Origin of the sequence: Mitsuaria sp. WAJ17, assembly GCF_014174515.1 — a bacterium.
Lineage (GTDB): Bacteria > Pseudomonadota > Gammaproteobacteria > Burkholderiales > Burkholderiaceae_C > Roseateles_B.
This window is the reverse complement of sequence record NZ_JACJUG010000003.1, coordinates 1-56,428: the sequence shown is the minus strand read 5'-3', so window position 1 is coordinate 56,428 and position 56,428 is coordinate 1. Positions and strand designations below refer to the sequence as shown.

Below are 56,428 nucleotides of genomic sequence, written 5' to 3'. Positions count from 1 at the left end.
TTGGTGGTCAGGTCAAGTTGGTCCTTGGGACCGTTCTTGATCAGGGCGCCCAGGTCCTCGCCCAGGGCGGCGGAGGCCTCTTCCAGGGTGCGGCGCACCTCGGGGTGATCGCCCCAGGCGTCCAGCATGCCCACGGTCTGAGAACCCTGGCCGGGAAACACGAATGCAAAGCTCGCGCTCATCGTCTCGTCTCTTTCTTATGCAGTGGAGCTGGGGATCAGAGGTCCAGCAGGACCGCACCCCAGGTGAAACCGCCGCCCACGCCTTCCAGCATGACGGTCTCGCCCTTCTTGATCTGGCCCGAACGGACTGCGACATCCAAGGCCAGCGGGATCGATGCGGCCGAGGTATTGCCATGCTGATCCACCGTCACCACCAGTTTCTCAAGCGGCAGTTTCAGTTTCTTGGCAGTCCCCTGCATGATGCGGATATTGGCCTGGTGGGGGATCAGCCAGTCGATGTCGGCGTCGGTCCTGCCGGCCTTCTCGAGCACGGCACGAGCCACCTTCTCCAGCACACCCACGGCCAGCTTGAACACGGCCTGGCCGTCCATCTTCAGCAACGGGTGGCCCAGCACCTGGCCGCCCGACACGGTACCCGGCGTGCAGAGGATGTCCACGTGGCGGCCGTCGGCATGCAGCTGGCTGGCCAGGATGCCCGGGGTCTCGCTGGCACCCAGCACCACGGCGCCCGCGCCGTCACCGAACAGCACGCAGGTGGTGCGATCCTTGAAATCGAGGATGCGCGAAAAGGTCTCAGCGCCGATCACCAGGGCCTTGCTGGCAGCGCCGCTCTTGATCATGGCATCGGCCACGGTCAGGCCGTAGACGAAGCCCGAGCACACCGCCTGCACGTCGAAGGCGGCGCAGCCGGCGACGCCCAGCTTCTGCTGCAGCAGACAGGCGGTGGAGGGGAAAACCATGTCCGGCGTGGACGTGGCGACGATGATGAGGTCGATCTCCTCGGCTGCCACACCGGCCGCCTGCAACGCCGCGCGGGCGGCGGGCAGGGCCAGGTCGCTGGAGGTCTGGTCCGGTGCCGCGAAGTGGCGGGCGCGGATGCCAGTGCGCTCGACGATCCATTCGTCGGAGGTCTCGACGCCATCACGGGCCAACTGGGCGGCCAGTTCGGCGTTGGTCAGGCGTTGTTCGGGGAGGTAGCTTCCGGTTCCCAGGATGCGGGAGTAGCGCGGCGCAGTCAGAGAGGAACTTGTAGTCATGCAGCATGGACGGCCGAGGCCGCCTTGTCTCCTGCACCACCTGACTCACCCGGCAGGCTGGCGTCCGCGGTGGCGGGCATGGCCTGCAGCGTGGCGATGATGCGGTCGTGAACCCGGTCGAGCAGCCGGTTGCGGGCGGCATCATACGCCCTGTTCAACGCTGTCTCGAAAGCGACAGCGTCGGCCGAACCGTGGCTCTTGAAGACCAGGCCCTTGAGCCCCAGCAGAGCCGCGCCATTGAGCCGGCGGTGGTCCACCCGGCTCTTGAAGCGCTGCAGGATAGGCAGGGCCAGCAGGGCCACCAGCTTGGTCAGCAGGTTGCGGCTGAACTCGATGCGGATGAAGGTCGAGATCATGGAAGCGAGGCCTTCGGCCGTCTTCAGGGCCACGTTGCCCACGAAGCCGTCGCAGACCACCACGTCGGCGGTGGCCTTGAAGATGTCATTGCCTTCCACGTTGCCATGGAAGTTGATCTGGCCGGCGGCGTCGGCGGCGCGCAGCAGTTCGCCGGCGCGCTTGATGGTCTCGTTGCCCTTGATCATCTCCTCGCCGATGTTCAGCAACCCCACGCGAGGCTCAGCCTTGCCTTCCACCGCGCTGACCAGGGCGCTGCCCATCACGGCGAATTGCAGCAGGTGCTCGGCGCTGCAGTCCACATTGGCGCCCAGATCCAGCATGGTGGTGAAGCCGCCGGTCTGGTTAGGCATGACGCTGGCGATAGCCGGACGGTCGATGCCCTCCAGCGTCTTGAGCAGGTAGCGCGAGACCGCCATCAGGGCACCGGTGTTGCCGGCCGAAACACAAGCATGGGCACGCGGCTGCTCGCCCTCCGCCGCCTTGAGCTGCTGGATGGCCACGCGCATGGAGGAGTCCTTCTTGCGCCGCAGGGCCACCTCGACGGGATCGTCCATGGTGACGACTTCGCTGGCCGGCACGATCTCGCAGCGCGGCCAGGATCGCGCCTCCTTCAGGGCCTCGGGCTGACCCACGAGCAGCAGGCCGGCCTCCGGGTGGGCCGCCAGGAAAGCACGGCAGGCCGGCAGCGTGATGCTGGGGCCATGGTCCCCGCCCATGCAGTCCACTGCCAGGCGGATCAGGCCGGGAGCCGCGGACATGGGCGCGTTCGATTCAGGAGAGGACATCAGGATTCGGACCGGAACTGGGCGCATCGCCGACCGCGCGGTCGGCATTGCTTGCGCAAGCCGCGCACCTTACGCGAGCCCCGCAGAGCGGGCAAGCGGACACACCCTGTAGCGAGCCCCTCATTGCAAGAGCTCAAGCACAAAAGCCCGGCAACGCGTCAAGCAGCGAGCCGGGCTTTTCACAGACTGTCATTGACTGAGGCACCACAGCAGGTGCCCTGCAGTTCAATCAGGCGTCTGCCTTGGTCTTCAGGACCTTGCGACCACGATAGAAGCCGTTGGGGCTGATGTGGTGACGCAGATGCACTTCACCGGTGGTGGGCTCGACGGCAGTGCCCGGATTGGTCAGGGCATTGTGCGAACGGTGCATACCACGCTTGGAAGGCGACTTCTTGTTTTGCTGAACGGCCATGGTGAATTCTCCTGGGGCTTCGGTGATTTGAGGCTTGCTCGGCGGGTCCAGGCACTCACCAGCACGAATCGCTGACCTGCATCCGGACATTGCCCGAAAAGCCGCCACCGCGTGAATCGTGCGTGTACCCGCTACCGACGCCTCGGCATCCCGTCCTTTGCCGCCCACATCACCAGAAATGAAACTGGATCACTGAAGAGCAAAGCGGGGAAAGCCTGCGATTCTAGCACGGCTTGGGGCCCTTGAGAATGCCATCACTACAAAACACGTATCAACAAGACTCCGGACCCCCGCAGGCGCCCGGCCCTCAAGCCGATGCCGCGCTGAGCCACCCTTACTGCGGGCGGCCCTTGCCCTTGAGCACCGCCAGCGCGGCGAAGGGATGGGGCTTTTCGTCCTGGGCGGGCTCGGGCAGGTCCTCGTCGGCATGAACCAGGGGCTGCGGGCATTCCTCGTGACGCGGCACCAGGGGCAACTCCAGCAGCAACTCGTCCTCGATCAGCTCGCGCAGATCCAGGGAGCGGCTCATGGCCAGGACGTCTTCGTCGCTGTCGGCGTCCAGCTGGGCGGCCAGGTCCTCGTCGCGCACGAAGCGCAGGCTGCGCTGCACGGCCACGGGCTGGGCATAGGGCTGCAGGCAGCGCTGGCAGACCAGGGAAACCGCCCCCTCCGCCTCCAGGTGCAGCCAGGTCTGCGGCTCGGCAGCGCGCGGGCTCAGGCGCTCGCCCCGCACGGACCAGCGCAGCGGCGGCCAACTGGCGGCCGGGGATTCCTCGGAAGCCGACTCCGCCAGGCGCGGCAGATCGACCATGGACCATTCCCCTTGCAACTCGCCGGCGTCGCGGGCGAAGGCCTCGACGTCGAGCTTCAGGGGATCGAAATGACGCTGTTTCATAGGCTCAAGTGTACGAGCGCCCCTCGTGGACGCCGCCGCCGCAATGGGACAATCCGGCCCATGAGCTCCTCCCTGCCCCCTATCCAGGACGCCGCGGACGCCCGCCTGATCCTGGGCTCCACCTCCCGCTACCGTCGCGAGCTGCTGCAGCGACTGCGCCTGCCTTTCGCGGTCTGCGCACCCGCGGTTGATGAAACACCCGCGCCCGGCGAAGCCCCGGCAGCACTGGCACGCCGCCTGGCCCTGGCCAAGGCCCACGAGGTGGCGGCACGCTTCCCGCAGGCACTGGTGATCGGCTCCGACCAGGTGGCCGACCTTGAGGGCCAGCCCGTCGGCAAGCCCGGCACGCACGAGCGCGCCGTTGAACAGCTGCGCGCGATGCGCGGCAGGACCATCGTCTTCCAGACGGCGGTGGCGGTGGTTTGCCGGGCCCGCGGCTTCGAGGCGCAAGACCTGGCCCCCGTCTCGGTACGCTTTCGGGACCTGAGCGATGCCGAGATCGAGCACTACCTCCGCACCGAGCAGCCCTACGACTGCGCCGGCAGCGCCAAGTCCGAGGGGCTGGGCATCGCCCTGCTGGACGCCATCGATTCCGACGACCCCACGGCCCTCATCGGCCTGCCCCTGATCCGCGTGGCCCGCATGCTGCGTGAAGGCGGCCTGAACCCGCTGGTGGCCGCATGACGGCATCCGCCCCCAGCAAGGGCCGCCTGGTCCTGATGCCCAACACCCTGGACTTCGGCATCGAGGGCGAGGCCGTGGATCTGCGCCAGGTGATCCCCGATGAGGTCCTGCGCCGCGCGGCAAGCCTGCAGCACTGGGCCGCCGAGAACGCCAAGACCACGCGAGCCTTCCTCAAGCGCGTCGATGCCCTGCACCCCCTGGCCCGCCCGCTGCAGGAGTTGCAGATCCATGAGCTGCCACGAGCCCCCAAGGGCGGCAGGCCCGCTGCGGGCGACGATGCGGCCTGGCAGGCCCTGCTCGCTCCGGCATTGGCCGGCCATGACACCGGGCTGATCTCGGAGGCCGGGCTCCCGGCCGTGGCCGACCCGGGCGCGCGACTCGTGGCCCTGGCGCATCAGGCGGGCATCGAGGTCCTGCCGCTGAGTGGCCCCTCGTCCCTGCTGATGGCCCTGGCGGCCAGCGGGCTCAATGGCCAGAGCTTCGCCTTCGTGGGGTATCTGCCGGTGGAGGCCGCGGCCCGCACGGCGCGCCTGAGGGAGCTGGAGCAGCTCTCGCAGCGCTTCCAGCAGACCCAGCTAATGATAGAGACGCCCTACCGCAATGAGGCCCTGTTGGACGCACTGTTGGCCAGCCTGCGCCCCGAGACTCGCCTCACGCTCAGCTGCGGCCTGACCCTCGCGCAGGGCTTCAGCTGCAGCGGCACGGTGGCGCAATGGCGCAAGAAGCGCCCGGCCCTGCCGGACAAGGTGCCCGCCGTCTTCGGCCTGCTGGCCTGATCGCAAACGCATGAGAAAGGCCCGCTGCTGCGGGCCTTTTGCCTTTTGTCTGCCGGGCGCGGCGGGATCAGGACTCGCTGGACGCGACCGCCGGCTTGGCGCCGAACAGTGCCGCCACCTTTTTCTTGGGCTTGATGTAGCTGCTCAGCCCCTTGGCCGGGGTCGCTGCCGCGCCCCGCTCCCAGGCGGGCGGCTCCTCGGCGCTCTGGGGCTCGTAGGGCTTCTCGAAGAAGGCGTCGCGGGGTGCCGAGGGCGCGGGCCGGGGCGCGGGGCGCGGCGACGGTGCGGCGCTCGCCGAGCCCCCCTCGCGGCGATCCTCCCAGTCCCGGCGCGGGCGGCGGGGGCGGTCGTCCTCGAGCTCGCAGGGCTCCAGGTCCAGCTTACGCTTGATGAGCTTCTCGATGTCGGCGACCAGGCGGGCGTCGGAGCGGGTCACCAGCGTGATGGCGATGCCCGACGCACCAGCACGGCCGGTGCGTCCGATGCGGTGGACGTAGTCCTCGGCATTGAAGGGCACATCGAAGTTGAAGACTGCCGGCAGGTCGGCGATGTCCAGGCCGCGGGCGGCGACATCGGTCGCCACCAGCAGGTCCACCTCGCCGCGCTTGAAGGCGTCCAGGGACTTCAGTCGCTCGTCCTGCGACTTGTCGCCATGCAGGGCCGCGGTGCGCAGGCCGTCGCGCTCGAAGGAGCGAGCCAGGCGGGCGGCACCCAGCTTGGAGTTCACGAAGACGATGGCCTGCTTGATCTCGCGCTGGCGCAGGATCTGGCAGATGGTGCGGCGCTTGTCGTCGTCCTCGACGCTGTAGAAGCGCTGCTCCACCGTGGAGGCCGTGGCATTGGGGCGGGCCACCTCGATCAGCTCGGGGTTCTGCAGATAGCTCTGGGCCAGGCGCTTGATCTCGGGCGAGAAGGTGGCCGAGAACAGCAGGGTCTGGCGCTGCTTGGGCAGATAGCTGAGGATGCGCTGCAGGTCAGGCAGGAAGCCGATGTCCAGCATGCGATCGGCCTCATCCAGCACCACGTACTCGACCTGGTTCAGCACGGCCGTCTTGGCCTCGATGTGGTCCAGCAGGCGACCCGGCGTGGCGATCAGCACCTCGACGCCGCGGCGCAGTTCTTCCATCTGCGGCTTGATGTCGATGCCACCGAAGACGCAGGCCACGCGCAGCTGGCTGTGCTTGGCATAGGCTTTGACGTTGTTGGCGACCTGGTCGGCCAGCTCGCGAGTGGGGGCCAGACACAGGGCACGCACCGGATGGCGGGCCGGGGAGGCACTGGCGTTCTCATGGCGCAGCATGCGCTGCAGCAGCGGGATGGAGAAGGCGGCCGTCTTGCCGGTACCCGTCTGGGCGGCACCCATCACGTCGCGCCCGGCCAGCACGACCGGGATGGCCTTGGCCTGGATGGGCGTCATCGTCGCGTAGCCCTGGTCGGCCACGGCGCGCAGCAGCTTGGCGTCCAGGGGCAGCGTATCGAAGCGCGCAGGAGTGGCTTCGGCAGTCATGGTGGTGTCGGTCATAGCCCTCTATTATCGCCAAGGCGCCTATTTTGTCGGTCTGGCCGTCAAACGGCGTCGGCTGCGCCCCCCAAACAGGCGCCTGCGGCGATGCGGAGCGAGCCAGCGCGGCGTCCTGAACCGGACGATGCGCCAGTAGATGACGACATAGACGAAGCCGAACAGCACGATGCAGGCCGCCAGCATGCGGCTCGAGTCCCAGAACAGCAGCGCGGGGATCAGCGACAGCGTGCACAGCGCCCAAAGATAGGGAGCGGTCATAGAGTTGCGGCGCGTCAGGTGCCGTGCATCTGTCTGGCCTGAGGCCCAGCGCATCACCCGGCGGTAGATCAGCGAATGCAGGTGGATGCCGTCCGGCAGCCCGGGCGGCACGGAGCGGATGAACTTGCGCCGGTAGATGGAGAACACCGTCTCGAACACCGGATAGATGCAGACCATCAGCGGGAACAGCGGCGAGACCTGCTCATAGCGGGAGATCAGCACGATGCCCAGTTCGGCCAGAAAGAAGCCCAGGAAGTAGGCGCCGCCGTCTCCCAGGAAGATCAGACCGGCCGGGAAGTTCCAGACGAAGAAGCCGAGGATGGCCCCCACACCGGCCACCGACCAGAACAGCAGCTCCCTATCATGGACCTCATAGGCCACGTAGCCGATGGCCATCAGCATCAGGCTCACGCACATGGTCGATAGCCCGTTGAAGCCATCGACGATGTTGACGGCATTGGCCACACCGGCCACCGCGAAGATCGTGGCGAGCAGCGCCCCCAGGCCGGTGGACACCAGCAGGTCCAGCCCAGGGATGTCGGTCCGGGTGATGGCGGCACTCAGGAAAGCGACACCCAGGGCCGCACTGACCGAGGTCGCCAGCAACCGGACCGGCGGACTGACCCGCTTGGTCAGATCCTCGATCAGGCCGAAGGCAAAGGCCGGAACACCGCACAGCAGAATGCCCGTGCCAAACCGGGCAATGCCTGCCTCGCCGCGGAAATGGGCCCAGGCCACCATCAGCCACAAGGCCGCATACATGCCCACGCCGCCAATGCGCGGCACGGGGCGCGCATGGAACTTCTGAGGGCCAGACAGGTCTCCGTCGGTCGACAGGTGCGAATGCACGCCCGCTGATTTCAGCACCAGCAGAGTCAGCACCGCAGAGGCAAGCAAGGGCAGGAAAAAGGTCAACATGGCGCGCAGTGTACGAGGCCGACCTCGGCAGCCCATCATGCTGGCACTAGAATCGCGCCGCCGCGTTCTCGCGGTGATCTCCTGAAACTGACCATGAGCACTCGTCGAGCGCAGCGCCTGAACTGTCTTCAATCCCGGCCTCTGCCCGCACGGAGTCCGCTCTTGACCGCTTGCGCCAGGGCATGGGCCTTGAGCACCGTCCTTGCCCTGGGCTTTCTTGCGCCTTCGCACGCACAAAGTTACCTGGAAAGCGAATCGTCACAAACTCGCGGCACGCAGCAACGCGAATCGACGAATGAACAGGACGACACCCGATCGACCACACGGCTGCGTCAGAACTCCAACCGCCAGGACGAGCGCGGCAACCTGACCGACAAGGAACGCCTCAACGAGGACTCCTTGCTGCGCCGTCGCAAGACGCCCTACGTGGCCAGCGAGTTCGAACGCTACGTGCAGAAGGCGCTGGGCCAGGACAAGAAGGTCGAAAGCCGTGAGGGTCTGGCCGAGGAGGAGCTGGTGCCGCCGACCATCAAGCGCTTCGGCGCCGAACTGCTGCTGCCCACGGTCGAGGACCTGCGCAAGGAACCCAGCAGCAATGCAGGCACCACCGTGCCCCCGGACTACGTGCTGGGCGTCGGTGACGAGGTGATGGTCAACGTCTGGGGCGCCGTGGACGCAGACCTGCGCCTGGTTGTCGATCGGGCGGGGCGCATCGCCATCCCGCGCGTGGGCCCGATCCTGGTCGCCGGCGTGCGCTTTGCCGATCTCAATAACGTACTGCGTCAGCGCATCGGCACCGTCTTCAAGAACTTCCAGGTGACCGCCAGCCTCGGCCGCCTGCGCGCCGTGCGCGTCTACGTGACTGGCTTCGCCCAGCGCCCCGGTGCGCACACCGTCAGCGGTCTGTCGACGCTGGTCAATGCCCTCATCGAGGCCGGCGGCCCATCGCCTTCCGGCAGCTTCCGCCGCATCGAGCTGCGTCGCGGTGGCGAGCTGGTCACCACCCTGGACTTCTACAAGCTGCTCATCAAGGGCGACAAGACCGCTGACCGGGTGCTGCAGGCGGAGGACGTCATCTACGTCGGCCCCTCGGGCCCGCAGGTGGCCATCGTGGGCAGCGTCAACAAGCCTGCCATCTTCGAGATGAGCCCGACAGAGACGCTCGACGACGTGCTGAACATGGCCGGCGGTTTCAACGCCGTGGCGGACACCAGCCGCGTCGCGGTGCAGCGCATCGACTTCACCCAGGAGGACCAGGTGGTGGAATTCCACCTGCCCGCCCAGGCCTCCACCCGGTTGAAGAACGGCGACATCGTGCGCACCTTCAGCCTGGTCTCGCTGGCCCATCCCCGCGACGCCCGCAGCAAGCGTGTCCGCGTGGAAGGCGAGGTGCTCCGTCCGGGCGAGTACGTGCTGCCGGCCAAGAGCACGCTGTCGGATGCCATCGCCATGGCCGGTGGAGTAACGCCGCAGGCCTACATCTTCGGCACCGAGTTCACCCGGGAGAGCGTGCGCCTGTCCCAGCAGGAGAACTACGACAGGGCCCTGCGTGACCTGGAAACCGAGTTCACCCGCAGTACCTCGACCCAGCGCGCCCTGTCGGCCGACGAGGCCGCTGCGCAAACCGCCCGGGCCAGCGGCGCGACGCGCCTGATCGAACGCCTGCGGACTGTGCGCCCCAACGGCCGCATCGTGCTGCAGCTGGCGCCCACCGCGTCCGCCCTGCCCAAGCTTATGGTCGAGGACGGCGACCGCATCAGCATTCCCGCCAAGCCCAACACCGTGGCCGTGTTCGGCAGCGTGTTCAATGGCGGCAGCTATCTCTATACGGATGGCAGCTCCATCGAGGACGCCCTGCGGCAGGCCGGCGGCCCCACCCGAGGCGCCGACACCAACAGCGTGTTCGTGCTGCGCGCCAACGGCAGCGTGGTCAGCACGCGCCAGAGCAACAGCGGCTGGCTCAGCATGGGCCAGTCCTTCTCGGGCATTGCAGCCCTCCCCGGCGATACGGTGTTCGTGCCTGAAGAGTTGAACAAGACCACCTTTGCCCAAGAGGCCAAGGAGTGGACGCAGATCCTGTACCAGTTCGGCCTTGGTGTGGCTGCCTTGAAGACCCTTCAGAAGTGAGGCCGAGAACGTGACGTCCGTGAGTTCCTCTCCGATCCCCGTGACCAGCGCGCCGCAGGCCGAGACCTGGTCCTCCATCCTGTCCCCGGTCCGGGCGCAATGGCTGCGGCTGAGCGCCGGCTCTGTGCTGATCGGCTGCATCGGCCTCGGCATCAGCTTCATCGTTCCGCCGACGTTCACGGCCCGGACCCAGGTGCTGCCCCCGGTGCAGCAGCAGTCCGGCGCCATGGCCGCCATGGCTTCGCTGGGCGCGCTGTCAGGCCTGCTTGGTGGGATGGGCGGCGGAGGCAAGAACACGGCCGAGCAGTACGTGGGCCTGCTGCAGAGCGAGACCGTCGTCGATCGCATGGTCGAGCGCTTCAAGCTGGTCCAGCTGTATGAGTCCAAGTACCGGGTGGACGCACGCAAAGAGTTGGCCGGAAACACACGCGTCTCCATCGGCAAGAAGGATGGGCTGATCGCCATCGAGGTCGATGACGAAAGCCCGCAGCGCGCGGCTGACATGGCCAATGCCTACGTGGAGGAGTTGCAGCGCCTGTCGTCCTCCCTGGACATCACCGAAGCCCAGCAGCGCCGCTCCTTCTTCGAACGACAGCTCAAGCAGGCCCGGGCTGACCTGGACAAGGCCCAGGAAGGCCTCGCGGCCTCGGGCTTCACCGAATCCACGCTGCGTGCAGAACCCAAGGCGGCGGCCGATAGCTTCGCCCGCCTCAAGGCCACCCTGACGGCCGCCGAGGTGAAGCTCCGCGGCCTGGAGGCGACGATGACGTCGGCCGCACCGGAAGTGCAGCAGCAGCAGAGCATCGTCGCAAGCCTGCGCAGCCAGGTCCAGCAATTCGCCGACGACGAGGGCAGCAAGAGCAAGTCCAGCTATGTGAGCGCCTATCGCAACTACCGCTACAACGAACTGCTGGTGGAGCTCTTTGCCAAGCAGTTTGAACTGGCACGCATGGATGAGGCCCGCGAGGGCGGCACCCTGCAGGTCGTCGACAAGGCCCTGGTGCCGGAACGCAAGAGCAAGCCCAAACGCTCGGTCGTCGGGCTGCTGACCACGCTGGGCGCCTTCGTGGTGCTGAGCTGCCTGCTGATCCTGCGCGAGCAGCGCCGACGCCCGGCCGCACGGCCATGAGGGCTGGCGGCTTGTCGGCGTCCCGCCTGCCCTCCGGCCGCGCGAATGTCGTCCCTGATCCGGAGGCGTTGACGCGCCCGCCGGTGCCGAGCCGCGCAATATGGGACTGAGGGACGCATGGGCCTATCTGGCCCTGCGGGTGTTCAATGGCGTGCTGGCCTTTGTCTCTCTGGGGTGCCTGACACACTGGCTGGATGCGGCGGCGTATGGGCGATATGCGCTGGCCTTCGGGCTCATCGGCGCCGTGGCCTCCATCGGTTTCCAGTGGCTGGGCACTGCCACCGGACGCTTCTACGCCGTGCATAGCGCCGCGCCACAGCCCCTGCTGGTCACTGTGCTGCGGGCCTGGGGGGCCCTGAGTGCAGGCCTGCTGGCGCTGGCCTGGCTGGTGCATGCGCTGGGATGGCAGACGCTGTTCAGCCCCACGGACTGGCTGCTGGTGAGCACAGGCGCAGCACTGATGGGCCTGTTCAATCTTTTCCTCCAGTGGGCCAATGCCAGCGCTGAGCCCCGCCGCTACGGGCGGCTGACGGTGGTGCGCGCAGGCCTGACCCTGGGCCTGGCGACCCTGCTGCTGTACTGGCCGGGGTTGCCCGGAATCTGGCCCCGCGAGACGCTGGCGCTGGCCAGCGCGGTGACCGCGCTCATCGTGGCCTGCGCCGTGTCCGGCATTGCTCGACCCGCCACGCTGCGGTCTGCCGGGACCGTGCCCCTGGGCCCTCTGGCACGCTATGGACTGCCCCAGGCGGGCGGCTTTCTGGCCATCATGGTGCTGGACCAGGGCGATCGCTTCATCATCCAGCACTGGCATGGCAGTGCCGCCGTCGGAGGCTACGCAGCCGGCTACGACCTCGCCCAGCAGAGCATGGGCGTACTGCTGAACGTGTTCTACCTGGGCGCTTTTCCTCACCTGGTGCGCCTGCATGAGCAGGGTGACCGGCCAGCGGCCCAGCGCCTGTACGTGCAGACGGCGGAGACGGTGATGCTGGTGGCAGGTCTTGCCGCCGCCTTCTTCATCGTGCTGGCGCCGGCCATCGCGGGCCTGATCTTCGGCCCCGGCGTCTCCTCGCAGGCCGCACAGGTCATGCCCTGGATCGCCGTTGCCATCGGCCTGGGCGGCATCAAGGCCTACGTGCTTGACTTGGGCTTCCAACTCCACAAGCGGACCCAGGACGCCCTGCTGCTGACCGCCCTGATGGCCCTGCTGAACATCGGTCTCAACCTGTGGCTGGTGCCCCGTCACGGCGCCGTCGCCTCGGCCTGGAGCGCCGTGGCCAGCTTCGGCGCCGGTGCTGCTGTCAGCTACTACTGGGGGCGCCGCCAGGCGCAGATGCCCGCCCTGGGCCTCAGGATGCTGAAGCCTGTGGCCTGCACGACGGCGGCCCTGGCTGTCGGTGCCGCGATGCGGGTCCTGTCAGAGGGGCGGACTGATTCCCTTCTGCTGAGGCTGGTGGCGTGCGGCGCAGCCATGGCGGCCAGCTACCTGCTGCTCGCCTGGCTCCTGAACGCGGCAGACCTGCGGCAACTCGTCAAGCGCCGGCTGCAGCGATCTCCGGCGGGGCACTGAGGCACAATCCACCCCCTGCTCCCCCTGATCATGGCGCCCGTCGGACTCATTCTTCTCCTGTTGGCCTACACCCTGTGGACACGCACACGGGATATGGCCCAGCCCGGCGCGGTGCTGGCCGGCACCTGGGGCATCACCCTGCTGCTGATCGCACTGGTTCAGCAGGCCGGCTTCTATGAGGTGCGCCCGCCTGCGCTGCTGCTGTTCCTGACCGGCATCGTGGCCTTCGTGATCGGCAGCGAGGGCGGCGCCTTCCTGGCCGCACGTGTGCCCGCCCCCCTGAACCCCGCTGCCCATCCCGCACTGGACTATCGGCGCCTGGCGCAGTTTGCGTTGCTGGCCCATTGCGTCATGGTGCCGGTCTGGGTGCTGGAGATCCTCGCCATCGGCGGAGACACCGACAACTTCCTCTACTTCGCGCTCCAGCTCCGAAACAAGAGCGTCTACGAGGATGAGACGCTCGGCCCGCTGACCGGCAACTACCTGGTGCTGGGGCTCATTGTCATTGCCATCCTGTCCTATGGCGTGCTGAAGAATGCCGTCAGTTTGCGCCTCACCCTGGCCGCAGCCCTGCCCTGGGTGCTGATGAACCTCCTCAGCAACGGGCGAGCGGGGCTGGTCCAGCTGACCCTGGTCATCGCCTACCTCCGTCTGATCAACGGGCGCAAGCTACATCTCGGGTCCATTCTGGGTATTTTCGGCCTGTTCCTGCTGGTCTTCGGCGGGGGCGCGGTGCTGGTTAGCAAGGGCGGACTCGAGAACGCGAGCGAGCTGGGCGAGGGCGCGCTTCTGATCCTCAACAACCTGGGCGAGTACGCGCTGCAAGGGCCCATCCTCTTCTCCAAGTACCTGGAGGGTGACGGCCTCTTCATCAAGCCCACCTGGGACGCGCTCAAGGTCCCCTGCGCCATGCTTAGCAAGCTGGGCATGTGCAGCGTGGGTTCGCAGCACCAAGACTTCGTCTTCTTCGGGAATGACGACCGCATCGGCAACGTCTACACGGTCTTCTTCTCGCTGTACCCGAAGTACGGCGTCGTCGGCACGGTGCTGCTGCTGGCCGGCTATGGCGCCTGGGTCCGCTACCACCACGAGCGCGCGCGCCTGCAGACGTCCACGGTGCACATGATGACAGCGGGCTACCTGTTCGGGGCCATTGTGCTGTCCATCTTCTCGGACAGCTTCCTGACCATGCTGAACTTCCTGGCCAAGCTGTGGCTGGTCTGCTGGCTGCTGGCGCGCCTGCTTCCGGCCCGCCCGCCGACCGCCCCCGGCGGCGATGCGGCCGCCTGCCCCGCTGAGTCATGACGACACCCTTGTTCACCGTCTTCACACCGACCTACAACCGGGCCCACACCCTGCATCGCGTCCATGAAAGCCTGCTTGCGCAGACATTCAAGGACTTCGAATGGCTGATCGTCGATGACGGCTCCACTGACGCAACGGCAGCACTGGTGGCGCAATGGCAGCAGGAAGGGCGGCTGCAGATCCGGCTGGTGACGCAGGCCAACCGCGGCAAGCATTTCGCCTACAACAGGGGCGTCCGCGAGGCGCGTGGCGAACTGTTCCTCGCCTTCGACTCGGATGACAGCTGCGTTGCGGAAACACTGGCCGTCTTGCGGGAGGCGTGGCTCGGCATTCCCGAGGCCGTCCGTCCCTCGTTCTCCGGCGTAAGCTGTCTGTGCCGCGACGAGGCTGGCGTCGTCCTGGGCGGCCCGCTGCCCGCGTCCAGCATTGACGGGCATCCGCACAAGCTGCTCCCCCAGTTGGGCCGTCATGCGGAGATGTGGGGCATCCATCGCACCGACATCCTGCGTGATCATCCCTTCCCCGAGTTCGATGGCGAGAAGTTCGTCCCCGAGGGCCTGGTCTGGAACCGCATCTCCAGGCGTTACCAGGTACGGCACATCAACCAGGCGCTGCGCATCTATCACGACTCGGCAGACTCGCTCTCCCGAAAGATGGTCGATCTCCGCCATCGCAGCCCCCGAGGCAGCAGCCTCTACTACGCCGAGCTGCTGCAGGACTGCGAACGCCCAGGGCAGATGCTGCGCTGCGCGGCCAATTTGGCACGCTACCAGCCCGAGTCAGCAGCCACGCAACAGGCCGGCGGCGGTGTTCCGTTGCGCCTGCGCGCCTGGTTCTGGGCCGGCGTCGCGCTGGGCCAGGCCCTGCGGTGGCGGGATTCGAGGCGGGCCCATGCGGCCCGCGGGCTTGACGCATGATGGACGGACAGCACAGTGGCGCAGGGACGGTCGGACGCGAGCTGACCGTGGCCGGACTCACGCAAGGCCTGCTGCAGCCCAGCACGCGCTTCCGTTGGTCCCAGTACCGCACGCTGTTCCAGGATGCCGGGCTGGACACGCGAGACCTGCATGCCCGCTTCAGCGCCTATCCGCCGCAGGCCGGATGGCAGCGCCCTGTCTGGGGGCTGGCCGCCCTGGCCGATGCCCGGCTGCGTGTGGCCCGGGCAAACCGGGAAGCCAACCTCGCCTTCCTCCAGCGGCATCTGCTGTCGACGCTGCACACCGCCGAACGGGCGCTGAAGATCCCCTACGTCTTTGACGTGGACGATGCCATCTTCCTGGGCACCCGCGGCGAATCGGCGGACGCGATTGCACGGGGCGCCAGGCACATCGTCTGCGGCAATGCCTTCCTGGCCGATCACTTCCAGCGCTTCGGCCCCGTCACCATCCTGCCGACGGCCGTCGATACCGACCATTTCACGGTCCGCAGCGCGCCGCCCGTGCGCCCGACCCTGGGATGGTCCGGCAGCTCCAGCGGCTTCACCTATCTCTACGCTATCGAGGACGCCCTGGCCCAGGTGATGCGCGCGCTACCGCAGGTGCAGCTGCACATCGTGGCGGACCGCCCGCCGGCCTTCGCCAAGCTGCCGCCGGAGCGCGTGCACTTCACGCGCTGGCAGCCGGACATCGAGGTGGAGGTCCTGAAGACCTTCACCGTCGGCCTCATGCCCCTGGAAGACTCCCCCTGGGCCCGGGGCAAGTGCAGCTTCAAGATGCTGACCTACATGTCCTGCGCCCTGCCCTGCGTCGTATCACCGGTCGGTATGAACCGGGAAGTGCTGGACCTGGGCGCCTGCGGCCTGGCCGCCGAGGGCGCGCAGTCCTGGGCCGACGCGCTGCATGCGCTGCTGAGCGACGAAGCCATGGCCTGGTCCCTGGGGCAGACGGGCCGCCGCATTGTGGAACAGCACTTTGCTCGCCGGGTCGTGGGTGCGCAGCTGGTCGAGCTGCTGAGGCGCGAGGTATGAGCGGCACTCCCCCGCAGGTCGTGCACATCATCACAGGGCTGCAGCAGGGCGGTGCCGAGTCCATGCTGCACAAGCTGCTGTCAGAAGCCCGGCAACAGAACCCCGAGATCACGCAGTGCGTCTATGCCCTGGGGCAATCCGGCGTGGTCGGTGAACGCCTGCGTGCGCAGGGCATCGAGGTCCGGGCCCTGGGCCTGTCTCCGCGCCTGGGCAACCCCTGGGTGCTGCGCCCCCTGTGGCAGCACCTGCGCCAGCTGCCGGCCGGCAGCGTCGTCCAGACCTGGATGTACCACGGTGACCTGATCGGCGGCCTGCTGGCCTACGCAGCTGGGCAGCGACGCATCGTGTGGAACATCCGCCAGAGCGGCATCGGCCCCGCGGACATCGGGCGCTCGACGCGCTGGGTCGTGCGCCTGTGCGCCCGGCTCTCGCATTGGCTGCCCCGCAGGATCGTCACCAACGCGCGGACGGCCGAGGCCGTTCATGTGGCCGCGGGCTATGCGGCGTCGCGATTCGTCTGGATCGGCAATGGCTTCGACACACAGCGCTTCAGCTTCCAGCCCGAGGGCCGGCAGCGCCTGCGCCAGCAACTGGGTGTGGGGGAGCACGAGCTGCTGATCGGCAATGTGGCCCGCAACGACCCGCAAAAGGACCTCGGCAACTTCGTGACCATGGCGAAGCACGTGCACCAGCAGCAGGGCAAGGCCCGCTTCCTGATCGCCGGCCGCGGCGTGCCGGCCTCCACCGCCTTGCGCGCCCAGATCGCGGCAGCCGGGCTCGATCAGGCCTTCCTGCTGCTGGACGAACAGCAGGACGTGCCGGCCCTGATGTCCGCGCTGGACCTGTTCTGCCTCAGCTCCCGCGCGGAAGGGTTCCCCAATGTCCTGGGCGAAGCCATGGCCTGCGAGCGGCCCTGCGTCAGCAGCGACTGCGGCGACGCTGCCAGCGTCCTCGGCAACCCGCGCTGGATTGCCCCCATCTCCGACCCGGCAGCCCTGGCAGACAGGGTGAGCGCGCTCCTGGCCCTGCCGGGCGAGCAACGGCAGCAGCTCGGGATCGGCCATCGCCAGCGGATACAGTCCAGCTTCAGCGTCGCCAGCATCTGGCAAGACTACCTGACCCTCTACCGCTCTCTCTGAGCGAGCGACAGACCTTCCCCATCATGTGCGGCATTACCGGATTCCTCTCGTCCTCCCCTGGCCACGCCGAAGGCATGCAGGCACAGCTCCAGCGCATGTGCGACGCCATCGCGCATCGCGGCCCTGACAGCGATGGCTTCTGGGTGGATGCCCCGGCCCAGGTCGCGCTGGGGCACCGCCGGCTGGCCATCGTCGATCTGTCCCCCCAGGGTCACCAGCCGATGCGCTCCGCCTGCGGCCGCTACATGCTGGTGTTCAACGGCGAGATCTACAACCACCAGGCCCTGCGCAAGGCACTGCCCGAGCAGGCCTGGCGCGGGCACTCGGACACCGAGACCATGCTGGCCGCCATCACGCACTGGGGCTTCGAGGCCACGCTGCAGCGCATGGTCGGCATGTTCGCCATCGTGGCCTGGGACGCCCAGGAGCGTCAGCTGCTGATGGCCCGGGACCGCATGGGTGAGAAGCCGCTGTACTACGGCAGGCTCCCGAACGGAGACTTCGTCTTCGGCTCCGAGCTGAAGGCACTGCGTGCGCACAGCGCCTGGCAGGGGCACATCAACCGTGATGCCTTGGCCCTCTACCTGCGGCACAACGCCATCCCCGGCGAGCATTCCATCTTCACCGGCATCGCCAAGCTGCCCCCAGGGCACTGGATGGCCGTGCGGCACGACGGGAGCGTGCGGCAGCAGTGCTACTGGCGCCTTCAGGACGTCGCCAGCCAGGCCTGCGCCAACCGGCCTGCGTGCAGCGACCAGGAAGCCATCGATGGCCTGGAGCAGTTGCTGGGCTCCGTCATCCGCGACCAGATGGTGGCCGATGTGCCGCTGGGCGCCTTCCTCTCGGGCGGTGTCGATTCCTCGGCCATCGTGGCCCTGATGCAGCGCCAGAGCACCCGGCCGGTCCGCACCTTCTCAATCGGCTTCGACCAGGAGGCCTACAACGAGGCCGAGCACGCCCAGGCCGTGGCCCGCCACCTGGGCACCGATCACACCGAGCTCTACGTCACCGCCCAGGATGCGCTCGACGTGATCCCGCGCCTGCCCCAGATCTACGACGAGCCCTTTGCCGATTCCTCCCAGATCCCCACCTATCTGGTCGCCAAAATGGCGCGCCAGCATGTCACGGTGGCGTTGTCCGGCGATGCGGGGGACGAGCTCTTCCTCGGCTACAACCGCTATCTGATCGCGCATCGCCTGTGGCGCCAGCTGGGGCGCCTGCCCCTGCCCCTGCGCAAGGCGGCGGCGGCGATGGTGCTGCGCATCAGCCCCGACACGCTGACCCGGCTGGGCAGCCGCATCCCCTCGCTGAAGGCCCATGGCCCGCTGGGCGACAAGCTGCACAAGTTTGCCAACCTCGTGCTGCCAGCCCACGATGCCGCGGACATGTACCGGCGCCTCATCTCTCACCAGGCCGATCCCGAAGCCTGGGTGCACCAGGCGCATGAGCCGGCCACACTGCTCAGCCCGGGCGCCCTGCCCTCCATGCCCTCCGAGGTCGAACAGATGGCGCTGGCAGACCAGCTCACCTATCTGCCGGACGACATCCTGGTCAAGGTCGATCGGGCCGCCATGGCCGTGAGCCTGGAGACGCGCGTCCCGCTGCTGGACCACCGCGTGGTCGAGCATGCGTGGACCCTGGACATGAAGCACAAGATCCGCGACGGGCAGACCAAGTGGCTGCTGCGCGAGGTGCTGTACCGCCACGTGCCGCGCGCTCTGATCGAGCGCCCCAAGAAAGGCTTCGCCGTTCCACTGGACAGCTGGTTGCGCGGACCGCTGCAGGCCTGGGCCGATGACCTGCTGTCCCTGCCTCGCCTCAAGGCGGCCGGCATCCTCGACGCGCAGCGCGTCAGCACCCTCTGGGCCGAGCATCGCTCCGGTCGCCGCAACTGGCAGTACCAGCTGTGGGACGTGCTCATGTTCGAGGCCTGGCGGGATTCGCTCTGAGCCAGCGCAGCAGGCCTTGCGGGCCTGCCTGCGATGGCACAATCGGCTACTCCTCTGCCGCTTCCCACACCGTGCCCCTTCCGCTTTCCGAGACCCTGCTGCTGCCATCGAACAGGCCGCCTGCTAACTGCGCCGCCCGTGCATGGTTTGACCGGGGAGCCCGGGCGTGAAGGTCGCGATCGTGGCCAACTCGGCCTGGTACCTGCAGAACTTTCGCCTGGCTCTGGCGCGCCACCTGAAGGGACAGGGTCATGACATCGTCTTCATCGCCCCGGCCGATGGCTACGAGTCCAGGTTGCAGGAGGCCGGCTTCGGCTTCGCCCCCTGGTCCCTGGCCAGCGCCGGGGTCAATCCCTTCACCGAGCTGGGCGCCGTGCTGTCCCTGCGTCGCATGTTGAAGGCGCAAGGCGCGCAGGCGGTGCTGGCCTACACGCCCAAGGGCAATATCTATTCAGGTCTTGCGCTCAAGGGCCGCCCCTGCCGGTTCCTTCCCAACATCTCCGGCCTGGGCCGCGCCTTCATCGCGCCGGGCCCGCTGACGGCCCTGGTCACCCGGCTCTACAAGCACGCGCTCTCGGATGCAGACCGCGTACTCTTTCAGAACGAGGATGACCGGCGGGCCTTCGTCGAGCAGTTCCGCATCGTCCCCGAGGCCCTGGGCATGCGGCTGCCGGGTTCAGGCGTCGATCTTCAGCGCTTCCAGCCGCCTGCGCGAGCGGTGGCCTCAGGCACGAGCCGACGCTTCCTCTTCGTAGGTCGGCTGCTGCGCGACAAGGGCGTGGTCGAGTTCGTCGAGGCAGCGCGCCGCATCCATGCCGACTGTCCGGACTGCGAGTTCGTGATGCTGGGCTCGTCCAGGTCCACCAACCCCGCAGCCGTCAGCGCCGAGCAGCTGGGGCAATGGCTGGCCGAAGGCTTTGTGCGCCATGTCGAGCAGCTGGACGACGTTCGCGATGAGCTGGGCCAGGCCGACTGCGTGGTGCTGCCCTCCTACCGTGAAGGCGTGCCACGCAGCCTGCTCGAAGCGGCGGCGATGGCCAGGCCTGTCATCACGACGGACGCCCCCGGGTGCCGGGACACGGTGCTCAACGGCCAGACGGGTCTGCTCTGTGAAGTCCGCAGCGCCGCGGCCCTGGAGCAAGCCATGCGCCGGCTGCTGGCCATGCCGGCGGCCCGGTGGCAGGCCATGGGCCAGGAGGGACGGCGCTTCGTCGAAGCCCATTTCAGCGAGCAGCGGGTGCTGGACACCTACGCCCGACTCCTGGAGCCCACTCGCTGAGCCCCGCGAGCCAGGTCAGTTGGACCGGCTCAAACCGAGAAGAGCCGCCACAGCCGACGGCGCAGACGCAGCGTCGCGCGCCACAGCCAGGCGCGCTGCTGGTCCTGGTTCCAGCGCTGCGGGTTCAGCAGTTGATCCAGCTGCGGATGGCGCAGTCCGTTGCGGAAGCGCAGAGGACCGTCCACGATGCGGCGCGGGAAATCGCCGGCATGCACCTCGTCACGCAGGAAGACCGCGACCTGGTCCGCCCAGATGTCGTCCTCCTGCTCCCCCGTGTAGGACTCCAGCAGCGCCGTGGCATACCCTCGCGAACGGGCCCAGCGGGCCAGGGCCATGCCGCTGTCGGGATAGAAGCGCCAGCAGTCCACGGGATAGCGGTGGAACTCGCCGCCGGAGGGCGCATTCAGGTAGAACAGCCCGCTCGGCTTCAGGACGCGCTGGATCTCGAGAAAGCTCTGCCAGAAGAACTCCGAATGCTCGAAGCAGGAGGAGCTGAGGATGGCATCCACGCTGCCGTCTTCGAAGGGCAGCACGTAGGGGTCGTCGAGCACGACGTCCACGCCCGGCGCAGCCTCCAGGTCCACGCCGATGTAATCCAGGCCCTGCGGCGCGACGTCACGCAGCGAGCCGTTGACGTTGCGCGCGCCGATTTCCACGACGCGCAGGCGCTGCCCGGCCTGCATCCGCGGTGTCACGTAGACATCGAAGAAACGTCGGGCGTTCTTGAGCGCGGTTGCATGCATGTCGCGGATCCAGCGTTGCGGAGTCGATGAGACCGGGGGAGCCGGCGGCTCCAGGCCTAGAGCAGGGTCTTGTACAGCGCCAGCGTGCCGTCACGCATGGCGTCGATGCCAAAGCTGCTGCGCACCCAGCGATTGGCGGCGGCACCCATGCGGGCCCGCATGGCATCGTCGCGGACCAGTTGGTCCAGCGCGTCCGCCAGCGCCCGTTCGTCACGGGGTGGCGTCAGCAGGCTGGTCTCCCCGGCACGGTTGAGGCAGTTCACACCGTTGTCGAGGTCACACACCACCGTGGGCTTGCCGCAGGCCATGGCTTCGGCGCTGGCGATGCCGAAAGCCTCGGAGCGCTCGATGGAAGGCAGGCAGAAGACGTCGCAGGTGCGCAGCGCCGTGGCCAGGACGCCGCGGCTCACCTCGCCCAGGAACCTCACCCGATCGAGCAACTGCCGCTCCCGGGCGTGGCGCTGCAGCTCGGCGCTGAGCGGGCCGGTGCCAATCATCAGCAGCACCGCGTCCGACTGTAAGGCGGCCACCGCTTCAAGCAGGTGGTGGTAGCCCTTGTAGTACACGTGCCGGCCCACCGTCAGGATGATGGGGCGGCCGGCGGCCCACTGCAGCAACTCGGCACGCACGGCATCCTCGCTGGGGGTCTCGTCCAACTGGGCGAAATCGATGCCGATGGGCACGGCATGCACCTTGTGCTCGATGCGGGCCTGCTGCAGCTGAGCCGAGCTCTCGTAGTGCTTGGGCGTGAAAACGATGATGCGATCGGCGCGCAGCAGCGCCTTCTGCTGCATGGGGCCGTAGAGCTTCAGCAGCATTTGCTGGCGAACGATGTCGCTGTGCCAGGTCATGACCACAGGCACGTCGCGCGGCGCACGCAGGGCCGCGACATCAGCCCAGGGATTGGGGGCGTGGATGTGCACCAGGTTGCCTCGCTGCTGACGCAGTTCCGTGTTCACCGTGCCAAGAATGGCCGGACAAAAGGGCACGGACGCGAGCATCGCGTAATACGGCACGGGAACGATCCGGTAGGGCGTCGGCTCCAGCTCGCGCCCCATCACGCGCGAAGGCTGGCTGGCGATCAGCGTCGACTGCGCCTGCCCCGCCATGGAGCGGAGCAGGGTATCCACATGGGTTTCCATCCCGGCGAAGGGCGGTGGAACAAACTTGCCAATGTGCAGTGGCCGGATATTGGGGGGCATGAGTCAAGCGAGATGCAGCCGTGCATTGTATGTGCGACCGCTTGGGGATTTGGGCCGGCCAGAACTCAGGAGGAATGCGGCTGCCCGGCGGCATCATCGCGGGCGCGATGGTCCATCCGGAAGGGCTTGCGCAACAGCACCGCCGGCAGGTGCGACTCCCGGGACAGGAAGGCGGCGTAGCGCACCAGCATCTGCAGACGCCCCAGGCCCAGCACGCGCGCCAGGCCACGGACCAGCGCGTTGGCCAGGGTGAGCCTGCGGCCCTGGTCATGCAGATTGCGTGTATGGACCGGCCCCGCTGCCGGTATCCCGTGCAGGCCGGCCGCACGCAGCTGCTGCTGGAAGGCCGACGCCGCGGCAAAGGGCCGGCTCACCTGCCTCGCATCTGGCCCCAGGGCCGGCAGGGCCCGCCTCATGAGGCCGTGAATCGGCGTGCCGTCGTCCAGCGTGCCGAAACCATAGGGCAGGCCCTTGAGCGACAGGTGCCCGGCCTCCCGCAAGGCCTGCACATACGTCTCCAGCAGACGCCGGACGACGGGCAGCCGTGCGAGCGAATGGCGCGTCTGGTGGCGAGACAGCACCGAGGTGTCGTGCACATCGATCCCGCTGAAGTGGAAGAAGTGCAGGGCCTGTCCATTGACCTCGACCCCATGCGCGCCGTCAGCGAGCTGGCGCTCGTGCAGATTCCAGTAGGCCACGTTGCAGCCGGGGTGGCGCAGCAGCCCCACGCCCTCGAAGCAGCACGGCGCCAGGTCCATCCACTTCTGGTCCACGAAGACCCCAAAGGCCGGATCGTTGTAGCCATGGGACAGGCAGCGCGACTCCCACCAATCCAGCAGCTCATTGGCACAAGGCCCCCTGCGCAGGGCCACGAAGCCCAGGTTGTGGACCCCATTGCGAAGGAAGTCGATGTCGGACGGCCGCTCGCCGTCCAGCACGGGACGCAGGGCATGGGGCGTCAGCAGCACGTCTTTGCTACGCAGGCCGTCCAGGACCGGCGTCAGCGGGGCATAGCAGCGGATGTCCGGGTCCAGGTACACCACCTGTTCATGACCCTCGCCCAGCAGTCGTTTGAGGAAGGTGGGCTTGAGGGCGGTATTGAGTTCCAGGATGTCGAACTGGTAGGCCAGTTGCTCGAACTCTGCCAGGCCCAGGTCCTGGGCGAAGCGCGCCTTCAGGCCGGTGCCCGCCAGCGCATCGAGGACAGCCTGCGTGGGACGGTCCACCACCAGGACCTCGAAGCTGCAGTCCGGATGATGCTCCCGGATGGAGGCGCCGAGCACCGTGGCATAGGCCAGGTAGTTGGCGGAGACGATGGTGCAGATGCAAAGGCTCATGCGCGGGCCACGAGGAAGTTGTAGGCATAGGCGGCCAGGTCCTCGGCCAGGCCCAGGCTCAGCCACCTCAGAGCCCTGGACTTGCCGCCTCCGAACTCCGGCGCGAGCTTCAGGACGCGCAAGCCCTGACCCTCCAGCATGCGCAGTGCGCTCTTGCGCGTGTAGAAGCGCAGATGGGTCTGGTCCAGGATGCCCGAGGGCGCGTAACGGAACTCGCCTCGCAGCAGCAGCGGCACGGTCACCGAGATGTGGCGGATGTTGGGCAGGGCCACGAGCAGATGGCCGCCGGGCCGCAGCCAGGCGAGCGCACGCTGCAGCACCGCCTCTGGCTGCTCGAAGTGCTCTAGCACATGCGACAGGACGATCAGGTCAAAGCGGCCGGCCCAGCCGGGCGGATTCCATTGCAGGACGTCAGCCTCCACCACCTCCTGCGCCACCTGGCGGGCCCGCGCGGCCGCGTCCGGGCGGAGCTCCAGGCCAGTCGTGCGGCAGCCGGCATGGCGGCGTTGCAGCTCGGCCAGCGTGGCCCCGGCGCCGCAGCCGATCTCCAGCACATCGGTCACCGCCACCCCGGCCAGCAAGTCCAGCAGGGGGGCACGAACCGTGTCGTAATAGCCTGCATAGGCCTGCCCGCCCTGGGCAATCTGGTCATTGAGCATCGCGAGGAAGCGCCGGAGGCACCGTGGAATCCAAAAGTTGCATTGTCCGTCGAGCCAGCACCAGGGTCACCGCCAGGTGGGTGCCTGCATAGCCCAGCAGCATGCCGGCCAGGCCCCATCGGCTGCCCAGCAGCCAGGCCAGCAGCGGCGCGGCGAGGGCCAGCACGGCACAGGGCCAGACAAAGCGCTGCTGCTCATCGACCGCGAGCAAGACCTGACCCCAGGTGGCGGTCAGGCAGGCCAGCCAGCAGCCCGACAACAACAGTGCCAGCACCACCCCATCCAGCAAGAAGCCCGCACCGAAGCGGCCCCAGGCCTGGCGCAGCGGCCCGCTGCCGGCCAGCAAGGCCATGACGAACAGGACCGCGGCGATGGCCAGCATCAGCTTCTTCAGCTCGACCATTGCCCGCCGCAGATCGGCCTCGCTGCACCAGCGGGGGAACCGAAGCTGAGCCCACAGGCCGCACAGTGCCACCACGGCCGTCAGCGCACGGGAGGCAAAGGCAAAGCCCACCAGCTCGGCAGCGGACAGCCAGTGCCCGGCCATGAGGATGTCCGTGCCGCTGGCGCAGAAGCCCGCCATGGCAAGGGCGCTGAGGCCGGCCCCGTCCCGCCAGCTGAAGGCGCTCATGGCTGCGGCGTCCCGCGGCATGGCGTGTACCGCGAGCCGCACCGCGACCAGCAGCGCCGCCTGCGCGAGCAGCACCGCCAGACCCAGTCCGGGCATGCCGAGGCCTGCGACGGTCAGCGTCAGCAGCAGGCCCAGGCACAGGGCCGAGGCCATCGCGAGGTAGCTGCGCTCACGGCCGGTCTGCTGATGCCCCGTCAATGCCGTCATGCCCGCGAAGGCACGCAGGCGCAGGTGCTGGCCGATGCCGTAAAGCCCTGCCGCCAGCCAGCCCCCCGATTCGGCGGGGGCCGCGCCGCCGAAGCCGCCAAGGCTGAGTGCCAGCGCGAAGCCCAACTGCAGCAGCAGCAGGCCGGTACCGGACCAGCGAAGCCAGTCCGCCATGACCTGATCCCAGTTGGCGGGCAGGCGTCCCCGCTCGCCCTGACGGGCCAGCGAGCGGATGGTCGGCTGCAGGCGCCCGGCCAGCAGAAGCCCAACCAAAGGCGCGCTGGCAGTGATCAGCACCCACGATGCGGCGGCCCCAGGCCCGAGCACATGCCGCAACCAGGGCAGCAGCACGATGCCCTGCAGAGCCTCCAGCGCAAAAAAAGCGGCGGCCGCCATGGCGGCAATGCGTGGGTGGGTCCACCAGGAGGGGGTCATGGCCGTGGCGCCCTCGGGCCTGCGTGACAATGGCGACCTTCGCTGCCGGCCCGCTGCACAAAGTGGTCACGAAAGTGGCCCATGGCGCCGCCCGCGGCGCGCCCCCGCATCCCTGCTTTCATGCCTCGCACTTCTCCAACCCTGCTTCCAACGATGAGGCCAGTTGTCATCAACGGTAAGTTTCTCGCTCAGCGCGTGACAGGTGTGCAGCGCGTCGCCCACGAGCTGGTGCGGGCACTGGATCAAGAACTGGGCCGGCGCCCGGCCGCCGAGCGGCCCTCGGTGCTGCTGCTGCACCCCGACAGCGGTACCGCGCCCGCATTGGACCATATCTCCTGCCGGGCCTCACCGGCCCCGCTGGGCCGCCTGCACCTGTGGGAGCAGTGGACCCTGCCGCGCGCCGCGAAGGGCGGGCTGCTGCTCAATCTGGCCGGCTCAGCGCCCGCGCTGGGGCGCCGGCAGATCTGCATGCTGCACGACGCCGCCGTGTTTGACTGGCCGCGAGCCTATACCCGCGCCTTCGTGGCCTGGTATCGCTTCCTCTTCCGCCGGCTCGCTGGTCGGGCCCGGAAGATCCTGACGCCATCGGCCTTTTCCCAAAGCCGGCTGCAGGTGCACCTTCCCGCACTGCGCACGCGCCCTGGCAGCGACTGCCAGGTGCTGCCGCTGGCGGCCGAGCACATGGACCGGATCGCCGCCGACAGCGCCTGGCTGCACGAGACCGGCCTGGCGCAAAGGCCTTTCCTGCTGGCCGTGGCCAGCGAGAACCCCAGCAAGAACCTGTCCGGTCTGCTGCAGGCCTTTGCGCAATGGCCGGGCCGCTCCGGACATCTGCTGGTGCTGGCCGGCGGCAGCAATCCGGAGGTCTTCAGGCCAGACGGGCCGCAGGTGGCGGACGAAGCGAACGTCAGGCGCCTGGGTCCCGTCAGCGATGCCCAGCTGAAGGCCCTCTACGGGGCCGCCAAGGCCTTTGTGCAGCCGTCCTGGTACGAGGGCTTCGGTCTGCCGCCACTGGAAGCCATGCGCTGCGGCTGCCCGGTGCTCAGCGCCAACCAGGCCAGCCTGCCCGAGGTCTGCGGCGAGGCCGCGGCCTACTTCGACCCACACAGGGATCCGTCGGATCCACAGGGCTTCTCAGCGGCATTGGAGCGCCTCTTGGCCGACCCGGCAGCGGCTACGAAGTCCCGAGCACGCGCGGCCCAGTTCAGCTGGGCAGCCAGCGGCAGGCAGCTGCTGGACCTGCTGCTCAGCGAATCACAGGCAGGCGACTGAAGCGCCTGGCGCTTCGCCTCAGCCGCCCGCGGTGGAGCGCAGCACCTCGCCCAGGGTCGTGGCGCCGCGGACGACCATCTCGACGCCGCTGCGCAGCAGGCCATCATCCTGCTGACGGCCCAGCATCTGCAGCAGTGCCGGCTCACCATCGCCAGCGGCGATACGGTGTCCCATGTCCGGCGTGATGTCGATCATGTCGTACACCGCGATACGGCCCCAGAAGCCCGTGCCGCTGCAATGCGGGCAACCGACCGGCTTGCGCAGGCGGCTTCGGTCGCTGAAGTTCATGCGCTGCAGCATGGCCAGCACAGCATCGTCGGGCTCGGCGTCCGGCACCGCGCAGTGGTCGCACAGGCGGCGGACCAGGCGCTGGGCCATCAGCCCGCGCACGCTGGCAGCGATCAGGAATGGCTCGATGCCCATGTCCACCAGACGGGTCACCGCGCCGATGGCCGAATTCGTGTGCAGCGTGGACAGCACCAGGTGGCCCGTCAGCGCCGACTGGATGGCGATGCGCGCGGTTTCCTCGTCGCGGATTTCACCCAGGAGGATGGTGTCCGGGTCATGCCGCAGGATGGAGCGCAGGGCCGCCGCGAAGGTGAAGCCGATGTCGGCATTGACCTGTAGCTGCGTGATCCCGTGGATCTTGTACTCCACCGGATCTTCGACAGTGATGATCTTCTTGCTGCGGTCGTTGGCCAGTTCCAGCGTCGTGTACAGCGTGGTGCTCTTGCCCGAGCCCGTGGGGCCGGTGACCAGCACGATGCCATTGGGCAGATTGCTCCACTGCGTCAGCAACTCGGCCTGCGCCGCCGTCATGCCCAGATCCTGCAGACGCGTGGGCTTGCGCTCCTGGCGCAGCAGGCGCAGCACGATGGATTCGCCATGCACACCCGGCAGCACCGACACGCGGATGTCGAAGGCCTCGCCATTCACCCGCGCGCTGATGCGCCCGTCCTGCGGCAGGCGGCGCTCGGCGATGTCCAGGCTGGACAGGATCTTGATCCGGCAGGCCACGGCGTCGAAGCGGTCGCGGCCGTAGCGGGCCAGTTCGAGCATGTCGCCGTCGATGCGGGCGCGCACCACGAAGCCCGCTTCCTCAGGCTCGAAGTGGAGGTCGGATGCGCGCTGAGTGACACCACGCGACAGCATGGTGTTAACCAGTTCGATGGTAGGCCCCTCTTCCGCGAGCTCACGCAGGGCGCGGAGGTCGTCTTGGAGGCCCATCTGGGTGCTGCTGCTCTCAGTACTGCGCGCCGTGATGGCCTCGAACAGCGTGGGCGTGAGCACCGCCGGTTGCAGCATCAGGCCAAGGGCGGCCGCCTTGCGGAGCAGCATCTGCCAGACATCGGCCTCCGCCTGCTCCTTGAAGGCAACGCACGTGGGGCCCTCGGGCGCACGCAGCAGGCACATGCCCTTGCCCTTGAGCCAGCTCGCTGACAGGCCAAGTGCACGGACGGCTTCGTCGTCCTGCATGAGCCCGGTGTCCCAGTCGCGCTGCTGCAGCAGCGGCACGCTCAGGAACTGGCTGAAGGCCTCGTACAGCGGCAGCTCGGCGATGGCATTGAGCCGCAGAAGGGCCGCGCAGATTGGCAGGTGCGTCTGCTCATGCAGTACCACCGCGTCCTGGACGGCCTGTTCCTGAATTCGCCCTGCGGCCCGCAGATACTCCAGAAACTCCAGCGGAGTTTGATTATTGATTCCAGCCAATTCCATTGCTCAGCAAGTATTGAATTCGCACAGGGGAATATCGCTTTGAACTTCGGGTTCAGGCGGAAGTAACTCGATTGACAATACCGTCAATGATTCAGCGTACCGGCAACACCTTTGCGGCCGCCGAAGCCGCCGCGCTGGCGGGCATGCTGGGCAGCGCACTGGAGGAGGCCGAGAAGGCCTGCGCCCGGGGCGATGACAGCGCGGGTACGGCGATCTTGAGCTCGCGTTCAGCGTAGTACCAGCGGCCCCGGCTGTAGGCCACAAGGGTCAGGTAGGTGTCATGGGTCAGCTCGACTTCCATGGAGGTCTGCGCGACCTCGCCACCTTTGAATGGCACGGCCTTGATGAACACCGGGGGCACCGGCTGCCCAGGGGCTGCTGGCTTTGCGGCAGGCTTGCCCTTGCGACCCTTCAGCAGTACCAGCCACCCGGTACCAGAGATTTCGCTGCGGACCCGTACCTGGGTCTTGCCAGCTTCCATCACATCCGGTGCATCGATCACCAGATAGCCGGAGCTCGCCGGCTTGCCACCGATGGCCTGGAACACGGCGTCCACGGTCACGGCCGTGCTGACAGCGGGACTGATCACCTGGGCCTGCGCCGCACCGGCGCAGATCAGCAAGGCCATGGCGGCCCGCCTGGGCATCTCGCCCCCATCCATGAGCTGGCGCACAAGCCACCCAGCAAAAGCACACACCATAGCCACCAGCCCTCTCGGCTCTTGAGCCTGTCGAACAGAAAGCTGGATTGTAGAGAAGTACAGGCAAAGAAAAGGGGGGCCGAAGCCCCCCTTTCCAACCAAACACGAGTACAGAAATTACTTCTTGATACCGGTCTGAGCGTCTTGATCGATGTGATCGCGCGGCGAGGCTTCGAGGTTCACGAAGTCAGCACCTTGCGAAGCGGACACTTCGGTCAGAGCACCCGTACGGGCGTTGTAGAAGTAGTTCTGCACGCGCAGGGTCGAGGCCTTGGTCGACGAGATACGCAGACGGGTGTTCGGAGCCTTTTCGCCCTGAGTACCACCAGCCACAGCATCCTTATCACCGCCCGCAGTTTGGTCCGCACCGCCAATGCTGGAGTTGTTGCTCAGCAGGGTATGGATTTCCTTGGAGGTGAAGTAGCGAGCGCCGCGAGCCGGCAGGGTGCCCAGCGAGCCCCACTTGCCGTACTTGCCGTCAGCACGGATGTACTGGCCAGTCAGATCGGCTTCTTGGGTTTCGCTGTTGTTGATCACGCGAACCACGTCAATCCACTCGCCGTAGGCATCGGTCACGGGCTTGGAAGGATCCCAGGCGATGAAGTTGCGAACGTCGATCTTGACGCCGCCACCCAGGCCAGCCAGGTCACGACGGCAGGACTTGTTGTTCTGTTCGTCGGACAGGTCTTCCTTGATCAGCGAAGCCACACCTTGGAAGGTGGACTGGGGGATCTCAACGTTGCCGGGCACGTTGTAGCAGATGTAGGCGCGATCCAGCGAGGCAGTGTAGCCAGAGACCGGGTCAGCACCAGCACCCAGCGGGCCGGTAGCCAGAGCGTCACCGATGGCCAGCAGCGAGTCGTTGACGGTACCGCCAGACACCACGCTCACCAGGTCAGCGTGCGTGAAGGTCACGGTCCAGTCCTTGCCGTCAGCCGAAGCCACCACGGTGCCGGCAGCCGACACGTTGTTGGCGCCAGTAGCCGAGCAGAAGGGGCTGTTGGACAGGGTGATGGTCGAACCAGCGGCGAAACCGTTGCTGGAGTACAGCTTGACAACAGCTTCCTTGGTGTCGACAGCACCGTCGGTGTTCAGCACGCCGAAGGTCTTCAGGTCACCGTTGTTGTTGGCGTTGTTGGCACGCAGCTTGTAGTAGTCGGTCGCCAGGTCCGTATCCCAAGCGTCAACGCTCAGGTTGCGGAACTTCACGAAGCCCAGGGGCATCACGGTGCTGGTGCCGAAGCCAGCGGCATCGGTAGCCAGAGCCTTGTTTTCCACGGCCGGGTTGGTGGAACGGTTGGGAGCCACGCCCTTGCCGATCACCACGTTCACGGCTTGCGAGAACAGGATGTAACCGTTGTTGGTCACGCCGGTTTCGCCGGACTCACCGATCACGCCGACGCCAGAGCCGGTGTAGTTACGGATGTTCAGGCTGATGCGCTTGTCGCCGTCGGAGCAGACGTCGGTGGCGATTTCGGCAGCGCCGTCAGCGTCCACGGTGCCCACGGTCGGGACCAGGTTGGTCACCTTGGCGAACTTCGGAGCAGCCGGAGCCGGTTGAGCGTCGAAGTCCACGCCGCCCACGGTAGCGGCAGCGATGGCGGCGGTGTTGACGTTGAAGTTCACTTGCGCCGTCGTCAGGTTGACAGGCACGTTGTCCTTGTTTTCCAGGCGGAACTTGAAGCGCAGGGTCTGGGCGTCAACAGCTTCGATGGCCAGCAGCTCGACAGCAGCCTTGCCAGCGGCGGTGGTGCCGGCGGCCAGCACGGGCACGTCAACCGGAGAACCAGCCACGAAAGCCTTGACCTGGACGGTTTCCAGGTTCGGCAGGTTGCCGGCGGTGGCCAGCCAAGCGGCGGCACCGTCGCCACCCAACTTCAGCACCAAGTTGAAGTCCTGGCTCGAGGCAGCGTTGGCGCTCAGGTTACCGGCATAGGTGAAGCTGGCAGCCGGGGCGATGATGGCCTGGCTGTTCTTCATGATCACTTCGCGAGCGACCGTCACGCCCGACTGGCTGATGGTGGCGGCCATCGCCGAACCCACTGCGAACAGGCTTGCGACCGCAGCAGCAACATGCAATTTCTTCATTGCCTTCATTGAGTGAACCTCATGTTTGGTTAACAAACGGCGCTCCTCCCACACACAAGGTGAGACTACCGCCTCAACAATCGCGATCAGCCCATGGAGGCCGTGCTAAGCGTTGTCGGGGCGAAGTCTACGCGAACTTTTTTCGTCGCCGCAACGCAGATACGAAAAAAAGGGGTAGGGATTACCGCCAGATGCAAATTGTCAGGGCATTCATCGCACAAAGCCTGGAACATCCCTCCCCTATGTTGCGGGTGGACAACGCGCCAGCCCAGGCACACTGGCTCACGCCGTGATCCAGGGGACCTCACGTTTTGCCAACCCCTCAACACGATGCATGACTGCGCATCTATTAATGCAGCGCAAAGAATGACCATCACCCCAAAGGGTGCCGCAAATTCGCGACACCTCCGGCCTGCGGCACAATCGCGGCGCCATGGAACATTTCAACTACGTCGCCCTGGACCAGCAAGGGCAACGTCACGCGGGCAGCGTCCTCGCGGCCAATCGATCGGAAGCGGAGCGCCAGCTCGGGGACCAGCAGCTGCTGGTGGTCGCACTGGAAGCCGCCCGGGTGCGGACCCGCAAGGCCGGCGGCCCCGTCAATGTGGTGGCACTGATCGACGAGCTCTCCACGCTGCTGGAAGCCAGCGTGCCACTGGCCGAAGCCGTGGACACACTGGGGCTGGGCCTGCCCGCAGACCATCCCCTGCACGGCATTCTCAGTGACATCCGCGGCGGCAAAGGTTTCTCTGCCGCGCTGCGCGAAAGCGCACTGGAGCTGCCTGACTATGTGCTGCAGCTGGTGCGCTCAGGCGAGACGACCGGCAAGCTGGCCGCCGCGATGCGGGCGGCCGCCCAGCACCTGGAGTCCGACGCAAAGGTCCGGCAGGAAGCACGCAACGCCATGATTTACCCGATGGTGCTGGTCTTCAGCGGCATCGTGGCCACGCTGGTGATGTTCGTGTTCGTCGTGCCGCGCTTCGCCTCGGTCCTGAGCAACCCCAAGGCCGAGCTGCCCTGGGTCAGCCAGCTCATCCTGACCGCGGGCCTGTGGCTGGCCCAGCATCAGGTCGGCGTGGGTCTGGTGATCTCCATCCTGTTGATGCTGGGCATTGCCGCCTGGCAGCGCAAGGAAGTCAAGGACGCAGCCTGGGAACTCGCTGCGCGCCTGCCGGTCCTCGGCCCCTGGACACTGCATGCAGAACTGTCCCGCTGGTCTTCGCTGTTCGCAGTACTGCTGCAGAGCAAGGTGCCCCTGCTGCAGGCGCTTCAGCAGGCCAACGAGACCCTGCGCCGGCGCAGCCTGCGCACACAGGGGGCGTTGGTGCTGGCCGATGTGCGGGGGGGGCGCTCGCTCAGTGACTCCCTGGGCCGGCACACGATACTGGACGCCGCCGGCCTTAACCTGATCCGCGTTGGCGAGCGTTCGGGAGCCCTGCCCCAGACAGTCGCGTCACTGGCTCGCGTCCACAGCAATCAGGCGCAGCTGCGCCTCAAGCGCTTTCTCGTGCTGCTGGAGCCCATCACCATCCTGGCGATCTCGGTGGTGCTGGGCGGTATCATGGTTTCCGTGATGCTGGCCATCACCAGTCTGACCAACGTCCTTTGACCGCAACGTCTCCGCCCCGCCCCATGTTCATTCGTCGTCCCCGCTCCACCGTCAACGCCAAGCTCAAGGCGCAGGGCTTCACGCTCCTGGAAATCCTGATCGTCATGGTGATCATCGGTCTGCTGGCCGGCCTGGTCGGCCCCAAGGTGCTGGGCAAGGCCGATTCGTCCAAGGTGCAGACCGCCAAGACGCAGCTCAAGATGCTGAAGAGCGCCATCGGCATCATGCAATTGGACTTGGGTGTCCTGCCTACAGCCGAGCAGGGCCTCAAGCTGCTCGAGGAAGCTCCGACGCAGCAGCCGCTGCGCAACCAGTGGAAGGGGCCCTACATCGAGGGCAGGCTGCCACTGGATCCCTGGAACAACCCGTACGTCTATGTCGTGCCGGGAGAGAACGGCCAGCCGTTCACGCTCAAGTCCTGGGGCGCCGACGGCAAGCAGGGCGGCGAGGGACTGAACGCTGACCTGAACTCCGATTGATGAATCCACGATGAGCCCTCCGACCCCGTTCGGGCGCGGTTCGAGGGGTTTCACCCTGGTGGAGATGCTGGTGGTGATGGTGCTGCTAGGCCTGCTCAGCACGGTCGCACTCCCCTCTCTTCACCGGTGGCAGCGCGCCCTGCAGGCACGCAGCGAGGCCGCACTGGTGATCGAATCGCTGCGCGCCCAGGCCTTCCGGGCCGGCGCTTCGCAGATCGAGCTGGCCCTCAAGCCTGAGAGCTTCCAGGAGAAGCCGGTGGCAGGCCTGGTGCAGGTCAAGCTTCCGCAGGGCTGGACCCTGCGGCGCATGGTGCCGGCCAGCTTCCTGCCCAACGGCCTGTGCCGCCCCGGCCTGCTGGCCTTCACCACGTCCCAGGGAAGTCACGAACTGCTCGTCATCGAAGGCCCCATTTGCAAATTCAGCTGGCAGAAAGACCTCAGCGTGGCCGAGCCATGAAGCGCAAGCACCTGCTCATGGAATCTCATCGACAGGGTGGTTTCAGCATGATCGAGGTGCTGGCTGCCATGGTCATCTTCAGCTCAAGCGCCGTTGTGCTGTTCTCCTGGCTTGGTCAAACCTCCGATCGGTTGGCCAAGCTGCAAGTGGAGCAGCAGCGGCTGTTCGCGGAGCTCGATGCCCTGGAGTACATCAAGGGTCTGAACCCCATGTCCCAGCCGAACGGCGAGGTCAGGATCGGCGAGCAGCGGGTGCGATGGTCCAGCACGCCCGTCGGCGATGCCCTGCCCACCAAGGCGCCTTCGGGTGGTGTGGGCGCCTATGTCGTTCAGCTGTATAGCGTGAAGGTGACAAGCTACGCCCCGAACTCTCAATCCGACCAGACGATCCACCTGATCGGCTGGAAGCAGACGCAAGACACTCGCCGTGAGCTGCCCTTCGACCTCCGCTGATCGCCGTCAGGCCGGCCTGACACTGGTGGAGCTGCTGGTCTCCATGGTGATCCTGAGCCTGGTGATGGTCCTCGTGTCCCAGGCCCTGTTCCAGGCCGCCAAGGTGGCGCAGGTGGCCGAATCGGCCAGCGCACAGCTGCATTCGCGTTGGGGCCAGGGATGGTCCGTCCGCGACCTGCTGAGCAACGTCGCCGCCCCGCCGGAAGGGGGCGAGAAGCCTTTCGTGGGCGACGGCAAATCGATCAGCGCCTACAGCCTGCAGCCGCTGGAGCGGCAGGTCTTCGGCCCTAGAAAGTTCACCTTGGAGATCAAGCCGGACTCTGTCACAGGGACCATGTCCAAGTCCCTTCTGCTGCGCTACACGGCCGCAGAGGCCCAGCCTGGCGACATGGGAGCCAAGACCGAGACCGTTGCCCGGCTGCCCCTGAATGTGGAATTCGCCTATCTCGATGCCACGGGGCAATGGCTGGAATCCTGGCCGCCCCTTCTCGACAAGGGCAAGACCTCGCAGGAGCAGGCGCTGCCCAGAGGCGTTGTCATCCGGGAGTCCGAGTCCAAGCGTCTCATCGCCATGTACCGCTACCTGGGGCCGCAAAGCAGCACCCGGCCTCGTGAACGCATGTTCTGGGAGAACCAATGAAGCCGCGTGGGTTCGCACTGGCGGTGGTGCTGTGGGTGCTGGCCGGCCTCGCCGTGGTTGCGGCCACCGTCGCCAGCCTGACGCACGACAGCGCCAAGAGCATCCAGCAGCTGAGGCAGCGGGTCACCACCGAAAGAGCGGTGATCGATACCCGGGCGCGGATCGCCCTGCTCATGACCACGGGTACCCCGACAACGCACAGTTACTTCAGCCCCGGCGGCGTCGTGTTCGCCGACAACCGCCCCCTGAGTGTCAATGAGGGTCACGCAGTGGAAGTCCAGGACCTCAGCGGCCTCATCAACCTGACCAAGCCCGAGCACCAGCGCCTGACCCAGGTGCTGATGGCCTGCGGAGCCAAGGAAGACCAGGTGGCGAGCCTGATCGACGCCCTGGAGGACTACCAGGACGTGGATCACAACAAGCGCCTGAATGGCGCCGAAGCCCAGGAGTACCGGGACGCCAAGGCGCCTCCGCCAAGGAACAATCCGCTGATGAGCGGTGACGAGCTCTGGCGCGTCATGGGCTTCGGATCGATCAAGACCAGCTGGGAAAAGGCCCGATGCGGCGACCTGGTCACCGTTCACGGCGAAGGTGTCTTCAATCGCAACACCGCGCCAGCGGAGCTGCTGGTGGCGGATGGCATGGACCTGGCCACGGCGCGCGCCTATGTGCAGAGCCGCCGGGATGGCCTTGCCGATCCGCTCTCGCAGGAGAGGAAAAGCAGCGATCGGTCCAACGTCTTTGCCTGGGAAGGCACGAGCTTCGTCGGCCCGGTGGCGCGAGTGCGCCACCACCTCCAGTCAGTAGAATGGTGCCCCTCGTACGTGCTTGAACTCAATACCACGCAGGCCGGCGGCCCTGTGTTGGTGAAGGAATCCCTGGCCGAGACCTGCGAACCTCTCAAATCCAAACCGCTGCACTCCCTGCCGCCTCCTGCCTTTGTCCGCAAGGACGACGACTCAACCAGCCCCGATGCTACGCCCCGTCTACCATTTAGCCTTCGATGACGCCCAGCGCGTGCGACTGCAGGCCACAGGGCTCAAGGCCTGGGCGCCCACGCTGCTAATTCCGCGAAAGCTCTGCGTTTTTGAAAGCCTGCCCTGCGCGGGCCTCGCCTGGCGTGAACAACGACGCTTCGCCGCGGCCCAGGCCAGGCGCCTCGCCCCCTTTGCCTCTACCGGCAGTTCCGCCGTGATCAGGAAGGGGCGCCTCATGCTCTGGCTGTGGGACAGTCAGGAACTGCAGCAGTTGCTGGAGCCCTTGAAGCTCAAGCTCGGCGACTGGCGCCTGGTGGCGGAGGCTGTCTACGGCGAGCCGCCGCTGCCCCAGGGCGAGCAGCGGCGCAGCTGCATGAACGGCGAGGAGCTCTGGCAGGTCGAGGACCAGGCGGTGGTCGGCAGCACCTGGCTGGCCACCCCCCAGGGACATGTCGTCACTCGCGGCCCCTGGGGACGCAACCTCACGCCTCAGGTGGGCGCCGGCCCGCAGAAGGAAGCCCGAAGCTGGCGTGTGAAGCCCGTGGTGCTCGCGAACGGGGCCATGGCTGCACTGTCACTGTCCGCTCTTGGCTACCTCGGCTTCAATTCAGGCCGCTACTGGAGCCTGGAGGGCGAGGTCGCGCGCCTCGAGGCAGAAGCCGACCAGGCCGACAACCGCATCCTGCAGCTCAGCCATATCGGCTCCGAGGCCAGGAAAGAGGCGGAGTGGCTGGACCAATACCGCCAGCTGGCGTCCAGTGTCCAGGTCGATCGGCTCCTGGAAGCCATCCAGCCCCTGCTGGAGCGGCACGGCGTGGTGATCAGCGAGTTCGAGCTGAGGGACCAGCATCTGCGCCTACAGATGGTCACGGCCGCGGGCGACATCGACCTTCCGGCCCTGCTCGATTCCTTCAACCATCTCAATGGCGTCACCGACGTGCAGCTGCGCGACAACAATGAGCTGACCTCGGTAACGCTGTCCATGCAGTTGCCGGGCTACCGCCGCCTGATGGGTCCTGCCGCTGAGGCCGTCCATGAGTGATCCCTCGAAATTCCAGATGACGCCCCGGACAGTCGCGCTGATTGGCATGGTCTTTGCCATTCTCTGCTGGTGGAAGGCAGACGAACTGCAATCGACGATCCAGGGCCTGAACTCGCGCATGGCCCAGGCTCAGAAGCGCATTGCCCGAGCCACGCCGGAAGCCCTTGCGCAACGACAGCAGGAGGCTCGATCCCTGACCCAACTCCGGGAACGGACCCTGGCTTCACTGCGCACCAATGAGAACCAGCACATGACGCGGGCACGCCTCATCTACGACCTGAGGCAGAAGTGCGATGCGGTCCCTCTGACCTGCCAGGTGCGGCTCGCCGACCTGTCCGAATCCTTGAAGTCCATGAAGAGCGGGCAGACCGGCGCTGACAGCGCGCCGGCCTCGCTGGACGCCCTGGGCGTCGGCCGCGCCCGTGCCGTGGTCATGACGACGTTCAAGGGGGGGGAACTGGATGCATTGCTCGGCCAGTTCAATACCGACAGCACCGCCCAGTGGCGCGTCAACGGCCTGGTGATCCGAAACAATGGCGTCGAGCTGGACATTGAACGACTGGTCCTGACATCGGACATGCCGGGGAGTCAGCCATGAGGTCCAGCAACGCAAGCCGTCCAACGCTGACTGCCGTTAGCTGGCCCGTGGTGTTCCTGGCGGCCGCCGGGCTGGTGGCCGCGGTTTCGCTCTACGCGGGATACCGCGCGGGCCAAGGCTTGGACCCAGCGGCCGTGGCCGGTGACGACAAGTCCAAGGCCCAGGCCCCGCTGCAGGACGGCGGCGATCGGACGTCAGGCAAGGAGCAGACCAAGGCCGCGCCCGAACTGGCCTGGCCCAGGTGGGCATTCCAACTGAAGGACCCGCTGCCGGAGCGCCAGCCACCGCTGACGCCGCCCCCCTGGCGCATCCTGGGCGCCACCATGACACAGGGCACATGGCACCTCCTCATCCTGCGGGAAGGCAAGGCTGAGACTGAATACTTCAAGGTCGGAGACAAGCTCCCCGGCAATTACCTCATTACCGCCATCTCGGAAGAAGACGTGACCTTGAAGCACGGCAAGCGTGAGATGGTGCTTGCTTACATCGGAACTCCATGAAACGTTTTCAGCCAACCCTGACGCTCCTCGCCAGTGCCTTGATGCTGAGCGCCTGCAGTTTTCCCAGCCTCCCAGGCGGGATCCATTTCCCCAAGGAGGCCCCCAGCGCGACTCCTGGCGGTACCGGCACGGGACCGAATCCGGCGTCCACGGAGCAGCCGCGCATGACGGTTGGGGCGCTGCCCCCGTCCCTGACGCCGCAGCGGCAGTCCGTGAGCGTCACCCCAAGCAGCAGCGATGCCGCCAACACGGGGGCGGCCGACGAGGAAGTCAGCATCGCGATCGAGCAGACCCCGCTGCCCATGTTCGTGCAGATCCTCTACGGCAATGTGCTGAAGCGCCCCTATGCGATGGACGCTGCCGTGAGCGCACGCACCGACCCGGTCACCTTCAAGTCCTCCAAGCCCCTGAGCAAGCGGCGGCTCAATGAGCTGTCCGCCAACCTGCTGCGAAGCTACGGCCTGGGCATCGAGGATCTGGACGGCGTCATCCGCATCACGGCCCAGAACTCTGCGGGCGTCAACAGCACCCGCCTGACGGTGGGGCGGCAGGTCCCCGAGAACACCGGCGGCCTGAGCCAGGTCCATCAGTACGTGGAACTGGAGTACGTCAAGAACTCGGAAATGGTGCAATGGCTGCGCCAGATCCTCGGCCAGCGCGTGCAACTCCAGGAGGACAACGCGCGCAATGCCTTCCTGCTCAGCGGCAGTGCATCCGAGATCCGCGCGGCGATCACCCTCATCGACAGCTTCGACCAGCCCCGCATGCGGGGCAAGGTCTCTGCCCGGCTCAATCCCGCCAACATCAGTCCGGTCGACCTGGCCAACCGCCTGAATGAGATGCTCAACGCACAGGGCATTTCGGCGAGCCAGACCGTGACGACGGCGCAGGCGACGGTGCTGCTCATCCCCATGCAGGGCACGGGCAGCGTGTTCGCCTTCGCCACTTCGCAGGCCCTGCTGGACCACACCGTGCGCTGGGCCATGGAGGTCGACAAGCCCAATCCCGCCGGCACCAGCCTGCGTGGCGGCTTGTTCACCTACCCCGTCAAGTACGCAGACGCCCAGGCCCTGGCCCAGACACTGGGGGATGTGCTGTCCGCAGGAACCACGGGTGCCGTTGCTACCCCGCAACCGGTTACCGGCGGCGGCACAGCCGCCACTCCGGCCAGCCGGACCTTTGGTCGCGTCACAGTCAACAACGCCACCAACACCCTGATCGTCAAGGGGACGAGCTCGGACGAGCAGCAGCAGATCCTTGACCTGCTGCGCGAACTGGACCGCCCGGCCAAATCCGCGTGGATCGAGGTGCTCATCGCGGAAGTGACCTCCGAGGCCAAGGACGAACTCGGTGTCGACTGGTCCGGCAATACGGCTGGCGTGGGCGTCAAGGGCCCGCTCAAGACCGGCGGTCTGACGGGAGCAGGCCTGAACCTGTCCTACGTCAACAGTGCCAGCACCCTGCTGGCCAAGCTCAGTGCGCTCTCCACTCAAGGCAAGAGCCGCATCGTGTCCTATCCGAGGGTGCTGGCCCGCAACGGCGAGACTGCGTCCATCCGTGTGGGCCGCGAAGTCCCCGTCGTGACCAGCGTGCAGAGCACGGGGCAGACAGGGGGAAGCAATGGCAACCAACTGGGCGTGCTGCAGCAGATCCAGTACCGATCGACGGGCGTGATTCTTCAGGTCCGACCCGTGATCAACTCCGGGAATCGCCTGGACCTGGAGGTCACCCAGGAGGTCAGCTCCGCGATTCCGACCGAAACCGGCGTGACCTCCACGCCCACCATCACCAATCGCCACATCGAGACCAAGCTCTCACTGCGCGACGGCTCCTCGGTGCTGCTGGGAGGCCTGATCCAGCGCAATGACAACTCAAGCTCGGGCGGTCTTCCGGGCGTCAAGGACATCCCCATCCTCGGCGGCCTCTTCGGCAAGTGGAGCAAGACCTCCGACGACACCGAACTGCTGGTCATGATCACGCCGTATGTGGTGAATGATGATTTCGAGGCCGAGCAGCTGGCCGAGTCGGTGCGCGCCACCTTTGGCAAGTGGGCCCAGGAGCTGTCCCTGTCCCGTGTCGTCAAGGAACGGCCCGTGCCAATGCCTCCGGCGGCCCCCGCAGAGCGCACGCCTCAGCTCGAAACGCCGCAGTACGTCCCGTCGCAAGCCATGCCTTTGCCGCAGACCCGCGCACCAGCCAGCCGCCCGGCCGAAGGCCCGCCTGACGACAGCGGCATCATCACAAGCAAGCCGCTGCAGGTCGCACCCACGCCTTCCCTGTCCACGGAGCCGCCCAAGCCAGGCGACAAGCGTCCTGCTGACGGAGCAGCCAGCAAGCCGGCGCCGGCCCCTGGTCCGGCGGTGACGCTGCCGGGTGGCGTCAAGGGCAATGAGGTGACTGATCCCGCGGTGCTCGACGAGATCAAGAAGCTGATCAAACAGAAGTAGGCCGGCAACGATGGGCCCCGGCAACCGGCTGCGGGCCAGCCTGGCGCGAGGTCGAGCGAACTTCGCGTCCGGCAGCAGCAGGCGCCCAGCCGGCGCCTCTCAGCGGCGGCTTGAGCGCCACCAGACAGCCGACACCGTCCTCCACAACCACCTCAGATCCGACCCCAGGCTGGCCGACTTCACGTAGTCCGCCATGAGCGCCAGCTTGCGGGGCAGGATGTCCTCCACATAGGTCCGCTCAGGATCGACGCTGGCCGCCAGTTGCGTGGCCTCGTCGCGAAAGGCCAGCGAGGCCGGATCCGTGATGCCCGGCCGCACCGAGAGCACAATCTCGCGCAGATCGGCCGGATACATCGCCACATAGCGCGGCACCTCGGGCCGCGGCCCCACCAGGCTCATGGCGCCGCGCAGCACGTCCCACAGCTGGGGCAGCTCGTCCAACTTGCTGCGCCGGATGAAGCGGCCGGAACGGGTGATGCGCGGGTCCTCGCCGATGGTGATCTGCGGCCCCAGCGCGGGCGCGTCCACCCGCATGCTGCGGAACTTGTGGATGAAGAAGGGCCGGCCGAAACGCCCCACCCGCTCCTGGCGGAACATCACCGGGCCGGGCGAATCCCACTTGATCCACAGCGCCACGCCCAGCAGCAGCGGGGACAGCAGCAACAGCCCCAGCGAGGAGGCCAGGATGTCGAAGAGGCGCTTGGCCATGGACTGCCCTGGCCGCTTCAGCGCAGCGCGATCTCGCGCACGGCAGCGATCACGCGCTGCATGTCGGCATCCGTCATGGCCGTGTACAGCGGGATGCTGAAGGTGCGCTCGTAGGCCTTCTGCGAATGCGGGAACTGCTCGGGCGTGAGCTGGTAGCGATCGCGCCAGTAGGGCTGCTGGTGCAGGGGGATGTAGTGCACGCTGCAGCCAATGCCGCGGGCGAACATCTGCTCGATGAAGGCATCGCGCTCCACCGCGCATTCGTCGGCCAGGCGCAGCACATAGAGGTGCCACGAGTGCGTGTCCCCTTCGATGGGCTGAGGCGGCAGGATGAGCGGCAGGTCCGCGAAGGCCTCGTTGTAGGCCTGGGCGATCTGCTCGCGCCGGGCCTGGAAGCCCTTCAGGCGCTTGAGCTGGTGCAGGCCCAGTGCTGCGGCGATGTCGGTCAGGTTGTACTTGAAGCCGGGAGCCACGATCTCGTAGTACCAGCTGGGCACCTTGGCGGTGAAGCGGTCAAAGGCATCTCGGTTGATGCCGTGCAGGCGCATGACCTTGGCGCGTGCCGCGGTCTTCGGGTTGCGGGTGACCAGCATGCCGCCCTCTCCCGTGGTCATGGTCTTGTTGGCGTAGAAGCTGAACACCGTGGCGTCGCTGCCCATGGTGCCGATCAACTCCTTCTCCAGCGTGGTGGGCAGGGCATGCGCGGCGTCCTCGACCACGCGCAGGCCGTGCTTGCGGGCGATGTCCAGGATGGCCAGCATGTCCGCCGCCAGGCCGGCGTAGTGCACGGGCACGATGGCCTTGGTGCGGGGCGTGATGGCCGCCTCGATCAGGGCCGGGTCGATGTTGAGCGTGGCGGGGTCGATGTCCACCAGCACAACGTCCGCGCCCAGGTAGCGCACCACCTCGGCAGTCGCGGTGAAGGTGTGGGTGGTGGTGATGACCTCGTCGCCGGGCCCCACGCCGATGGCCTCCAGCGCCAGGTGCAGGCCGGCGGTGGCCGAGTTGACGGCGATGCACTCAATCTCGGGCTCGCCAAGGAACTCGGTAAAGGCCTGCTCGAACCTGCGCGCCTTGGGGCCCGTGGTCACCCAGCCGGAGCGCAGCGTGTCCACGACTTCGGCGATCTCCTCCTCGCCGATCTCGGGCAGGGCGAAGGGCAGGAAAGGCAGGAAAGGCAGGTCGGAAGCCTGTTCAGCGGACATGGCAGCAATCTTTCGCAACGGGGAACGGAGAGAGGGGTTGATTGTCGGCGAGGCCGGCTCAGGGCGCGCCCGCTGCCTGCAGGGCCTCGATGAAGCGCTGCGCCAGCACCGGGTAGGTGTGTTGTGCCAGCACGAAGGCACGGCCGCGCTCGCCCATGGCGGCGCGCTCGTCGGGGCTCAGGGCCAGCAAGCGCTGCACGCCCGCAGCCACGGCGGCCGGGTCCTCGGGCGGCACAGTCAGGCCGGCGCCGGCCTCCGCCACTGGGTCGTTGCCCGCCTCCACCGAATGCAGCACCACGCGGCGCGCCATCAGGTAGTCCATCAGCTTGTTGGGTGCGATGCCGAAGCGGTAGATGGGCGTGCGCTGCCAACCGATGTAGGCGATGTCGAAGAGGCCCAGCAGCGAGGGAATCTGGCGCTTGGGAATGGGCGGGAAGAAGCGCACATGGCGCAGGCCCTCGGCAGCGACGCGGGCCTGCAGTCGCTCGCGTTCGTGGCCGTCCCCCACCAGCACCAGGGACACGGGCGCCGACTGCAGCAGGCGCGCCGCATCGAGCAGCACGTCCAGCGCATTGGGCAGGCCCATGGAGCCGGCATAGCCCAGCACCTGGCGGCCCGCGGCGCGCTCGGTGGCGATGTGGGCGGCGATGGAGGCGTCCACCGGCTCCTGGGTCGATTCGTCCCATTCGTCCAGCGTGATGCCGTTGGGCACGATGTGCAGCTTCCTCAGGTCCAGACCGTGCGAGGCCATGTGCTGCTGCACCTTGGGCAGCATGGAGACGACCACGTCGGCATCGCGGTAGGCCTCGTCCTCGGCCTTCTGGCACAGCAGGGCGAAGGGGTGGCGGGGCGACATGCCGGACAGCTCGATGGGCGACAGCGGCCAGAGGTCATGCACCTCGTAGACCAGCTTGGCCGTGGCCGCGCGGGCCACGCGGCGGGCCACCCACACGTCCATGGGATAGGTGCTGGACGCGATCACGGCATCGGGCTGGAAGTCGCGGGCGAGGATGTCGGCATCCTTCCAGACCTGGCGGCAGAAGGACCAGATATTGCGCACGCGCCCCAGGCCGTTGCCCTGGTAGGGCGGCGTCGGGTACCAGCAGTAAGAGACGCCCTCGATTCGCTGCGGCCCCACCCGCGGCTGGGTGCTGCGCACATGCGAGTGCGATGCGGCCAGGATCAGCACCTGGTGGCCGGCACGCACCCATTCGCGCGCCAGGTAGAAGGGCCGGTATTCCATGCCGTGCTCGGGCGAGCCGGCGTAGTGGTTGATCAGGAGAATGCGCATGGAAGGAGATCAGCGTGCCGGCGCATCCAGCGCCTTCAGACGGTCGATGAAGCGGCGCACTGCCGGCGGAAACAGGGCATGGCGGGCGACCCACTCGCGGTTGACGGCGCCCGCGGACTCGCCCTCGACGAGCAGGGTCTCCAGGCGGTCCAGCAAGACCCGACCCTCGGTCTCGGCGCCCTCGGCCAGCACCAGGCCGCGCTGGCCGTCCGCCAGCAGCTCGCGGTTGGCCGGCAGCTCGGACAGCAGGGGCAGGCACTCGTGGGCCATGGCCTCCAGCACCGAGACCGAGACCGAGTCGCTGGCCGGCAGGCTCAGGAACCAGCGGGCGCGGGCGTAGTGCACGCCTTGCGCCTTGGGGTCGAGCCGGCCGACAAACTCCACGCGGCCGTCCAGGCCCAGGATCTTGGCCTGGGCCTCCAGCGCGCCGCGCAGGCTGCCGTCATTGGCCATCACGAGACGGGCCTCGGGCTTGAGCCGGGCGATGGCAGCGAAGGTGGCCAGCACACGATCCGGGCGGTAGATGGGCTCCAGGCCACGGTTGCTGAAGAAGAGCCAGGGCTGCTTGCGCACGTTCTGCTTGGGCAGCGCCTCCAGGCCGAAGGGGAAGGTCATGACCTCGCCCGCGCCCAGCTCTTGCATGCGGGCGCTCATGTGTTGCGAGTCCGAGGTGCACAGGGCGCAGGCCCGCAGCACGCGCGAGGTCAGCCAGCGGTAGGCCCAGCCCTGCTGCGGCGTTACCAGGATGTCGCTGCCCCAGGCTGATCCGGCGATCTTCGCGCGCAGGCGCCAGCCCGTCTTCGCGGCCCAGGCCAGGGTGCCATGCGAGGTGAGGTAGTGCGGGAGCAGCCAGTCGGCATCGACCTGTGCCAGCCAGTGGCCAAGGCGGGGCAACGTCTTGAGCACGGCAACGTTGCCGCCGCCGTGGCGCGGGTCGGTGGCCAGCACCAGGCGGCACTCGGCCGGCACGATGGCCTCGAAGGCCGGCGTGAAGCCGCGCGAGGAGGCCGCGTGCAGGTGCAACCCCGGCACCGCGGCCAGGGCGCGCGCCCACTTGAGCAGATGCGGGCTTTCGCCGTCGCCGATCAGGACCAGCTTCACGCTCGGGCTCCTTGCTTCAGGGAAGTCGATGGAGGAACGCCGCCACGCCATATCCAGGCCAGCAGCGCCGCGAAATAGAGGGGCAGCAGCAGGGACACCCCGCCCAGTGCCTGGCGCAGCGCCCCGCCCTGCCCCAGCACCAGGCCCAGCACCGCGATGTACAAGGCATTGCCCACCAGGCTGAAGACCAGGGCGCCGGCCTGGCGGCCCGTCACCATGGGCGCCACCGTCAGGGGTGCCGCGATGAAATGTGCGGCCACATAGGGTGCGAACCAGCGGGCCAGCTCGCCAGACACCCGCCACTGCTCGCCCAGGGCCCAGGCAAAGAGCGCGGGGCCCGTGATCATCAGCAGCGCCATGCCCGGCAGGGCCAGGCCGGCCAGGGCCCAGAGACTGCGTTTCAGGCGCGGGCGCAGGCTCTGCCCGCTGCGCCAGTCCGCCGCCAGCGTGGACAGCAGCACTTCGGACAGCGCCCCACCGATCAGGCTGGCTGGCGCCTTGACCAGGCGCACCATCACCGCGTAATAGCCGGCCGCCGCAGCGCCCGCCCAGGCCGTGATGAAAGCCAGGACCACCGTCTCCTGCAGCGCGTTGACGAAGGCATGCGGACTGTTGATCAGCGGGAACTGGCGCTGCTGCACGGCCACGCGGCGCAGGCGCCGCACATGGCGCTGGCCGGCGATCAGCGTGCGCGAGCGCCGCCACCGCAGGCGCAGGCCGCCGGCTTGCAGCCACAACGGCGCCAGCACGCTGCTCAGCAGCTGCGCAGCGACCAGGGCCGCGGCCGTGGTCCAGCCCGTCAGCATGGCCAGGCCCTGGGCCAGGGCCTGGCCGCCCTGCTGCAGCACACGCGCCTGCCCAATGAGGCCGAAACGCCCCTGGCGATTGGCCCACAGCGTCATCGCCTGCTGGCAGCCGGCCAGGGCCACCACGGGCCCCAGGGCCAGCAGGGCCGGGTCGAGCGCGGACAACCCCGCCCAGCGCCCGCCCAGCGCGGGCGCACCCATGATCAGGCCCAGACTCGCCGCCATCGAGAGCAGGCCCATCAGGCCGGCCACCCACAGGCACAGCTCCAGCAGCAGGGCCGCCTCGCCCGCGCGGCGTGGCAGGAGCACGGCGTATTCGTAGCGCAGATTGGCCACCGTCGCGAGGTTGGCGGCTAGCGCGGCAAAGAGGGCCCAGTGACCCAGGGCCTCGGGGCCGAACTGGCGCGTCAGCAGGGGTGCCATCAGCAGCGGGATGGCCTGGCTGATGGCCGCAGCAGAAGCCAGTTGCGCGAATCGCTGGCGCAGGCTCATGCAGACCGCCCCTGTGCCAGCGCCCGCAGGCCTTGCTGCTGGCGCGGCGAGAGATCGGCATGCAGGCCCAGCGGCAGGTTCAGCACCGCGCGGGCCGCCGCCTCGCCCTGAGGGCAGGCGCCGGCCTCGTAGCCGTAGCGCAGGCTGCCAGCCGGGTGGACCACGTCGTCGAACCAGACGCCGGGCACGATGTCCAGAGCCAGGAGGCCTCGCATCACCGCCGCGCGCTGCGCGGCGTCGTCAATGCGGACCGGGTAGCGCAGCAGCACCTCGCCCTTGCCATGCCGCGGCAGCATCCAGCCGGGCGCACCGGCCAGCAGGGTGTCATAAACCTCGACCTGGCGGCGGCGCAGCGCCCAGACAGCCTCGGCACGGCGGGCCTGCTGCAGCCCCAGGGCAGCCGGCCAGGGGCTCAGGCCCAGGCTGTAGTCCGGCGCGGAGTCGCCGCTGAGTTCGGTGTCCGGCGTGCGGGCCACCGCACCCATGACACGCGCAGGCCAGCGAAGCAGGCTCGCCAGCGCCCGCAAGGCGCCACCCGGCAGGTTCTGACTCAGGCGGTGCCAGGCCAGGGTCAGGACTTGCCGCAAGACCTGACCCCGCCGTGGAACTCGCAGGACCGGCAGCCGCCGGGCCAGGCGTGCGCGCAGGGCGAGGTCGTTCAGCACCAGGGCACCGCCGATGCCTGTGGTCAGCGGCTTGGAGTACTCGAAGCTGAAAAAGGCTGCCTGCGCTCGGGTGCCGGCCATGCGGCCATGGGCATCACGGCTGCCCCAGGCATGGGCGGCGTCCTCCACGAAAACCACCGCGGGGAAGCGCTCGCGCAGCGCCTCGACGCCGGCCATGCACAGGCCGAAGTTGTGCGGCAGCACCACCAGTGCCGTGCGCGGCGTGATGGCCTGGGCGATCGCCTCGGCATCGGGGTTCCAGTTGCCCGGGGCGATGTCCACGTAGCGGACAGGCAGCCCGAGGTGCAGGAAGACATTGGGGACAACGACACAGGTGTAGCCCGGCAGCAGCACCTCGGCGTCAGGCGGCAACGCCAGACCCGCCACCAGGGCATGCAGAGCGCTGCGCCCGCTGCCGAAGAGGGTCACGCGGGCTGCGTCCAGGCCCAGGCTGGTGGCAAAGGCGGTGCGGAACTTCAGCAGCGAAGCCTCGCTGTCGAGCGTGGCCTGCAGCGTCGCAGTGAGGAAGTCCCACCAGCGCAGCGCGCCAGTGACATGGCCCTTCATGCTGGCAGCCCTTCAGCACCATCCAGGCGCCGCAGCGCGCGCGCAGGCGCTCCTCCGTAGAGCCAGCCCGAGGCCAGGCGCCCGCTGACCACCGCATGGGCGGCCACGGCGACACGGTCCTCGATCACCGCGCCCGGCAGCACCGTGACGCGCGCACCGATGAAGACATTGCTGCCGATGTGCACGTCCGCGGCCCGGTACTGCTGGCGGAACAGGCCCTCGCCCTGCACCGCATTGGATTCGCAGAACAGCATCAGGCCCGGGCCGATGGCGACGTCATCACCGATCAACAGCCGCTGCGCGCCGACCAGCACATAGGCGCCCGGCGCCAGGTGACTGTCACGCCCGATGCTGAAGCGGCCACCCGCCGTGGCGAGGACCTGCACGTCGCGGTAGAGGATGCTGCGCTCGCCGATCGCACAGCCCTCGCCATGGCGCAGGCGAACGCCCGGATGCACCTGCGCCCCGGCGCCCACGGCCAGGCCCAGCAGGCTCAGCCAGCGGGCGCGCGCACGGGCTCGCAAGGCATCGAGGCGGTAGCCCAGCAGCATGGCCGGCAATCAGGCCAGGGCCGCGCGCAAGGCGGCGATCACCTGGTCCTGCTGGGCGGGCTGCAGGTCGGCGCTCATGGGCAGGCTCAGCACGCGGGCCGCAGCGGCCTCGGCATGCGGCAGGGGCGCGGGCACACGACAGCGCTGCGCATAGGCCGGCTGCAGGTGCAGGGGCTTGGGATAGTGGATGGCCGTCGGGATGCCCGCGGCGTTCAGCCGGCCGATCACGGCCTCGCGATCGCCGAGCTGCAGGGTGAACTGCGCCCAGACGCAATCGCGGTTGCCGCGCACCGCCAGGCGCTGCACCGGGAGCCCGGCCATCAGGTCCTGGTAGCGCTCGCCGATGGCCAGGCGCTGCTGGATCTCCCAGTCGAAACGTTCCAGCTTGGCCAGCACGATGGCGCACTGCAGCGTGTCCATGCGGCCACCAACGCCCAGGCGAGTGTGGGTGTAGCGCTGGCTCTGGCCATGGACGCGGATCTCGCGGGCCGCCTGGGCCAGCGCGTCGTCGTCCGTGAAGAGCGCACCGCCATCGCCATAGCAGCCCAGGGGCTTGCTGGGGAAGAAGCTGGTGGCACCCCAGGTCGAGAGGCCGCAGGACTTCTTTCCCCGATAGCTGGCGCCAAAGCTCTGCGCAGCATCCTCGATCACCGGAATGTGGCCGTGGCGGGCGGCGATGGCGTTGATCTCGTCCATGTCCGCCACCTGCCCGTACAGGCTCACCGGCATGATGGCGCGGGTGCGTGGCGTGATCGCGGCCTCGATCAGGCGCGCGTCGATGTTGCAGCTGTCGGGCTCGATGTCCACGAAGACCGGCACGCCGCCCAGCAGCACGATGACCTCGGCCGTGGCCGCGAACGTGAAGGGCGTGATGATGACCTCGTCGCCCGGCTGCAGGTCCAGGGCCATCAGCGCGATGAGCAGCGCCTCGGTGCCGCTGGCGACCGTGATGCAGTGCTTCACGCCAGCGTAGGCCGCGAGCTTCGTCTCCAGCTCCTTGACCTCCGGGCCCATGATGTACTGGCCGTGGTCCAGAACGGCCTGCATGCGCTGGGCGATGCGGTCCTTCAGGGCGGCATACTGGGCCTTGAGGTCGATGAAGGGCAGCGCGTTGCTGGCAGTAGTCACGGGAGTCGTCCTTCCTGGACCAGCACGCAGCGCTGGTCCTGCAGCTCATACACATCGCCCGTCTGGGGGCAGGTGGCGCGGCCGTCGGCGCCGAAGGCCAGGCGCTCGCCGAAGCGGCTCATCCAGCCGATGCGACGGGCAGGCACGCCCACCACGAGGGCATAGTCGGGCACGTCCTTCTGCACCACGGCGCCGGCACCGACGAAGGCGTGCGCCCCGATGGTCACGCCGCAGACGATGGTGCAGTTGGCGCCCAGCGTGGCACCACGGCGCACCAGGGTGCGGCGGTACTCGTTCTTGCGGGCCACTGCGGCGCGCGGGTTGTAGACGTTGGTGAAGACCATGCTGGGGCCGCAGAAGACCTCGTCCTCCAGCGTCACTGCGTCATAGACCGAGACGTTGTTCTGGACGCGGACCCCGTCGCCGATCAGCACATCGTTGCCCACGTAGACGCCCTGCCCCAACGCGCAGCGCGCGCCGATGCGGGCCCCCGGGCTCACATGGGCGAAGTGCCAGACCTTGGTGCCCTCGCCCAGTTGCGCGCCTTCGTCGATGATGGCGCTGTCGTGTTTCCAGTAGTTCAAGCACTCGCTCCAAACAATGCGGCGATTCCCCGTTTGAGCGCGGGGATCCGGTTCTGGGGGGCCCTCGGGCTCGCCCCTACGAAGGGGGCGCGCCAAGCGCGTAGGGACTGCGCCATCAGAAGACCAGGGGCAGGCCGACGCGCTGCCCGTCGCGGGCGCTGCGATACGCAGCGATAAGGATCTCCAGCGAGCGCAGGCCCTCGTAGCCATCGACCTCGGCATGGGCCTCGCCGCGCAGGGTGCGGATGACGTTGTCGTAGTACAGCGGATGGCCAAAGCCGTAGACGCTGCCGGTGTCGTAAGAGCTGGCGGCGACCTGTGCGTCGTCCTCATGGCTATCAGCGAACTGCCAGTGCTCAATCCTGTTGACCGCGGTACCACCGATGCGCACGGTGCCCTTCTCGCCGAGGATGGTGATCGAGCCCTCCAGGTTCTGCGGCCAGGTCAGCATGGTGACGTTGATGCTGGCCAGGCCCCCGTGGCGCAGACGAAGGCTCATCACGCCGGTGTCCTCGGCCTCGATGTCGCGGGCCAGGGTGGCGGTGTAGGCATGCACGTTGTCCACCGGGCCGACGAGCCAGTCCAGAAGGTCCACGTAATGGCTGGCCTGGTTCATGAAGGCGCCGCCGTCGAGGTCCCAGCGGCCGCGCCACTTGGCGGCGTCGTAATAGCTCTGCGGGCGGGTCCAGAAGACGTTGACCGTGCTCAGGTAGATGCGGCCGAAGCGGCCCTGCTCGATGGCGCGCTTGACGAGCTGCACCGTCGCATTGAGCCGGTTCTGCTTGACGACGAAGAGCTTGACGCCCGCATCGCGGCAGGCGCGCACCATGGCCATGCCTTCCTCGAACTTGGTGGCCATGGGCTTCTCGGAGAGCACATGGCGGCCCGCACGGGCGACTTGCACGGCCTGCTGCGGATGCAGGCCCGAGGGCGTGGCCAGCACGACCACATCGGCATCCGAGCCCGCCAGCAGGGCCTCCAGCGAGGCGAAGCCCGGTGCGCCCGTCAGCTCGACGGCGGCCTGCAGCGCCTCGGGCCGGGTGTCGCAGACGGCCACGATCTCGGCGCGGTCCGCATGCCGTGCCAGCGCGTCAACATGGTTCTTCGAGATGCGGCCGCAGCCGACCAGGGCGAACCGGATCTTGCGATCTGGCGAAGGCAAAGGGGAGCGGTTTTGGGGATTCATGGACGACCGTCAAGGGCGAAGGGTCCGATTCTACGAGGCCGGCTTTCCGGAAGCGCCTAAAATCGCAGCAAATTCAACGAGTTGAGCATGACCCAGCACACCCCCGCCCAGCCGCACCACGCCGCGCCCGCCCAGGACGAAAACCAGCTCATCACCGAGCGCCGCGAGAAGCTGGCCGCCCTGCGCGCCAAGACGGCCGTCCCCTTCCCCAACGATTTCAAGCCCCAGCACCGCGCCCTGCCCCTGGCCCAGCGCTATGGCGACATCGCCAACGAGGAGCTGGAGCCGCAGGCCGTGAAGGTCAGCGTGGCGGGCCGCCTGATGCTCAAGCGCATCATGGGCAAGGCCTCCTTCGGCACGCTGCAGGACGCGACGGGTCGCATCCAGCTCTTCATCACCAAGGACGGCGTGGGCGAGGAGGTCTACGAGAGCTTCAAGCACATGGACCTGGGCGACATCGTCGGCGCCGAAGGCACGCTGTTCCGCACCAAGACCGGCGAGCTGTCGGTGCGCGTGAGCGTGCTGCGCCTGCTGACCAAGAGCCTGCGCCCGCTGCCGGACAAGTTCCACGGCATGTCAGACCAGGAGCAGAAGTACCGCCAGCGCTACGTCGATCTAATCACCGACGAGCACGCCCGCGCCCGTTTCGTGGCCCGCTCCAAGGCCGTCTCCTCCATCCGCGGCTACATGGTCGAGCACGGCTTCCTGGAGGTCGAGACGCCCATGCTGCACCCCATCCCCGGCGGTGCCAATGCCAAGCCCTTCGTGACCCATCACAACGCGCTGGACCAGGAGATGTTCCTGCGCATCGCCCCGGAGCTCTACCTCAAGCGCCTGATCGTGGGCGGCTTCGAGCGCGTGTTCGAGATCAACCGCAACTTCCGCAACGAAGGCATCTCGGTCCGGCACAACCCCGAGTTCACGATGATGGAGTTCTATGCGGCCTACTGGACGCACCATGATCTGATGGACTTCACCGAGGAGGTGCTGCGCCACGCCGCGCGCGCCGCCACCGGCAACGCCCGCGTCACCTACGCCGGCAAGGAAGTGCACCTGGACCAGCCCTTCGCCCGCCTCTCGGTGCGCGACTCCCTGGTGGCCCACGCCGGCCTCAGCGAGAGCGAGGCCGACAACGCCGACGTCCTGCGCGCCAAGCTCAAGGACCTGGGCGAGGAAGCCCCCAAGCACTGGACCCTGCCCGAGCTGCAGTTCGGCATGTTCGAAGCCGTGGTCGAAGAGAAGCTGTGGCAGCCCACCTTCATCATCGACTACCCCGTCGAGGTCTCGCCCCTGGCCCGCGCCTCGGACACCAACCCCAAGATCACCGAGCGCTTCGAGCTCTTCATCACCGGCCGCGAGTACGCCAACGGCTTCTCCGAGCTGAACGATGCCGAGGACCAGGCCGCGCGCTTCCACGCCCAGGTCGCCAACAAGGAAGCCGGCGACGACGAGGCCATGTTCTACGACGCCGACTTCATCCGCGCCCTGGAATACGGCATGCCTCCGACCGGGGGCTGCGGCATCGGCATCGACCGCCTGATGATGCTGATCACCGACTCGCCCAGCATCCGCGACGTGATCCTGTTCCCGGCGCTGCGCCGCGAGGGCTGAGTCCTCGCATCGCCATGAAGAAGGCCCGTCAGATGACGGGCCTTCTCGTTTCTGGACGGTGTCTGCGTCCGCTCAGGACAGGCGGTAGCGCCGCGCGCAGGCCTCGCCGTCTGTGCGGACCGGCACGGACAGCAGCCCCTCCCGCAGCGTGCGGACCAGCACCCGACCGCAGGCCTGCGCCATGACGCGCCCGCGCTCGGCCCGCTCGTCCTTGCCGAAGAGGTAGCGCTGCGTCTTGGCCGGCACCTCGTCAGCCGATGTGGCGCCGGCCAGCAGCACGGACTCCAGACTGTGGGCGAAGAGCCGCTGGCCCTCGTCGAGCAGGTGGGTCTGGCCCTGCTCCGCCCAGAAGGCGGCCGGGTCCTCTTCCGGCCGAGGGTCAGAGACCACGCGCACCACATTGCTGAACTGCGGGCGGGCGGCCTCTCCTTCGCGGTAGAGCATCACCTGGTTGTCCAGCACCAGGGTGCGCTGGTCAGCCGACAGCGAGAACACCGGCTGGACCGCCAGCACCAGGGCTTGCGAGGGCACCGCGCCGCCCTCCTCCAGCACCCGCACCTGCAGCTCCGGCATGCCAACCAGAGCTGCCAGGGCCAGCTCGCGCGAGGACTGCGAGGCCAGCTGTGCCGCATAGGGAACCAACACCTCGTCGGCCTTCTGCTGGCGCTCGTTGCGCTGGGCGGACTGCGCCCCCTGCGCCAGGGCGGCATGGGTCAGGATGGCCGCCAGGAAGCCCAGGGCATTGGGCGCCGGGTACGCCATCCCGCCGGCCTGCCCACCCGATTCCGCGGCCGGGATCCCGCGCCAGACGGCCGGCCCCTGCGGATTGCCCATCAGGAGGTGCACCGGTTCCGCCTGCACGCCGGGCACGAGGCCCAGCAGCGCAGCCCCCAGCAGGCCTGCCAGGCGGCGCTTCATTGGAAGCTCTTCTTGATCCGGTCCTTGCCGCGCTCCAGCACCTGGAAGTAGGCATTGGACAGGCCGGGGAACTTGGGCGCCTCGTCCCATTCGCCTTCGGCGGCCAGGGCCAGGTCGAACTTGTCGAACCACTCGAGGCGGTCGGTCCCGGCATCCACCAGGTAGGCCTCACCCTTGAGCACGGCCTGCGGCGCCCCGGTGGGCACATAGGACGCGTAGTTGCGCCATGCGCCCAGGGCCTGCACGTTGATCACCAGCAGGCGGTCGACCGACGCCGACTTGGCCAGGGTCGCGAAGCTCTTGCGCGCAAAGCCCAGCTCGGCCTGACGGTCCGGCAGGGTGTTCAGCTGCAGGGGCTGATCCAGCGCCACGGCCTGGACGCCACGAGCGCGGAGCAGGGTCACCATCTCGCCCTTCAGCGCCTGCAGATCGTCAACGGGCCAGGCCTTGACGGCCGTGGTCAACGAGCTGTTCATGGCGGACGCCGTGGCGTAGCACAGCAGGCAGCCGGCCCCCGGGAAGGTCGTGTCCGGCGCGGGGACCGCCATCACCACGCCAATGCGCCCCGGGGACTGCTTGAAGTAGTCGGCCGGCAACTCCACGGTCTGCTGCTGCGGCACCGAGGCACACGCAACCAGGCCCAGGGCCATCACCAACGCAAAGAATTTCTTGTACATGAAACGCGGGCCTCCTCGCCCCTTGAACTCATTGACTCAGGTTTGACTCCCGGCACCTCAGGTCCCGGGGCCGCGATTGTCTCGAAGGCCTGCCCCTCTGAAATCCTGGTGAGCCCTGCCCCCAAAGGGGGGAGTGAGGCGGACCCGGGCACGAAAAAGCGGCCCGAAGGCCGCTCTTTGCTGGGGGGATGCGCCGGCGCGAGGAGGCGTCCGGTCTTGCGGGTCACTTGGCCGTCTGCACGGTCTGGCCGGCCAGCACCCGGTCGGTCCGCAGCTTGCTGCCGGCACCTTCACTCAGCCGCGGGCCCAGCTCGGCCTGGGCGAAGTCCATCTCGCCGGCCTGGCGGGCGCGCTGCAGCTCGGCTTTCACGGCCTCACGAGATGCGGCCGGCGCGGCAGGCTGTACCTGCTCGGGCTTGGCGGCCGGCTTGGCGCCGTCCTTCCTGGCCAGGGCACTATTGGCGCTGTTGGCGCTGGGGGCGACGGGCTGGCCGAACAGGGCGGTGTCCTCGCTGTTCATGCGGGCCAGTTCGCCGCTGGCGCGGGCACGCTGCAGTTCGGCGATCACCTCGGCGCGGCTGGGCGAGGCGCTCTGGGCCAGCGCGGGCAGGCCCAGGGCAGCAACAAGAGCCAGGGCGACGGTGCGGGACAAGGTGTTCATGAGGCGATCCTTTGCAGTGGGTTGTGGGCTTGAGACCACCCTGCGACCGCAAGGCGTCTGTCCATGTCCGTGACTGTAGGGATCGTCCCCTGGTAGAAACACCAGGGTCGCGGCAAGAATCTATTGCTGATTCACAAACAATCCATCATTCGCACAATGAATTGTTCGCAAAGAGTCAGCGATGCTTGAAGTCCGGGGCGCGCTTGGCCAGGAAGGCGTCCATGCCTTCGCGCTGGTCCTCCGTGCCGAACAGGGCGTGGAAATAGCGGCGCTCCACGGCCACGCCATCCAGTAGCGGGCCCTCGAAGCTGCGGTTGACCAGTTCCTTGATCAGCATCGTCGAAGGCGCGCTGAAGCCGTTGATGGTCTGGGCAGCGGCCAGGGCCTCGTCCAGCAGCTTGTCGGCCGGCACCACGCGGGACACCAGGCCGCCGCGCTCGGCTTCGGCCGCGTCCATCATGCGGGCGGTCAGCAGCAGGTCCATGGCCTTGCTCTTGCCCACGGCGCGGGGCAGGCGCTGCGTGCCGCCGGCGCCGGGGATGATGCCCAGCTTGATCTCGGGCTGGCCGAACTTGGCGGTGTCCGCAGCGATGATGAAGTCGCACATCATGGCCAGCTCGCAGCCGCCGCCCAGGGCGAAGCCGGCGACGGCGCCGATCACTGGCTTGCGCACCTGCAGGATGGTCTCCCAGTTCTTGGAGATCAGCCCGCTCTTGAAGGCGCTCATGAAGTTGTGCGGGGCCATGGTGGGAATGTCCGCACCAGCGGCGAAGGCGCGCTCGGAGCCGGTCAGCACGATGCAGCCGATGCCCTCATCGGCGTCGAAGGCCAGCAGGGCCTGGCCCAGCTCGTCCATCAGCTGGTCGTTCAGGGCGTTCAGCTGCTTGGGGCGGTTGAGCGTGATCAGGCCGGTCTTGCGGGGACCGTCGCCGCGCACCTCGGTCAGGATGCATTCGTACTGGCTCATGGTGTAACTCCTTGGAATTTGCGCAACTATACGGGGCGCCGGTGCCGGGTCTTCAGGGCGCGGCCTGCAGCGGGGCCGACTGCAGCATCAGGTCGATCCAGGTCTGCTCATCCTGGCGGATCATCAGCCGCACCGGCAGGTATTGAAGCGAAGGCGCCAGCCAGACCTCGGCGCGCAGGTCGCTGCCGGTGTTCTCGGCCAGGGGCCGCAGATGCCAGGCCGCCAGCGGGCCCATGGGTGTGTCAAGTTGCTCCTCGCCCTCGATCACATAGCGCCAGGCATAGAGCTTGCGCGGCAGGGCCAGGGGCAGGCGGATCTCATGGCCGGGCCGGGGCGTCTCTCGGCCGGTCAGGAAGAGCCAGGTCAGCTGTACGAACTGGCTGGCAGCGTCCTGCACGCCCGGCGGTGCCCATTCGCGGCGGCCGGTGGGGAAGACGAGCTCTCGGTCCTGGAACTGCAGGGTCAGGCGCCGGCGTGCGGTCAGCAGGATGCGGGTGTCCTCGTCGAAACGTTCAGGCTGAATGCCCTGGGGCGTCAGCACGCCCTCGCTGCTCATGGTGCGGGCGATCAGGGGGGCAAAACCTGGCCCCACGGCCACCTCCAGGTGCACCTGGTAGCGCCGGCCCTCACGCAGCCACTCCACGCGGGCCCGGCCGGTCACCGCGCCGCGATAGCTGCCGCGCAGCTTGTAGTCCAGGCGGGTGGAGGCAGGCCATTCGGGACCCGGCTGGAATTCGGCCGGGGCGCTGGCCGCGCTGGCGAGCGGCGGCACGGCGCTGGGGGCCGGCGCCAAGCCGTCCTCCGGCACGGCCGATGCGGCGGCAAGCACAGG

Annotated in this window: 53 protein-coding genes (1 of these 53 cut by a window edge); 23 read left to right on the top strand and 30 right to left on the bottom strand. The window is 67.7% G+C overall.

Annotated elements, in window-relative coordinates:
• The 5 genes from fabD to H5407_RS03305 all read right to left on the bottom strand — a co-directional run.
• A protein-coding gene (gene fabD / locus H5407_RS03325; RefSeq protein WP_183103010.1) for an ACP S-malonyltransferase crosses the window boundary here: on the bottom strand, nt 1-182 show its 5' end (the start). The gene continues 760 nt to the left of window position 1, outside the view; the window shows 182 of its 942 coding nt (coding positions 1-182); its start codon is at nt 180-182; the stop codon falls past the left edge of the window.
• A 35-nt stretch (nt 183-217) separates the two neighbouring features.
• Complete coding sequence (locus H5407_RS03320) at nt 218-1,219, bottom strand: beta-ketoacyl-ACP synthase III (protein ID WP_183103009.1); 1,002 nt, start codon at nt 1,217-1,219, stop codon at nt 218-220.
• A complete protein-coding gene (plsX, locus tag H5407_RS03315; RefSeq protein ID WP_255501046.1) occupies nt 1,216-2,334 on the bottom strand; it encodes a phosphate acyltransferase PlsX in 1,119 nt (372 codons plus the stop codon). The genes H5407_RS03320 and plsX overlap by 4 nt, the downstream gene beginning before the upstream one ends.
• Nucleotides 2,335-2,590: 256 nt before the next feature.
• Nucleotides 2,591-2,773: a 50S ribosomal protein L32 gene (rpmF, locus tag H5407_RS03310; protein WP_183103007.1), complete on the bottom strand. Its 183-nt coding sequence runs from the start codon at nt 2,771-2,773 to the stop codon at nt 2,591-2,593.
• A gap of 334 nt (nt 2,774-3,107) precedes the next feature.
• Entirely contained in the window at nt 3,108-3,668 is a 561-nt protein-coding gene (locus H5407_RS03305; RefSeq protein WP_183103006.1) for a DUF177 domain-containing protein, read from the bottom strand.
• Nucleotides 3,669-3,728: 60 nt separating this feature from the next.
• On the opposite strand from H5407_RS03305, the gene H5407_RS03300 reads away from it, so the two are divergent.
• Together H5407_RS03300 and H5407_RS03295 are read left to right on the top strand one after the other, a co-directional pair.
• A complete protein-coding gene (locus H5407_RS03300) occupies nt 3,729-4,352 on the top strand; it encodes a Maf family nucleotide pyrophosphatase (protein ID WP_183103005.1) in 624 nt (207 codons plus the stop codon).
• Nucleotides 4,349-5,128, top strand: a complete 780-nt coding sequence (locus H5407_RS03295) for an SAM-dependent methyltransferase (RefSeq protein ID WP_183103004.1) — start codon at nt 4,349-4,351, stop codon at nt 5,126-5,128. Before H5407_RS03300 ends, H5407_RS03295 begins: the two co-directional genes overlap by 4 nt.
• A gap of 67 nt (nt 5,129-5,195) precedes the next feature.
• Here the strand turns inward: H5407_RS03295 and H5407_RS03290 are convergent, their stop codons facing one another.
• Both H5407_RS03290 and H5407_RS03285 read right to left on the bottom strand, forming a co-directional pair.
• A complete protein-coding gene (locus H5407_RS03290) occupies nt 5,196-6,650 on the bottom strand; it encodes a DEAD/DEAH box helicase (protein ID WP_183103003.1) in 1,455 nt (484 codons plus the stop codon).
• A 24-nt stretch (nt 6,651-6,674) separates the two neighbouring features.
• The gene (locus H5407_RS03285) at nt 6,675-7,826 is read right to left on the bottom strand and encodes a glycosyltransferase (RefSeq protein WP_183103002.1); all 1,152 of its coding nucleotides are present in this window, start codon (nt 7,824-7,826) and stop codon (nt 6,675-6,677) included.
• Between the two features lie 189 nt (nt 7,827-8,015).
• On the opposite strand from H5407_RS03285, the gene H5407_RS03280 reads away from it, so the two are divergent.
• From H5407_RS03280 to H5407_RS24620, 9 genes are all read left to right on the top strand, one after another.
• Nucleotides 8,016-9,953, top strand: a complete 1,938-nt coding sequence (locus H5407_RS03280) for an SLBB domain-containing protein (RefSeq protein ID WP_183103001.1) — start codon at nt 8,016-8,018, stop codon at nt 9,951-9,953.
• A 19-nt stretch (nt 9,954-9,972) separates the two neighbouring features.
• The gene (locus H5407_RS03275; RefSeq protein ID WP_310737607.1) at nt 9,973-11,082 is read left to right on the top strand and encodes a Wzz/FepE/Etk N-terminal domain-containing protein; all 1,110 of its coding nucleotides are present in this window, start codon (nt 9,973-9,975) and stop codon (nt 11,080-11,082) included.
• A gap of 100 nt (nt 11,083-11,182) precedes the next feature.
• Complete coding sequence (locus H5407_RS03270; protein ID WP_183103000.1) at nt 11,183-12,649, top strand: lipopolysaccharide biosynthesis protein; 1,467 nt, start codon at nt 11,183-11,185, stop codon at nt 12,647-12,649.
• A gap of 30 nt (nt 12,650-12,679) precedes the next feature.
• Nucleotides 12,680-13,954 (top strand): O-antigen polymerase, encoded by a 1,275-nt coding sequence (locus tag H5407_RS03265; protein ID WP_255501045.1) that lies wholly within the window; start codon nt 12,680-12,682, stop codon nt 13,952-13,954.
• Entirely contained in the window at nt 13,951-14,871 is a 921-nt protein-coding gene (locus H5407_RS03260; RefSeq protein ID WP_183102998.1) for a glycosyltransferase family A protein, read from the top strand. The genes H5407_RS03265 and H5407_RS03260 overlap by 4 nt, the downstream gene beginning before the upstream one ends.
• The gene (locus tag H5407_RS03255; protein WP_183102997.1) at nt 14,868-15,920 is read left to right on the top strand and encodes a glycosyltransferase family 4 protein; all 1,053 of its coding nucleotides are present in this window, start codon (nt 14,868-14,870) and stop codon (nt 15,918-15,920) included. Before H5407_RS03260 ends, H5407_RS03255 begins: the two co-directional genes overlap by 4 nt.
• A complete protein-coding gene (locus H5407_RS03250) occupies nt 15,917-17,059 on the top strand; it encodes a glycosyltransferase (RefSeq protein WP_183102996.1) in 1,143 nt (380 codons plus the stop codon). The genes H5407_RS03255 and H5407_RS03250 overlap by 4 nt, the downstream gene beginning before the upstream one ends.
• A 23-nt stretch (nt 17,060-17,082) precedes the next feature.
• Nucleotides 17,083-19,008, top strand: coding sequence for an asparagine synthase (glutamine-hydrolyzing) (asnB, locus tag H5407_RS03245; protein WP_183102995.1), 1,926 nt, complete (start codon nt 17,083-17,085; stop codon nt 19,006-19,008).
• Between the two features lie 166 nt (nt 19,009-19,174).
• Nucleotides 19,175-20,287, top strand: a complete 1,113-nt coding sequence (locus tag H5407_RS24620) for a glycosyltransferase family 4 protein (protein ID WP_183102994.1) — start codon at nt 19,175-19,177, stop codon at nt 20,285-20,287.
• A gap of 29 nt (nt 20,288-20,316) precedes the next feature.
• On the opposite strand, the gene H5407_RS03235 is transcribed toward H5407_RS24620, so the two are convergent.
• The 5 genes from H5407_RS03235 to H5407_RS03215 form a co-directional block, all read right to left on the bottom strand.
• Nucleotides 20,317-21,030 (bottom strand): class I SAM-dependent methyltransferase, encoded by a 714-nt coding sequence (locus H5407_RS03235; RefSeq protein ID WP_183102993.1) that lies wholly within the window; start codon nt 21,028-21,030, stop codon nt 20,317-20,319.
• 56 nt (nt 21,031-21,086) lie between these two features.
• Complete coding sequence (locus tag H5407_RS03230) at nt 21,087-22,172, bottom strand: glycosyltransferase (RefSeq protein WP_255501060.1); 1,086 nt, start codon at nt 22,170-22,172, stop codon at nt 21,087-21,089.
• 125 nt (nt 22,173-22,297) lie between these two features.
• Nucleotides 22,298-23,569: a group 1 glycosyl transferase gene (locus tag H5407_RS03225; protein ID WP_183102991.1), complete on the bottom strand. Its 1,272-nt coding sequence runs from the start codon at nt 23,567-23,569 to the stop codon at nt 22,298-22,300.
• Entirely contained in the window at nt 23,566-24,228 is a 663-nt protein-coding gene (locus H5407_RS03220; protein ID WP_183102990.1) for a bifunctional 2-polyprenyl-6-hydroxyphenol methylase/3-demethylubiquinol 3-O-methyltransferase UbiG, read from the bottom strand. The genes H5407_RS03225 and H5407_RS03220 overlap by 4 nt, the downstream gene beginning before the upstream one ends.
• Nucleotides 24,218-25,501, bottom strand: a complete 1,284-nt coding sequence (locus tag H5407_RS03215; protein WP_183102989.1) for a hypothetical protein — start codon at nt 25,499-25,501, stop codon at nt 24,218-24,220. The genes H5407_RS03220 and H5407_RS03215 overlap by 11 nt, the downstream gene beginning before the upstream one ends.
• 153 nt (nt 25,502-25,654) lie before the next feature.
• Between H5407_RS03215 and H5407_RS03210 the strand changes: the two genes are divergently transcribed.
• On the top strand, nt 25,655-26,773 hold the full coding sequence (locus H5407_RS03210; RefSeq protein WP_183102988.1) for a glycosyltransferase family 1 protein: 1,119 nt from the start codon (nt 25,655-25,657) through the stop codon (nt 26,771-26,773).
• A gap of 18 nt (nt 26,774-26,791) precedes the next feature.
• Here the strand turns inward: H5407_RS03210 and H5407_RS03205 are convergent, their stop codons facing one another.
• The 3 genes from H5407_RS03205 to H5407_RS03195 form a co-directional block, all read right to left on the bottom strand.
• On the bottom strand, nt 26,792-28,483 hold the full coding sequence (locus tag H5407_RS03205; protein ID WP_183102987.1) for a GspE/PulE family protein: 1,692 nt from the start codon (nt 28,481-28,483) through the stop codon (nt 26,792-26,794).
• A gap of 97 nt (nt 28,484-28,580) precedes the next feature.
• Nucleotides 28,581-29,117 (bottom strand): hypothetical protein, encoded by a 537-nt coding sequence (locus tag H5407_RS03200; protein WP_183102986.1) that lies wholly within the window; start codon nt 29,115-29,117, stop codon nt 28,581-28,583.
• Nucleotides 29,118-29,306: 189 nt separating this feature from the next.
• The gene (locus H5407_RS03195; protein WP_183102985.1) at nt 29,307-31,220 is read right to left on the bottom strand and encodes a hypothetical protein; all 1,914 of its coding nucleotides are present in this window, start codon (nt 31,218-31,220) and stop codon (nt 29,307-29,309) included.
• A gap of 490 nt (nt 31,221-31,710) precedes the next feature.
• Here H5407_RS03195 and H5407_RS03190 point away from each other — a divergent pair, with 490 nt between their 5' ends.
• The 10 genes from H5407_RS03190 (at nt 31,711) to H5407_RS03145 (ending at nt 40,478) form a co-directional block, all read left to right on the top strand.
• Nucleotides 31,711-32,886 (top strand): type II secretion system F family protein, encoded by a 1,176-nt coding sequence (locus tag H5407_RS03190; RefSeq protein ID WP_183102984.1) that lies wholly within the window; start codon nt 31,711-31,713, stop codon nt 32,884-32,886.
• Nucleotides 32,887-32,909: 23 nt separating this feature from the next.
• On the top strand, nt 32,910-33,365 hold the full coding sequence (gspG, locus tag H5407_RS03185; protein WP_183102983.1) for a type II secretion system major pseudopilin GspG: 456 nt from the start codon (nt 32,910-32,912) through the stop codon (nt 33,363-33,365).
• A 10-nt stretch (nt 33,366-33,375) separates the two neighbouring features.
• Nucleotides 33,376-33,822 carry a prepilin-type N-terminal cleavage/methylation domain-containing protein gene (locus H5407_RS03180; RefSeq protein ID WP_183102982.1) on the top strand — a complete coding sequence of 149 codons (447 nt, stop codon included), beginning with the start codon at nt 33,376-33,378 and terminating at the stop codon, nt 33,820-33,822.
• Complete coding sequence (locus H5407_RS03175) at nt 33,819-34,274, top strand: type II secretion system protein (RefSeq protein ID WP_183102981.1); 456 nt, start codon at nt 33,819-33,821, stop codon at nt 34,272-34,274. Before H5407_RS03180 ends, H5407_RS03175 begins: the two co-directional genes overlap by 4 nt.
• The gene (locus H5407_RS03170) at nt 34,249-34,914 is read left to right on the top strand and encodes a prepilin-type N-terminal cleavage/methylation domain-containing protein (protein WP_183102980.1); all 666 of its coding nucleotides are present in this window, start codon (nt 34,249-34,251) and stop codon (nt 34,912-34,914) included. The genes H5407_RS03175 and H5407_RS03170 overlap by 26 nt, the downstream gene beginning before the upstream one ends.
• Nucleotides 34,911-35,921, top strand: a complete 1,011-nt coding sequence (locus H5407_RS03165) for a general secretion pathway protein GspK (RefSeq protein WP_183102979.1) — start codon at nt 34,911-34,913, stop codon at nt 35,919-35,921. Before H5407_RS03170 ends, H5407_RS03165 begins: the two co-directional genes overlap by 4 nt.
• A 205-nt stretch (nt 35,922-36,126) precedes the next feature.
• Entirely contained in the window at nt 36,127-36,933 is an 807-nt protein-coding gene (locus tag H5407_RS03160) for a hypothetical protein (RefSeq protein ID WP_183102978.1), read from the top strand.
• Entirely contained in the window at nt 36,926-37,531 is a 606-nt protein-coding gene (locus H5407_RS03155) for a hypothetical protein (protein ID WP_183102977.1), read from the top strand. Before H5407_RS03160 ends, H5407_RS03155 begins: the two co-directional genes overlap by 8 nt.
• Nucleotides 37,528-38,031, top strand: coding sequence for a hypothetical protein (locus H5407_RS03150; protein WP_183102976.1), 504 nt, complete (start codon nt 37,528-37,530; stop codon nt 38,029-38,031). The genes H5407_RS03155 and H5407_RS03150 overlap by 4 nt, the downstream gene beginning before the upstream one ends.
• A gap of 212 nt (nt 38,032-38,243) precedes the next feature.
• Nucleotides 38,244-40,478 carry a secretin N-terminal domain-containing protein gene (locus tag H5407_RS03145; protein ID WP_183102975.1) on the top strand — a complete coding sequence of 745 codons (2,235 nt, stop codon included), beginning with the start codon at nt 38,244-38,246 and terminating at the stop codon, nt 40,476-40,478.
• Between the two features lie 99 nt (nt 40,479-40,577).
• Here the strand turns inward: H5407_RS03145 and H5407_RS03140 are convergent, their stop codons facing one another.
• From H5407_RS03140 to H5407_RS03095, 10 genes are all read right to left on the bottom strand, one after another.
• Nucleotides 40,578-41,186, bottom strand: coding sequence for a sugar transferase (locus H5407_RS03140; protein WP_183102974.1), 609 nt, complete (start codon nt 41,184-41,186; stop codon nt 40,578-40,580).
• Between the two features lie 17 nt (nt 41,187-41,203).
• The gene (locus tag H5407_RS03135; RefSeq protein ID WP_183102973.1) at nt 41,204-42,391 is read right to left on the bottom strand and encodes a DegT/DnrJ/EryC1/StrS aminotransferase family protein; all 1,188 of its coding nucleotides are present in this window, start codon (nt 42,389-42,391) and stop codon (nt 41,204-41,206) included.
• A 58-nt stretch (nt 42,392-42,449) separates the two neighbouring features.
• The gene (locus H5407_RS03130; protein WP_183102972.1) at nt 42,450-43,682 is read right to left on the bottom strand and encodes a glycosyltransferase family 4 protein; all 1,233 of its coding nucleotides are present in this window, start codon (nt 43,680-43,682) and stop codon (nt 42,450-42,452) included.
• 9 nt (nt 43,683-43,691) lie between these two features.
• Complete coding sequence (locus H5407_RS03125; protein ID WP_310737606.1) at nt 43,692-44,783, bottom strand: glycosyltransferase; 1,092 nt, start codon at nt 44,781-44,783, stop codon at nt 43,692-43,694.
• Complete coding sequence (locus tag H5407_RS03120) at nt 44,780-46,081, bottom strand: lipopolysaccharide biosynthesis protein (RefSeq protein WP_183102970.1); 1,302 nt, start codon at nt 46,079-46,081, stop codon at nt 44,780-44,782. The genes H5407_RS03125 and H5407_RS03120 overlap by 4 nt, the downstream gene beginning before the upstream one ends.
• Nucleotides 46,078-47,313 carry an aminotransferase class I/II-fold pyridoxal phosphate-dependent enzyme gene (locus H5407_RS03115; RefSeq protein WP_183102969.1) on the bottom strand — a complete coding sequence of 412 codons (1,236 nt, stop codon included), beginning with the start codon at nt 47,311-47,313 and terminating at the stop codon, nt 46,078-46,080. The genes H5407_RS03120 and H5407_RS03115 overlap by 4 nt, the downstream gene beginning before the upstream one ends.
• Complete coding sequence (locus H5407_RS03110) at nt 47,310-47,864, bottom strand: DapH/DapD/GlmU-related protein (protein ID WP_183102968.1); 555 nt, start codon at nt 47,862-47,864, stop codon at nt 47,310-47,312. The genes H5407_RS03115 and H5407_RS03110 overlap by 4 nt, the downstream gene beginning before the upstream one ends.
• A 9-nt stretch (nt 47,865-47,873) precedes the next feature.
• Nucleotides 47,874-48,971 (bottom strand): DegT/DnrJ/EryC1/StrS aminotransferase family protein, encoded by a 1,098-nt coding sequence (locus H5407_RS03105; protein ID WP_183103197.1) that lies wholly within the window; start codon nt 48,969-48,971, stop codon nt 47,874-47,876.
• A 17-nt stretch (nt 48,972-48,988) separates the two neighbouring features.
• A complete protein-coding gene (locus H5407_RS03100; RefSeq protein ID WP_183102967.1) occupies nt 48,989-49,576 on the bottom strand; it encodes an acyltransferase in 588 nt (195 codons plus the stop codon).
• Between the two features lie 115 nt (nt 49,577-49,691).
• Complete coding sequence (locus tag H5407_RS03095) at nt 49,692-50,762, bottom strand: Gfo/Idh/MocA family protein (protein WP_183102966.1); 1,071 nt, start codon at nt 50,760-50,762, stop codon at nt 49,692-49,694.
• Nucleotides 50,763-50,849: 87 nt separating this feature from the next.
• Here H5407_RS03095 and lysS point away from each other — a divergent pair, with 87 nt between their 5' ends.
• Nucleotides 50,850-52,373 (top strand): lysine--tRNA ligase, encoded by a 1,524-nt coding sequence (gene lysS, locus H5407_RS03090; protein ID WP_183102965.1) that lies wholly within the window; start codon nt 50,850-50,852, stop codon nt 52,371-52,373.
• 72 nt (nt 52,374-52,445) lie between these two features.
• On the opposite strand, the gene H5407_RS03085 is transcribed toward lysS, so the two are convergent.
• The 5 genes from H5407_RS03085 to H5407_RS03065 all read right to left on the bottom strand — a co-directional run.
• Nucleotides 52,446-53,291: a hypothetical protein gene (locus H5407_RS03085; protein WP_183102964.1), complete on the bottom strand. Its 846-nt coding sequence runs from the start codon at nt 53,289-53,291 to the stop codon at nt 52,446-52,448.
• On the bottom strand, nt 53,288-53,968 hold the full coding sequence (locus H5407_RS03080; protein WP_183102963.1) for a hypothetical protein: 681 nt from the start codon (nt 53,966-53,968) through the stop codon (nt 53,288-53,290). The genes H5407_RS03085 and H5407_RS03080 overlap by 4 nt, the downstream gene beginning before the upstream one ends.
• Before the next feature lie 223 nt (nt 53,969-54,191).
• Nucleotides 54,192-54,629: a DUF4148 domain-containing protein gene (locus H5407_RS03075; RefSeq protein WP_183102962.1), complete on the bottom strand. Its 438-nt coding sequence runs from the start codon at nt 54,627-54,629 to the stop codon at nt 54,192-54,194.
• A gap of 175 nt (nt 54,630-54,804) precedes the next feature.
• On the bottom strand, nt 54,805-55,596 hold the full coding sequence (locus H5407_RS03070; protein WP_183102961.1) for an enoyl-CoA hydratase: 792 nt from the start codon (nt 55,594-55,596) through the stop codon (nt 54,805-54,807).
• Nucleotides 55,597-55,648: 52 nt separating this feature from the next.
• A partial coding sequence (locus H5407_RS03065; RefSeq protein ID WP_183102960.1) for a DUF3108 domain-containing protein occupies nt 55,649-56,428 on the bottom strand: 780 nt, incomplete at its 5' end.

Excerpts from the sequence above, each read along its gene's own strand:
- H5407_RS03225 (WP_183102991.1), bottom strand. The coding sequence starts at position 23,569 with ATGAGCCTTTGCATCTGCACCATCGTCTCCGCCAACTACCTGGCCTAT.
- H5407_RS03230 (WP_255501060.1), bottom strand. The coding sequence starts at position 22,172 with ATGGAAACCCATGTGGATACCCTGCTCCGCTCCATGGCGGGGCAGGCG.
- H5407_RS03130 (WP_183102972.1), bottom strand. The coding sequence starts at position 43,682 with ATGCGCATTCTCCTGATCAACCACTACGCCGGCTCGCCCGAGCACGGC.
- gspG (WP_183102983.1), top strand. The coding sequence starts at position 32,910 with ATGTTCATTCGTCGTCCCCGCTCCACCGTCAACGCCAAGCTCAAGGCG.
- H5407_RS03080 (WP_183102963.1), bottom strand. The coding sequence starts at position 53,968 with ATGTACAAGAAATTCTTTGCGTTGGTGATGGCCCTGGGCCTGGTTGCG.
- H5407_RS03150 (WP_183102976.1), top strand. The coding sequence starts at position 37,528 with ATGAGGTCCAGCAACGCAAGCCGTCCAACGCTGACTGCCGTTAGCTGG.
- H5407_RS03175 (WP_183102981.1), top strand. The coding sequence starts at position 33,819 with ATGAAGCGCAAGCACCTGCTCATGGAATCTCATCGACAGGGTGGTTTC.
- H5407_RS03210 (WP_183102988.1), top strand. The coding sequence starts at position 25,655 with ATGAGGCCAGTTGTCATCAACGGTAAGTTTCTCGCTCAGCGCGTGACA.
- H5407_RS03095 (WP_183102966.1), bottom strand. The coding sequence starts at position 50,762 with ATGAATCCCCAAAACCGCTCCCCTTTGCCTTCGCCAGATCGCAAGATC.
- H5407_RS03235 (WP_183102993.1), bottom strand. The coding sequence starts at position 21,030 with ATGCATGCAACCGCGCTCAAGAACGCCCGACGTTTCTTCGATGTCTAC.
- H5407_RS03265 (WP_255501045.1), top strand. The coding sequence starts at position 12,680 with ATGGCGCCCGTCGGACTCATTCTTCTCCTGTTGGCCTACACCCTGTGG.
- H5407_RS03285 (WP_183103002.1), bottom strand. The coding sequence starts at position 7,826 with ATGTTGACCTTTTTCCTGCCCTTGCTTGCCTCTGCGGTGCTGACTCTG.
- H5407_RS03155 (WP_183102977.1), top strand. The coding sequence starts at position 36,926 with ATGAGTGATCCCTCGAAATTCCAGATGACGCCCCGGACAGTCGCGCTG.
- H5407_RS03195 (WP_183102985.1), bottom strand. The coding sequence starts at position 31,220 with ATGGCCGCCACCATCAGCCAGTCGGGCGTGACGGTCGCTCGCGAAGTG.
- H5407_RS03215 (WP_183102989.1), bottom strand. The coding sequence starts at position 25,501 with ATGACCCCCTCCTGGTGGACCCACCCACGCATTGCCGCCATGGCGGCC.
- H5407_RS03190 (WP_183102984.1), top strand. The coding sequence starts at position 31,711 with ATGGAACATTTCAACTACGTCGCCCTGGACCAGCAAGGGCAACGTCAC.
- H5407_RS03270 (WP_183103000.1), top strand. The coding sequence starts at position 11,183 with ATGGGACTGAGGGACGCATGGGCCTATCTGGCCCTGCGGGTGTTCAAT.
- plsX (WP_255501046.1), bottom strand. The coding sequence starts at position 2,334 with ATGTCCGCGGCTCCCGGCCTGATCCGCCTGGCAGTGGACTGCATGGGC.
- H5407_RS03295 (WP_183103004.1), top strand. The coding sequence starts at position 4,349 with ATGACGGCATCCGCCCCCAGCAAGGGCCGCCTGGTCCTGATGCCCAAC.
- H5407_RS03180 (WP_183102982.1), top strand. The coding sequence starts at position 33,376 with ATGAGCCCTCCGACCCCGTTCGGGCGCGGTTCGAGGGGTTTCACCCTG.
- H5407_RS03290 (WP_183103003.1), bottom strand. The coding sequence starts at position 6,650 with ATGACCGACACCACCATGACTGCCGAAGCCACTCCTGCGCGCTTCGAT.
- H5407_RS03135 (WP_183102973.1), bottom strand. The coding sequence starts at position 42,391 with ATGTCCGCTGAACAGGCTTCCGACCTGCCTTTCCTGCCTTTCCTGCCC.
- H5407_RS03260 (WP_183102998.1), top strand. The coding sequence starts at position 13,951 with ATGACGACACCCTTGTTCACCGTCTTCACACCGACCTACAACCGGGCC.
- H5407_RS03115 (WP_183102969.1), bottom strand. The coding sequence starts at position 47,313 with ATGAAGGGCCATGTCACTGGCGCGCTGCGCTGGTGGGACTTCCTCACT.
- H5407_RS03085 (WP_183102964.1), bottom strand. The coding sequence starts at position 53,291 with ATGAAGCGCCGCCTGGCAGGCCTGCTGGGGGCTGCGCTGCTGGGCCTC.
- H5407_RS03255 (WP_183102997.1), top strand. The coding sequence starts at position 14,868 with ATGATGGACGGACAGCACAGTGGCGCAGGGACGGTCGGACGCGAGCTG.
- H5407_RS03250 (WP_183102996.1), top strand. The coding sequence starts at position 15,917 with ATGAGCGGCACTCCCCCGCAGGTCGTGCACATCATCACAGGGCTGCAG.
- H5407_RS03305 (WP_183103006.1), bottom strand. The coding sequence starts at position 3,668 with ATGAAACAGCGTCATTTCGATCCCCTGAAGCTCGACGTCGAGGCCTTC.
- rpmF (WP_183103007.1), bottom strand. The coding sequence starts at position 2,773 with ATGGCCGTTCAGCAAAACAAGAAGTCGCCTTCCAAGCGTGGTATGCAC.
- H5407_RS03110 (WP_183102968.1), bottom strand. The coding sequence starts at position 47,864 with ATGCTGCTGGGCTACCGCCTCGATGCCTTGCGAGCCCGTGCGCGCGCC.
- H5407_RS03120 (WP_183102970.1), bottom strand. The coding sequence starts at position 46,081 with ATGAGCCTGCGCCAGCGATTCGCGCAACTGGCTTCTGCTGCGGCCATC.
- H5407_RS03300 (WP_183103005.1), top strand. The coding sequence starts at position 3,729 with ATGAGCTCCTCCCTGCCCCCTATCCAGGACGCCGCGGACGCCCGCCTG.
- H5407_RS03165 (WP_183102979.1), top strand. The coding sequence starts at position 34,911 with ATGAAGCCGCGTGGGTTCGCACTGGCGGTGGTGCTGTGGGTGCTGGCC.
- H5407_RS03075 (WP_183102962.1), bottom strand. The coding sequence starts at position 54,629 with ATGAACACCTTGTCCCGCACCGTCGCCCTGGCTCTTGTTGCTGCCCTG.
- H5407_RS03160 (WP_183102978.1), top strand. The coding sequence starts at position 36,127 with ATGCTCTGGCTGTGGGACAGTCAGGAACTGCAGCAGTTGCTGGAGCCC.
- lysS (WP_183102965.1), top strand. The coding sequence starts at position 50,850 with ATGACCCAGCACACCCCCGCCCAGCCGCACCACGCCGCGCCCGCCCAG.
- H5407_RS03140 (WP_183102974.1), bottom strand. The coding sequence starts at position 41,186 with ATGGCCAAGCGCCTCTTCGACATCCTGGCCTCCTCGCTGGGGCTGTTG.
- H5407_RS03320 (WP_183103009.1), bottom strand. The coding sequence starts at position 1,219 with ATGACTACAAGTTCCTCTCTGACTGCGCCGCGCTACTCCCGCATCCTG.
- asnB (WP_183102995.1), top strand. The coding sequence starts at position 17,083 with ATGTGCGGCATTACCGGATTCCTCTCGTCCTCCCCTGGCCACGCCGAA.
- H5407_RS03070 (WP_183102961.1), bottom strand. The coding sequence starts at position 55,596 with ATGAGCCAGTACGAATGCATCCTGACCGAGGTGCGCGGCGACGGTCCC.
- H5407_RS03220 (WP_183102990.1), bottom strand. The coding sequence starts at position 24,228 with ATGCTCAATGACCAGATTGCCCAGGGCGGGCAGGCCTATGCAGGCTAT.
- H5407_RS03200 (WP_183102986.1), bottom strand. The coding sequence starts at position 29,117 with ATGGCCTTGCTGATCTGCGCCGGTGCGGCGCAGGCCCAGGTGATCAGT.